Source organism: Dactylosporangium sp. NPDC051485, from assembly GCF_040682015.1.
Lineage (GTDB): Bacteria > Actinomycetota > Actinomycetes > Mycobacteriales > Micromonosporaceae > Dactylosporangium.
In genome coordinates this window covers 1-57,671 of the sequence record NZ_JBFAZW010000071.1, presented here as the reverse complement: position 1 = coordinate 57,671, position 57,671 = coordinate 1, and the positions used below count along the sequence as shown (strand labels likewise).

Genomic DNA, 57,671 nt, shown 5'->3' with positions numbered 1-57,671 from the left:
CTGAGCTCCTTCGTCCTGCTGCAGCAGCTGCTGGCCGATGAGGCGCTGGCGCTGCCGGTGTGGGTGGCCGGGGGCATCGGGCCGCGCACGGCCGCCGCGTGCGTGGTCGGCGGCGCCGCCGGTGTGGTGCTGGACAGCCAGCTCGCGCTCATGCCGGAGTCGGACCTGCCGGAGGACGTGCGGGCCGTGATCGGGCGGATGGACGGCTCGGAGACGGTGCTGTCGGACGGCGTGCGGGGCCTGCGCCGCGACGGCCGCCCGGACGGCACCGGCGAACTGCTGCCGGTGGGCCAGGACGGCTGGATGGCGGCCGTGTTCCGGCGCCGCTGGGGCACCACCGCCGCGGCGGTGCGCGGCATCCGCACGGCGATCGAGGCCGCGGCCGGTGACGACGCCGCGAGCGCGCTGCTGGCGCCGGGTGCGCCGCTGGCGCAGGCGCTGGGCGTGCGCATCCCGGTGGCGCAGGGCCCGATGACGCGGGTCAGCGACGTGGCCGGGTTCGCGGCCGCGGTCGCCGATGACGGGGCGCTGCCGTTCATCGCGCTCGCGCTGGCCACCGGCGAGCAGTCCCGGCGGATGCTGCGGGAGGCCGCGCAGCAACTGGGCCAGCGCCCGTGGGGGGTGGGCGTCCTCGGCTTCGCCCCGGAGGAGGTGCGCGCGGCGCAGCTCGCGGCGGTGATGGAGGTCCGGCCACCGGTCGTGATCATCGCGGGTGGCCGGCCGGCGCAGGCCAAGGCCCTCGAGGCCGACGGCCTCAACGCGTTCCTGCACGTGCCCTCGCCCGGGCTGTTGCGGCAGTTCCTGCGGGCCGGGGCGCGGCGGTTCGTCTTCGAGGGCGCCGAGTGCGGCGGGCACACCGGGCCGCGCACGAGCTTTGCGTTGTGGGAGGCGCAGGCGCTGGCGCTGGAGGAGTTCCTCGACGAGGCGCCGCCCGGCACCGCCGCGCAGGTGCAGGTGTTCTTCGCCGGCGGTATCCACGACGCACGTTCCGCGGCGATGGTGGCGGCGATGGCCGGCCCGCTGGCGCAACGCGGTGTGCAGGTCGGCGCATTGATGGGCACCGCCTACCTGTTCACGCGCGAGGCGGTCGAGTGCGGGGCGATCCAGCCGCTGTTCCAGCGCGAGGCGCTGGATGCGACGGTCACCGCGCTGCTGGAGACCGCGCCGGGACACGTGACGCGGTGCCTGCACACGCCGTACGTCGACGACTTCCACCGGATGCGGCGGGAGCTGGACGCGGCGGGGGTGGACGCCCGACAGGTGTGGGAGCAGCTGGAGACGCTCAACGTCGGCCGGCTGCGCATCGCCAGCAAGGGCCTGCGCCGCGACGGCGACGCGCTGGTCGCCGTGGACGAGCAGGGCCAGCGCGCCGAGGGTATGTTCATGGCCGGCCAGATCGCGGTCCTGCGCGACGCGCAGACCACCGTGGCCGCCCTGCACGCCGACGTGACGGTGGGGGCGCGGCGCTTCCACGCCGGGAGCATCGCCGCGCTGACGGCGGTGCTCGGGCCGGACGCCGCGGTGGCCGAGCCGACGCCGCCACCCCTGGACGTCGCCATCGTCGGGATGTCGTGCGTCCTTCCCGGCTCGCCGGACCTGACCGCGTTCTGGCAGACGATCCTCGGCGGCCGCGACGCGGTGACCGAGGTGCCCGCCGAGCGCTGGGACGCGGACACGTACTACGCGCCCGAGGTGGAGCCGGGACAGACGGGCCGGATCAGCGTGTCGAAGTGGGGCGGCTTCATCGCGCCGGTGCCGTTCGACGCGATCGGGTACGGCATCCCGCCGGCGGCGCTGGCCAGCATCGACCCGGCCCAGCTGCTGGCCCTGGAAGTGTCGCGGCGGGCGCTGGCCGACGCCGGGTACCACCACGGCTCGCCCGCGGTCGACCACACCCGCACCGGGGTCGTGTTCGGCGCCGAGGCGGGCAGCGACCTGAGCAACGCGAAGGTGGTCCGCACCTCGCTGCCCGCGTACCTGGGTGAGGTGCCGGCGGACCTGGCCGGGCAGCTGCCCACGGTCACCGAGGACTCGTTCCCCGGCGTCCTGGCGAACGTGATCGCCGGGCGGGTGGCCAACCGGCTGGACCTCGGCGGGCCGAACTTCGCCGTGGACGCGGCCTGCGCCTCCTCGCTGGCGGCGATGGACGCCGCCTGCAAGGAACTGGCCACCGGCGGCAGCGACCTGATGCTCTGCGGCGCGGTGGACCTGCACAACGGCATCCACGACTACCTCATGTTCAGCTCCGCGCATGCGCTGTCGCCGACCGGGCGGTGCCGCACGTTCGACTCCACCGGCGACGGGATCGCGCTCGGCGAGGGCGTCGCGTGCGTCGTGCTCAAGCGGCTGGCCGACGCGCGGCGCGACGGCGATCGCGTCTACGCGGTGATCAAGGGCCTGGGCGCGGCCAGCGACGGGCGGGCGCTGGGGCTGACCGCGCCGCGCGCCGAAGGGCAGCGCCGGGCGCTGGACCGGGCGTACGCGCAGAGCGGCGTCTCCCCGCGGCAGGTGGGCCTGCTCGAGGCACACGGCACCGGCACCGTGGTCGGCGACCGCACCGAGCTCCAGACCCTGACCCGGCTGTTCGTCGATGCCGGCGCGGCGCCGGGCAGCTGCGTGCTCGGTTCGGTCAAGTCGCAGATCGGCCACACCAAGTGCGCCGCCGGCCTGGCCGGGGTGATCAAGGCGGCGCTGGCGCTGCACACCGGCATCCGGCCGCCGACGATCAACCTGACCCGGCCGAACCCGGCCTGGGACGCACAGACGAGCCCGTTCGCCTTCTGTACCGAGGCCCGCCCGTGGGCGGCCCCGGCGCGGGAGCGCATCGCCGGGGTCAGCGCGTTCGGCTTCGGCGGCACCAACTTCCACGTCGTGCTCGCCGCGGACCCGTACACGCCCGAACCGCGCCACGCCCGCGACGAGTGGCCGGCGGAGCTGTTCTGCTTCCGCGGCCGGGATCGTGCGGCGGCGCACCAGGCGGTGGGCCGGCTCGCCGAGCTGCTGCGCAACGCCGACCGGTACGGCCGGCCGCGGCGGCTGCGGGACCTGGCCGCCACCGCCGCCGCGCAGGCCGACCCGCGCTCGGGACCCGTCCAGGTCGCGATCGTCGCCCGCGACACCGACGAGCTGGACCAGCTGCTGCGCCGCGCGCTCGCCGGCGAGCACGACCCCGGCCGGGGCCTGGTCCAGCCGGCACAGGGCACGGCCGGCGGCCGGGTGGCCTTCCTCTTCCCCGGGCAGGGCAGCCAGCGCCCGGGCGCCTTGGCCGAGCTGTTCGTGGCCTTCCCCGAGCTGCGGGAGTACCTCGATCTCGGGCCGGACCTGGCGGACCGGCTCTTTCCGCCGGCCGCGTTCGACCCGGCCGCGCAACACGAGCAGCAGCAGCGGCTCACCGACACCCGGGTGGCGCAGCCGGCGCTCGGCATCGGCGGGCTCGCCGTCGCCCACCTGCTGCGCCGCCTCGACGTCCACCCCGACCTGGCCGCCGGGCACAGCTACGGCGAGCTGGTCGCGCTGAGCGTGGCCGGCGCCCTCGACCCGCCGGCCCTGCTGCGGCTCAGCCGACAGCGCGCCGAGGCGATCCTCGGCGCCGCCGGCGACGATCCGGGCACCATGGCCGCGGTCAGTGCCACCGCCGAGCAGATCCTCGCGGTCCTGGCCGACGCGGGTCTCGCCGACCGGGTCGTGCTGGCCAACCGCAACGGCCCCACCCAGCAGGTGATCTCCGGCCCCACCGCCGCGGTGCAGTCGGCGGTCACCGCCCTGAAGGCCGCCGGCCTGACGACGCACCGGCTCAACGTCGCCTGCGCCTTCCACAGCCCGCTCGTCGCCGGCGCCGTGGACCGCTTCGCGCAGGTGCTCGCCGCCGAACCGGTGGCGGCGCCGCACATCGAGGTCTGGTCCAACCGGACCGCCGCCGCGTACCCGGCGGACGCCGACGGGGTCCGGCGCGAGCTGGCCGCCCAGGTCGGCGCGCCGGTCCGCTTCGTCGAACAGATCGAGGCCATGTACGCCGCCGGCGCCCGGACCTTCGTCGAGACCGGCCCGGGGCAGGTCCTCACCCGCCTCGTCCAGGCCATCCTCGCCGATCGGCCGCACCTTGCCATCGCCTGCGACCGCAACACCGGCGAAGGGCTGCGCGACCTGCTCACCGCGGTAGCACAGCTGGCCTGCGCCGGGGTGCCGGTGCAGACCGGCTGGCTGTTCCACGGCCGCGACACCGTCGAGGCCGGTCCGACCGTGCCGTCCGACCGTCCCTTCTGGACAGTGGACGGCCAGCTCGTCCGCGACCGGGAGGGCGCCTGCATCCCCGGTGGGTTGACGCCCCCGCGACGCATCAAGGAGCTGTCCATGACCTCAACCATCCGGCCCGCCACCGGCGGCCACGACAACGGGACCCGGCGACCGGGCCAGGACGAACTGCTCGCCGAGTACCTGCAGACGAATCGCGAGCTCATCGCCTCCCAGCGCGACGTCATGCTCGCCTACCTCGGCAGCGACGCCCTCGACGGACACGGCCCGGCGCCCGCCACCGCGAGGCCACCGCTGCCGGCGCCGCCCGCGGCAAGCCCGCCCGTGTCCGCCACGCCCGTGTCCGCCACGCCCGTGTCCGCCACGCCCGTGTCCGCCACGCCCGTGTCGATGCCGGCCGCGATGCCCGTGTTCACGCCGTCCAGCAACGGCAGCTCCAGCAACGGCAGCTCCAGCAACGGGGGCGCCAGCAACGGCAAGGTCACCAGCGTGGCCGCGGTCGCCACGCTGGTGGTGCAGGCGCCGAAGCACGACTTCCAGGGTGCGGTGCTGGCGGTGCTCAGCGAGCGGACCGGTTACCCGGTCGACCTGATCGATTTCGACCTGGACCTGGAGGCGGACCTCAGCATCGACTCGATCAAGCGGGCGGAGGTGGCCGGGGATGTCGTGGCCCGGCTCGGGCTGTCGGGCGAGGGTGACGAGTCGGAGCTGGAGGAGCTGGTCAAGGCCCGGACCGTGCGGGCCATGGTCGACTGGCTCACCACCCGGCTGAGCGACGCGCCCGCCGCGCCGCCCGCACCCCGGCCGATACCCGCCCAGAGCCGGACCGAGGCGCCGGCCGTCAACGCGGGCGCGCGGCCGGGCGTCGCGCCGGCGCGCCTGCTCCCCACGCTGGTTGCCGCCGCCGACGAGCCGATCCGGCCGGCGACGGCGCTCGCGGGCGCCACGCTGGTGCTCACCGGGTCCGGTACGGTGGCCGGCCGCGTCGCCGAACTGCTGCGCCGCCACGGAGCGACCGTGCGCGCCGGCACGCTCGCCGACCCGGGCCCGCTGGAGGGGGCCGACGGGCTCGTCCTGCTCGACGGGCTGGAGGCGTCGAGTGCGGCGGCGCCGCTGCTGCCCGGCGCGTTCGGGCTGATCAAGCAGGTCCTCGCGGGCGGGCCGCGCTACGTGCTGGCGGCCGCCGACGCGAACGCCGGTGCCCGCGCGGACGGGCTGCGGGGCCTGGTGCGCAGCGTCGCCCGGGAGTACCCGTCGACCGCCGCGCGGCTGGCCGTCGTGGACGGCACGCAACCCGCGGACCAGCTCGCCCGGCAGATCGTCGACGAGCTGCTCGCCGGGGGCGATGCGGCGGTGGTGCATCATCGCGGCGGCGCGCGGCAGACGTACGAGATCGTCCCGGCGAGCCTCGGCCCGCTCGCCGCCGGCGGTGCCGGACCGGCCGGAGATGGTGTGGCGGAGGCCCGGGCGGCCGGCCTCGACCGCGACTCGGTGGTGGTCCTGGTCGGCGGCGCACGCGGCATCACCTCCTGGTTCGCCCGGGCGCTCGCCGGGGCGGCCGGGTGCCGCATCGAGCTCATCGGGCGGACCCCGCGGCCGCAGGGCCCGGAGGATCCGGCACTGGCGGCGGCCACGGACGAGGTCTCGCTGCGGGCCGCGCTCGCGCGCCAGGGCGGCGCCACACCGGCGGAGCTCGCCCGCAGGGCCCAGGCGATCCTGGCCGGCCGGGAGGTCGACGCCACCCTGCGGGAGCTGGGCGAGCTGGGGGCCCAGGTGCGCTACCACGCCCTCGACGTCCGCGACGCGGCGGCGACCGACCGGCTCATCGCGGCGATCCATCGCCAGCACGGCCGCATCGACGGGCTGGTGTACGCGGCCGGGGTGATCGAGGACAAGCTCATCGCCGACAAGGACCCGCAGTCGTTCGCCCGGGTCTTCGACACCAAGGTGGCCGGCGCCCGGGCGGTCCTCGACACGCTGGACCGGCTCGCCTGCGCGCCGAAGTTCGTGGTGTTCTTCGGCAGCGTCGCGGCCACCTACGGCAACCGCGGCCAGGCCGACTATGCGGCCGCCAACGACGCCCTGGAGGCGATGGGCGCCCGCTGGGCGGCCCGCTCCGGCAACCGCTGCCTGACCGTCCACTGGGGACCATGGGCGCCGGCCGACGGCCGCAGCGGCATGGTCAGCGTGGAGCTGAGCCGGGAGTACGCCCGGCGCGGCGTCGCGCTCATCGACCCGGAGGAGGGCGCGCTGAGCCTGCTGGGCGAGCTGGCCTGGGGGGATCCGGCGCTCACCGCCGTCGTCTACACCGCCTCGGCCGGGTGAGCACGGTGTACGGCGACGAGACGGCCATCGTGGGCATGGCGGCGCTGCTACCCGGCGCCGCCGACCTGGACAGCTACTGGCGCAACCTGGTCGAGGGCACCGACGCGATCAGCGACGCGCCGCCGGCGAGGATCGATCCGCAGTTCTACGACCCGGCGCAGGCGCACCGCCCGGACCGCCTGTACTGCCGGCGGGGCGGGTTCGTCGACGAGCTGGCCACGTTCGACCCGCTGCGCTTCGGCATCATGCCGGCGTCGATCGCGGACATCGAACCGGATCAGCTCATCGCGCTGCGGGTGGCGGCGGCCGCCGTCGACGACGCGGGCGGGCCGGACCGGCTGCCGCCCGGCGACCGGGTCGGCGTGATCCTCGGCCGGGGCGGCTTTCTCAGCCCGGGCCAGCTTCGGTACAACCAGCGGGTCCGGGTGTCCAACCAGGTGATCGAGGTGCTCCGGGAGCTGATCCCCGACCTGCCGGAGGGGCGGCTCGAGGCGGTACGGCGCAAGTTCGAGGAGCGGCTCGGCAAGCACCAGCCGGAGGGCGCCATCGGGGTGGTGCCGAACCTGGCCGCGTCCCGGATCGCCAACCGGCTCGACCTGCGCGGCGGGGTGTACACGCTCGACGCCGCCTGCGCCTCCTCGCTGGTCGCGGTCGACCAGGCGATCGCCGAGCTGAGCCGGGGCCGGCTCGACGCGGTGCTGGCCGGCGGCGTGCACCACGTGCACGACGTCGGCCTCTGGTCGGTCTTCAGCCAGCTCGGCGCGCTGTCCCGGCGGGGCGAGATCCGGCCGTTCGACAGGGCGGCCGACGGGCTGCTGATCGGCGAGGCCACCGGCATCGTCGTGCTCAAGCGGTTGGCCGACGCGCGGCGGGACGGCGATCGGGTCTACGCGGTGATCCGGGGCAGCGGGGTGTCCAGCGACGGGCGCGCGGTCAGCATGGTCAACCCGGCCACCGCCGGGCAGGCGCTGGCGATCCGGCGGGCCTGGGAGGCCGCCGGTCTCGACCCGGCCGCGCCGGACGCGCTGGGCATGCTGGAGGCGCACGGCACCGCCACGCCGACCGGCGACGTCGCCGAGCTGGACACCCTCGCCGAGGTGTTCGGCCCGCCCGGCGAGGGCCCGGCGCCGGTCATCGGCTCGGTCAAGTCGATGATCGGCCACGCCATGCCCGCGGCCGGCATTGCCGGGCTGATCAAGGCGGCCCTGGCCGTGTACCGCGGCGTGCTGCTGCCGACCCTGCACTGCGACGATCCGCGCCCGGAGCTGGCGCGCACCCGGTTCGCCCCGATCAGCTCCGCCCGGCCGTGGGAGAGCGACGGGCCGCGCCGCGCCGGCGTCAACGCGTTCGGCTTCGGCGGCATCAACGCCCACGTGATCCTGGAGGAGACGCCCGAGGCGTTCGCGGCCCGCCGCGGCGACACGGGCGCGGCCGGCCCGCTGGCGTCGGCCGCGGCGGTGAGCGTCGCCGAGCCGGACGAGGTGCTGTGGCTGGCCGCGCCCGACCCGGCCGCGCTGGGCCGCCTGCTCGACGCGGACGACACCGCGGTCCGCGACCTCGGCGCCGCCCGGGCCCGGCAGGGCGGCGGCGCCGACGGGCGGCCCGCGGACGTGGGCTGCCGGATCGGCATCGTCAACCCCGACGCCAAGCGCCTCGCCACCGCCCGCCTCGCCGTCGCCAAGGGACAGGCCTGGCGCGGCGCCCGCGACATCTGGTTCAGCCCGGCTCCGCTGCTCGCCGGCGCGGCCCCCGGGCGGCTCGCCTTCGTGTTCCCCGGGCCGGAGGCCGAGTTCGGCCCGCGCACCGCGGACGTCGCGGCGCGCTTCGGCCTGCCCGACCGGCAGTGGTCGGCCGCCGACCTGGGCCGGCACTGCGCCGGCCTGATCGAGCTGGGCAAGCTGCTCAACGACGCCCTGCACCGCATCGGGGTCACCCCGGACGCCGTCGCCGGGTACAGCATCGGCGAGTGGACCGCCGCGCTCACCAGCGGGCAGGTCAGCGTGTCCTCCATCGACGACGTCATCGCCGCGCTCGACCCGGCGTCGGTCGACGTCGCCGGCCACGCGTTCGCCGTCGTCGGCTGCGCCGCCCAGCGGCTCGGGCCGCGGCTCGCGCAGTACCCGGGCGTCGTGCTGTCCCACGACAACGCACCCGCGCAGTGCATCGTCAACGGGCCGGAGGGCGAGATCGACCGGCTCGTGGAGGCGCTGCGCGGCGACGGCTTCGTCTGCCAGAAGCTGCCGTTCCGCTCCGCCTTCCACACCCCGCTGTTCGCCTCCGGGCTGGAGTCGATCGGCGCCGCGCTGCGCCGCTGGCAGGTCCACCCCGCCCGGGTACCCGTCTGGTCGGCCACCCTCAAGGCGCCGTCCCCGAGCGACCCGGCCGGCGTCCGCGAGCTCTCCGTGCGGCACATGCTCGAGCCGGTCTGGTTCCGCGAGACCGTCCAGGCCATGTACGGCGCCGGGTTCCGGGTGTTCCTGCAGGTCGGCGTCGGGCAGCTGGCCTCGGTCATCGACGACAACCTGCGCGGCCGCGACCACCTCGCCATGCCGGTCAACGTCGCCCAGCGCAGCGGCCTGGGCCAGCTGCGCCGGGTCGCCACCGCGCTGTGGGTCGAGGGCGCCGCGCCGGACCTGCGCATGCTGGACCCGGCGGCCACGGGCCACACGCGTACGGCGGCCGCGGCGCCCGCCGCCCGAGCCACCCGCCGCGGCCCGGCCGTGCGGCTCGACCTCGGCGTGCCGCTGGTCCGCCTCGGCGAGGGGGCCGGCGACCTGCTCGGCATGCCCGCGCCCGGCGCGGCGCCGGTGAGCGAGCGCAACGTCGCGACGGCTTCGGTGGCGACCCACACCGCCGTGCCGGCGCCCCGATCACCGGCCACGCCGGCCCTGGCCGCGCTGAGCAGGCTTGCCGGCCAATCCAGCGCCGCCGCGGAGCTGGCCTCGCTGCTGGGCGGCGCGGGCAACGGCGGGAGCGGGCCCGGTGCGCCGCCGCCACCACCGCCGCCGGAGGTCCACCGCACGGTCCTGCGGGTCGCCCTCGACACGATGCCGTACCTGCGCGACCACTGCTTCTTCGCCCAGCCCGACGACTGGCCCGATCCCCAGGACCGCTGGCCCGTGGTGCCGGCGACCACCGTCATGCAGCACATGATGGACGCCGCCCGGCAGGCGGTTCCCGGCGCGCGGGTGGTCGCCGTGCGCGACGCCCGGTTCAACCGCTGGTGCGTCGCCGCCCCGCCGCAGGACGTCGAGATCACCGTCAAGCCCGCCGGGCCCGGCCGGCTCTCGGTGATCTTCGGCGGCTACTCCCGCTCCACGGTCGAGGTGGCGCCCGGCTACCCGGCCGAGCGCCCGGAGGTGTGGCGGCACGACCCGGCCACGGAACGGCCCCCGCAGATCAGCGCCGAGCGGATGTACGCCGACCGGTTCGTGTTCCACGGACCGTCGTTCCGCGGCCTCACCGAGGTCCGCGCCATCGGCGCCGCACACGTCCGCGGCGTGCTGAGCGCACCGCCCCCGCCCGGCGCGCTGCTCGACAACGCGTCCCAGCTCATGGGCGACTGGCTGTTCACGACGCAGCCCTTCGGGGCGCTGCCGGTCGGGATCGGGCACGCACGGTTCTTCGGCCCCGAGCCCGCCGCGGGCACCGCGGTCGACTGCGTCGTGCGCATCCGCTCGGTCGACGCCGAGCAGGTCGTCTTCGATACGCAGCTTGCCGTCGACGGCCAGGTCTGGGCGCAGCTCGACGGGTGCGTCCACCGGCAGTTCGCCAGCCACCCGGCGACCCGCGCCGCCGAGCGCTTCCCGGGGCGCAACGCGATGTCGCTGCGCCAGCCGGAGGGCTGGACCGTCGCCTTCGACCGCTGGCCCGACCTGGTCACCCGCGGGCTGGCCGCGCGCGGCATCCTCGGCGCCGCCGGCGCGGCCGAGTACGAGCGGCGGCCGCCGAAGGCGCGCAAGCAGTGGCTCCTCGGCCGGATCGCGGTCCAGGACGCCGTCCGCTTCCAGCTGTGGGACGACGGCCACACCGACGTGTACCCGATCGAGCTGCCGGTGCGCAACGACCCGAACGGCCGGCCCAGGGTCCACCCGCGCGCCGGCCGCGGCTATCGGGAGTGCGTGGTCTCGCTCGCCCACGTCGCCGAGATCGCGGTCGGGATCGCCAGGCCGCGCGTTCCGGGCACGCCGCCCGACGCCCCCGGCGTCGGCATCGACGTCGCCGAGATCACCGACTGCACGGACACCACCATCGCCTTCGCGATGTCCGACGCCGAACGGCGGCTGCTGCTCGAATCGGCGGCGGCCACCGGCGAGGACCAGCACGTGTGGTTCGCCCGCTTCTGGACCGCGAAGGAGGCCGCCGCCAAGGCGGAGGGCACCGGCCTGGCCGGCGATCCCAAGCGGTTCGCCGTCGTGGCGGCCACACCGGCGGCGCTGACCGTGACGGTGGCCGGCCGGGTCTACCTGGTCGCCCATCGAGAGATCTCCAACCCCGAGGATCTGCCGACGCGGCGGTACGTCGTCGGCTGGACCTGGGGACCGGAGCCCGTCAACCCGACCGGCCGCACCGAGCCGGTCCAGCCAAGCGGCCGCACGCAGCGGCCCGAACCATCAGAAGGGACATCCCATGCCTGCTGACCAAGCCGCGATCCTCGCCGAGGTCGCCGAGATGCTGTACGCGATCCGTGACCACCACGGCGTTGACGGCGAGATCACGATGTCGACCACGTTCCAGGACGACCTGGAGATGGAGAGCATCGACGTGGTGTCGCTCGCCGGCCGCCTGCAGGTCCGGTTCGGCGACACCGTGAACTTCGCCCAGTTCATCGCCGGCCTGGACCTGGACGAGGCCCGGCACCTGCGGGTCGGCCAGCTCGTCGAGCACATCGCCGCCTCGCTGGACAGGGCGGGCGCCGGCCCCGACAGGGTGGGCACGCCGGCATGAGCAAGGTGGCGGCCAACGGCCTGTCCGTCCACGTGGAGCGGCTCGCCCCGGCCGAGCCGGCGTCCGGCGCGCACCGCACCGCACCGACCGCGGTACTGATCCACGGCCTGGCCCTGGACACCCTGGCCAGCTGGTACCTCACCATGGCCTACCCGCTCGCGGCCGCCGGCCTCGACGTGGTCATGTACGACCTGCGCGGGCACGGGCACACCGAGCGCCCGGCGGAGGGCTACGCGCTGGACGACTTCGTGGACGACCTGGCGGCGCTGCTGGCCGCGCTCGACATCACCGGCCCGGTCTGCCTGCTCGGCAACTCGTTCGGCGGCACGATCGCGTTCGCCTACGCGGCGCGCCACCCCGAGCGGGTCGCCGCCATCGTCGCGGTCGAGTCCGTGCCGCCCATCGCGGCGTGGCGCGAGCGGATGCCGCGGTGGCTCTCCAACGCCGTCGCGTACCTGCCCGACGCCACGCTCGCCGGGATCGGCGAACGCGGCGGCGTGGCCCGGCGGGCCCAGAACGTTCGCCAGGTGATCGCCGCCACGAGCCTTACGCGCGATGCGCCGGCCAGCCGGATACCGCCCGAGGAGCACATCGCCGCGATCGGATGCCCGGTCCTGTGCGTGTACGGCGGCGCGGCAACCGTGCGCGAGCTCGCACCCGACGTGCGCCGGCTGCTGCCGCAGGCGCGGATCGTCACCGTACCCGGGCAGAAGCACACGGTCCTCGTCGACCGGCCGGACGCCGTCCGCGACATCGTCGTGCCCTGGCTGCTGCAATCCGGCGGCCTGCACCAAGATCATCACCAACTGGCCAGCATCGACCAATAGACGTCAAGCAATAGGACAATCATGGACCCAGCAAGCCACGACCACGCCATCATCATCAATACCGGCCGGTGCGGTTCGACGCTGCTCTCCGACCTGATCGCCGAGCAGCCCGACACCCTGTCGGTGCAGGAGTTCCTCATGTGGGTGGCGCCCGGGATCGCCGGCGAGAAGGTGCTCACCGGCCCGGCGTACTGGTCGGCCCTGAGCGCGCCCAACACCCAGCTCGCCACCCTGTCGCGGATCGGCCTCGTGCCACCCGAGGTGCGCTACCCGGCGCACGGCCGATGGGCCGGCAACCTCGCCGAGCTGCCGCAGATCCTTGCGGCCACGCTGCCGAAGATCTCGGCCGACCCCGACCGCCTGTACGACATGCTCGCCGGGCTGGTGCCCGCGTTCCCGGAGCAGACGCTGGCGCGGCACCACCGGATGTTCCTGGACCTGCTCACCTCGCTCGCCGGCCGGCGGCGCTGGGTCGAGCGCTCCGGCGGATCCAGCAACATCGCGCCGTACCTGCTGAAGGACTTCCCCGGCGCGAGGATCGTCTACCTGACGCGCGACCTGGCGGACACCGCCCGGTCGATGAGCCGGCACTCCTGCTTCCAGCTCATGCAGCTGCGCGTGGAGTCGGTCGGCCGGTACGGGCTCGACCCGTTCGAGATCGCCCCCGGTCAGCGGGTGCCGGCGGAGGTGGAGCGCTACCTGCCCGACCGGCTGACGGCCGAGACGCTGCGCGAACGCGGCCAGGACGTCCGGCGTTACCAGGGACTGTGCGCGTTCCTGGCCAGCCAGGCCGAGCAGGCCATCGCCGACGCGCGGCCGCGCCACCTGCTGAGGATGGCGTACGAGGACATCGTCGACGACCCGCTGCCGCAGCTCGAACGGCTGGGCCGGTTCCTCGGCTTCGAGGACTGGCAGCCATGGGCGCGCCGGGTGGTCGGCTCGATCAAGGTGCGCCCCGGTGCGCAGGCGACGGGGGTGCGGGCATGAGTGACTTCGCGGACAAGGCCGCGCTCGTCACGGGGGCCGGCTCGGGCATCGGCGAGGCGTGCGCGTCGATGCTGGCCGATCGTGGCGCCAGCGTCCTGATCGCCGACGTGAACTTCGACGCGGCGACACGCGTCGCCGAGGCCATCGGCAAGCGCGCCGTGGCGCACGAGGTCGACGTGCGCGACCCCAAGGCGTGCGAGGCGATGGTGGCCGCCGCGGTGGACGCGTTCGGCCGGATCGACGTCGCCGTGAACAACGCCGGCATCAGCGGGCCGCGGGCCGTCACCGCGGAGTACCCGCTGGACGCCTGGGAGGACGTGATCGCGGTCGACCTCAACGGGGTGTTCTACTCGATGCGGGCCGAGATCCCCGCCATGCTCGGCAACGGTGGCGGGTCCATCGTCAACGTCGCATCGGTCATGGGGTCGGTCGGCCTCCCGCGATCGGTGGCCTACGTGGCGGCCAAGCACGGCGTCGTCGGCATGACCAAGAGCGCCGCCCTGGAGTACGCCAGGCAGGGCATCCGGGTCAACAGTGTCGGGCCGGGCTTCATCCAGGCGCCGATGCTGAAGCAGGAGGGCGCCGCCGGCGCGGCCTACCTGCACCCGATGTGCCGGCTGGGCCGCTGCGACGAGGTCGCCGAGCTGATCGCGTTCCTCGCCTCCGACCGCGCGTCCAACACCACCGGCTCGTACTTCGTCAGCGACGGCGGGTACAGCGCGCAGTGACGCCGACGCCGTACGCCGACCTGGTGGTGCCCGACCGTCCGTCGCCGAACGCGGCGCTGGTGCGGCAGATGCTGCAGCACGCCGCCCTGCGGCGTCCCGGCACGATCGCGCAGCGGCGCGACGCGTACGAGCGGGCCGCCGAGGCGTTCGCGGCGGCGCCGGCCGGTCCGCAGGCGGTACCGGTCGGGGCGGCGTCCGGAACCTGGGTCCGCCGTCCCGCCGGGCGCCAACCCGTGCTGCTCTACCTGCACGGCGGCTTCTACTGCCTGGGCTCGGCCCGCACCCACCTGCACCTGGCGGGCCTGCTGGCCGACCTCGCCGGGGCCGCCTGCCTGGTGCTGGACTACCGCCGGGGCCCCGAGGATCCGTTCCCGGCCGCGCTCGACGACGGCCTCGCCGCGCTGGAGGCGATCCGGGCCGCGGCGCCGGACAGCCCGCTCGTCGTGGCCGGGGACTCGGCCGGTGCGGGCCTGGCCCTGTCGGTGGCGATGCGCGTGCGCGACGACGGGGGCCGCCCGCCGGACCTGCTGGTGCTGCTGTCGCCGTGGACCGACCTGACCTGCTCCTCCCGCAGCCACCGGGAGCTGGCGGCGGCCGACCCGGTGCTGTCCACCGACGACCTGCGGGCGATGGCCGCCCGGTACGCCGGCGGCGCCGACCCGCGGCGGATCTCGCCCCTCTTCGGCGACCTCGCCCGCCTGCCGCCGGTGCTGGTCCAGGCCGGCGGCCAGGAGGTGCTGCTCGACGACGCGATACGGCTCGTCGACGGCATCCGGGCCGCCGGCGGGCGGGCCGTGCTGCACCACTGGCCGCACATGTTCCACGTCTGGCAGTGGTACCACCCGATCCTGCCGGAGGGCGTCCGTGCGCTGCGCGACGCCGGCGAGGCCATCCGGGCGGTTACGGCAGGCGCAGGTACTCCGCCGGATCGAACCGCCGGGTGCGCCGCCAGTACTCCTGCGGCGGGAACGGCCAGTTCTGCGCCGACCGGCCGGCGCGGTTGACGTACCAGCCGCCGGTCTTCGAGAAGCCCCAGGCACGCTCGGCGTTGGCCGCGTCCACCTCGGCGTTGTAGGCGTCGCAGACGTCGCGGCGCACCTCGACCGCCCGGTGCGTCGCGCCGAGCAGGTGCCGCACCGCGTCGAGCAGGTAGGTGACGGCGCACTCGGACATGTGGATGATGCTGCCGCCGTGCCCCGCGAGGTTCGTGTTCGGCCCGTAGAGGCAGAACAGGTTCGGGAAGCCGGGCACGGTCAGGCCGAGATACGCGCGGGCGTCGCCGTTCCAGGACCGGCGCAGGTCGGCGCCGCCGCGGCCGGTGACCGACATCGGCGCGAGGAACTCCGCGGCGGCGAAGCCGGTGCCGTAGACGATGACGTCGGCGGGATGCTCGGCGCCGTCCGCGGTCCGGATGCCGCCCGGCGTGATCCGCTCGATCCGCTCGCCCACCAGCCGGACGTTATCGCGCTTGAGGGTGGCGATCCACGCGCCGTTGTCGCGCAGGATCCGCTTGGCACCGACGGGGTAGTCGGGGATCACCAGCGGCTCGAGGTCGGGGCGGCCGGCGAGCTGGCCCCGCATGTAGCCGCTCAGTGTCGTGCGCAGCGCCTCGTTCATCGCCGAGACGGCCCGCTCGGTGGGCGGGTAGTCCCGGTCCACGACCCAGCCCTCCAGCACGCGATGCAGCCCCGGCGCGAGCAGCCAGAAACGGTGCCAAGCGAGGTAGTACGGCAGGTGCTCGTACAACCAGCGCAGCCCCTCGGCGACCGGGTGGTGGTAGTTCAGGGTGGGCCGCAGCCACGGCGGCGTGCGCTGGAAGATGCGCACCTCGCCGGCCGTCCTGGCGATCTCCGGGACGAACTGGATGGCGCTGGCGCCCGTGCCGACGACCGCGACCCGCCGGCCGGCCAGCTCGACGCCGTGGTCCCAGCGGGCGGAGTGCAACGCCGCGCCGGCGAACTCGTCGCGGCCCGGGATGTCGGGCAGGCTGGGCCGGTTGAGCTGCCCGACGGCCGTCACGAGCACGGTGCTGCTCACCGTGCGTTCGCCGTCGGGCGTGGCCAGGGTGAGCCGCCAGCGGCCCGCCGTCTCGTCCCAGGCGGCCGCGCGGACCTCGGTGCCGAACTGGATGTGCTCGTAGAGGCCGTGCTGCTTGGCGAACTCGATGAAGTACTGCCGCAGGCTCTCGTGGGTGCTGAAGTGGTACGGCCAGTCGGCGCGCTGCGCGAAGGAGTAGCTGTACAGCTGGCTGGCCACGTCGACCCGGCAGCCGGGGTACGTGTTCTCGAACCAGGTGCCGCCGACATCGCCGTTCTTCTCGTACACGGTGACGGGCACCCCGGCCTGGGTCAGCCGGTGCGCGGCGAGCAGCCCGCTCATCCCGGCGCCGACGACGGCGACCTCGACGTCCGGCGCGCCGGGCAGGTCGTCGCGGCTCCAGCCGGGCGCCCTGGGATCCGCGCCGGGCGGCACGATCTCCTCGGCCAGCATCGGTACCAGATCGGCCGTGTCCACGCCCAGGGCCCAGCCGGTGATCCGGCGTAGCGTCGGCGCGTCCGGCGGCGGCACCGAGGCACCGTCGCGCAACCGGGCGAGCACGCCGGCCGCGAGCTCGCGGGCCCTCTCCCGCTGCCGGGCGGTCAGCCCGCCCTGGGGCAGGAACAGCCAGCCGTCGCAGCGGTCTTCGTCGCGCAGGATCGAGGTGTCGCCGGTCAGGTGCGCCACCGTCATCAGCAGCGCGGGCACCTCGGCGTCGCGGAGGTGCCGGTGCAGTTGGGCGTCGTCGGCATGCATCGTCATCGCAGATGTCTCCGGTCGATCGGCGCAGCCGGCGGCGGATCAGCCGTCCGATGTGGACATCCGCTCGCGGCATGGGCATCGCCGAGCACCGTAGTTCCGCCGTCCGCGCGCTGCTACAGCGCCTGCGCCCGCGGTGCGCGCCGATCGTAACACCCTGGTCGCGCCGGCCGCGGGCAAAGACCGGACCCCAGTAGGCGGCGTCGGTGTACGTCCAACCGGGGGCCGGCGGCGGTTTCGGTGCGGCGCCGAGCCGTGTGTCAGTACCCGGCGAGCAGGGTCTGCAACCGGGCCAGATCCTCGGGCGGCAACGCGCTGCGCACGCGGCGCGGGTCGGTGGGCCGGCGGCCCCACAGGATCAGCAGGCGGGCGGCCGCGTCGGTCTCGATCACGAGGTCCGCGTCGGCCGGGTCGGCGAGCGCCAGCGTGCCGGCGCCGTCGCGCACGTCGACGACGAGGTCCGGCTCGTCGGCGCAGCGCAGCCGGACGGTCAGCGGGGTCTGCGGTGCCGGGTCGCGGGGCAGGCCGAGCCTGAACAGCGAGTCGCTCAGCAGGCGCACCGAGTGCTCCAGCAGCACCGGGCGCGACAGCAGCGACCGGCCGATCTCGTCGTCACCGATCATGTCCCAGCGGTGGATCGCGAACTCCTGACGCATATGGGTCACCAGCTCGGCGATCGGCAGCCCCCAGCCGATGTCGGCCACCACGGCCGCCGGGTCGGCGGCGAGCATGGTCGCGAACGCCGCGCTCATCCGCTGTTCGGACGCGACCAGGCGGCGGCGCAGGACGGCGTCGGACATCTCGCGGTACGGCGGCTCGCGCACCTCCCAGGCGCCGAACTCCGGGACCTGCCGGCCGTCGAGGTGCGCCTCGACCTGGTCGGCGAACGCGTCGGCGCCGGAGGCGATGTGCGCGATCATCTCGTGCGTGGTCCAGCCCAGGCAGGCCGTGACCGCGTCCGGCGGCGTCGAGTCGAGCGTCTCGAAGAAGGCGTCGGCCTCGCGCGGTACGGTCGGGTCCGTCGTGGGATTTTCGGTCGACACGGGCACGACACTCACTTCCCGCTTCCCGCACGGAGCTGGGTGCGGCGCCGCGACCGGATGGAGGTGAGCCGTAGCGGCCATCCGGTCGCCGGGCCGGCAACCCCGTGAGCAATATAGCCGCAGTGAACTTAGTTCGTCCATGGTGAACACCTGTCGCGAAGGCCGAGCCAGGGCGCCATGGCAGGAGCTTTCTGGGTGTTGGCGGCTCGTTGTCGGCCGACCTCGCTCGTCGGCTTGCCGTCTCAGGCTGGCCCCGCCGCGGGACCTGGAGTCCAAGGGCCTGGTGGAGCGACGCAACGCGACTGCCATATCGGCTGCAACCGGAGCATTCGTCAGCCCTGATCCCGTCTACGTGCAGTCGACCGAGTTTGTGCTCGACCCGACCGGGTACGTGACCGTCAGCGTCTACGCTGCGGAGCCATCGGACAACTCGTCGGACGGCGTCATCGGACTGGTCCGCGACCTGGGTGAACACCGGGCGTAACCATGGCTAGTCGGCACAGGCCGTGCGGCACGGTGACACGATCTACGCGTCCGGGCAGTTCTTACGCCGAGGTCTGGTGCCACGACCACTGGTGAACCGAAAATGCCGTGCACGCGAGGACTGGGCAAAGGCAGGTGCCGGATGAAGGCGATCGTGGTCACGGACCGGGCTGCGGGAACGGCCGGGATGACGCTGGTGGAGCGGCCCGAGCCGTCGGCAGCGATAAACGACGTCGTTGTTCAGGTTCATGCGTCGGGATTCGTCCCGACTGAGATGGCGTGGCCCTCGACCTGGACCGATCGCCTCGACCGTGACCGGACACCGTCGATCCCCGGGCACGAGCTGGCAGGAGTGGTCACCGCTCTCGGGTACGGCACGACCGGTCTGTCTGTCGGACAGCGGGTGTTCGGCATCACGGACTGGTATCGCGACGGCACCCTCGCGGAGTACGTGGCCGTCGAGGCACGCAACCTCGCGCCGCTGCCGGGCGACGTCGACTTCACGGTGGGCGCGAGCCTGCCGATCTCGGGCCTGACCGCGTGGCAAGGGCTGTTCGAGCACGGCCGCCTTCAGGCGGGCCAGAGTGTCCTGGCGCACGGCGCGGCTGGCGCGGTCGGGATGATGGTGACGCAACTCGCGCGCGAGGCTGGCGCGTATGTCATCGGTACAGGGCGCGCGGCCGACCGTCAGAAGGCGCTCGACTTCGGCGCGCAGGAGTTCGTCGACCTCGACAACGACGCCCTGGAAGACGTCGGCGGCGTTGATCTGGTGTTCGATGTCATCGGCGGCGACATCCAGCATCGGTCTGCAGGCCTGATTCGCGCCGGAGGAACACTGGTGACCGTCGTCGGGCCGCCCGAGGCGCGGCCCGCTGACGGCTTGGCGATCGACTTCGTCGTCGAGTCCGATCGCACCCAACTGCGTGAGATCGTCCACCGGGTGCGGGACGGACGACTGCGGGCAAACATCGGCAACATCGCAACCCTCGACGATGCCGTCGCAGCCCTCAACCCGACCGAGCGGATCAGCGGGAAGACGATCATCCGCGTTCGTCCGTGAGGACTCGGGGACGCGATCCTCGGGCGGTAGGTCGGCACAACCAGGCTGGCATTCCCTACCGGTACTTCCTCAACCTGCACGTCTACTCCCTCAACCTGCACGTCGTCTGCCGTGGTGGCACGGCGGATCGGCTGGCGGGTCAGGCTACCGAACCAGGTCTCGATCTGGTTGATCCAGCCCGACCCGACCGGGGTGAAAGAGAAGATGACCTGCGGATTCTCCTCCAGCCAGGCCATCACCCGCGCTCTCCTCCAGCCAGGCCATCACCCGCGCTCTCCTCCAGCCAGGCCATCACCCGCGCTATAGCGTGGGACGCATCGCAGTTCAACCCAACACGAACAGGAGACCGCTTAGCCAGCACGAACAGGAGAACGCGATGTCCGAGTCCTATTCCCTCCCCACTGAACCCGAAGGCGTCATCCCGTCGCTGATTGAGCGATTTAATTCTGGCAAGGTCAGCGAGATGATGACCTTGTACGAAGGAGCCGTGCTCGTCGCGGACGACGGGCGGACCGTCACTGATCGCGCCGAGGTCGCTGCCGAACTCGAGCGCGATCTCAGCCTCGGTCTGCCGCTGGCGGCCAAGGCGCGCCATGTGTTCGTTGCCGGCGATATCGCCGAGATCGTGGTGGACTGGGCAATTGATGGCACAGGTCCCGACGGCAGGCACGTGCACGTCGCAGGCACGGCAAGCGATGTCGCGCGCCGCGGCTCGGATGGACTCTGGCGGTACCTGATCGACAATCGTCTTGGGACGGCGGTACGGCAGCCCGCCTGACACGTGTGCGCCACGGCAATGCTCGGGGAACGGAGGATACGCCATGAGGACTATCGAGCTGTACCCCGATGACGTGTACAACCAGCGGACGATCCGCCAGGGCCACCCATCTGACTGGGTCAACCGCGAAGGTGGTGACTACGACTTGGTGGTGCTCGGAGGCGGACCGGGCGGCCTCACCGCCGCCACGACTGCTGCCACAGGCGGGCACCGCGTCGCTATGACGGAGCAGCGACTGACCGGGGGCACCTGTGTCAACTTCGGCTGCACGCCGAGCAAGGCGCTGATTCGCTGCGCACGCGCGGTACACGATGCGAGCCGCGGGGCCGAGTTCGGCTTTCGGCTCGACGCCCCACCCCAGACCGATTTCGGCTCGGTCATGGATCGGGTCCGCAGGATGCGTTCGCTGAGCAGCTCGGGCGATGCGGTCGAGGTGGCCGAGCGAGCGGGGGCGGAGGTCTACCTCGGGCACACGCGCTTCACCGCGCCGAATGCCGTGGAGGTCGAGGGCCGGATGCTGCGATTTCGGAAGGCTGTGATCGCCACCGGATCGGAGCCCGTGGTGCCTCCCATCGAGGGACTGCGGACCGGCGAGTACCTGACCAACGAGACCGTCTTCGCACTGACCGAGCTGCCGGCCAGGCTGGTCGTCATCGGCAGCGGTCCGCTGGGATGCGAGCTGGCCCAGGCCTTCCGCCGTCTCGGCAGCGAGGTGGACCTGGTCAGCCACCCCGGGACCCTGCTGCCCCACGATGAGCCGGAGGTCGGTGAGCTGATCCGTCGCCGGTTCGAGCAGGAGGGGATAAGGCTCCATCTGGGGTTCATGGCAGTACGGGCGGGCGCCGGCCGTTTGCTGGTGTTGGGCCCCGGCGGGACGCGCGAGCTGCCCTACGATGCGCTGCTGCTCGGCACCGGCCGCAAGGCGAACGTGGAGCATCTCGACCTGGACGCGGCAGGGGTACGCGTCGCCAGGGACGGCGTCGAGGTGGATGAATACCTGCGGACCGGCAACCCCAACATCTATGCCGCTGGCGACGCGACCTTCCCGCAGAAGTTCACGCACGCGGCCAACGCGACAGCGCGGCTGTGTATCGCGAACGCGCTGGATGGAGCGCATCGCCCGGAACGGGAACTCGTCATTCCCCACTGCACCTACACCGATCCCGAGGTGGCCGAGGTGGGCCTGACACCGCGCCGAGCCCGCGACGAAGGTGTCGCCATCGACGCCCACCGGCTCGACCTTGCCAACGTGGAGCGGGCGTTCATCGACGGCGAGGAGGAGGGATTCGGGGCAATCTATACGCACAGCGGCAGCGGCGAGATCGCAGGAGCGACGCTTGTGGCAGCGCACGCCGGTGAGATGATCAGCGAGCTAACGCTGGCAATCACGAACCAGCTGACGCTGGAAGCGCTCGCCGACACGGTTCACTGCTACCCGACACAGGCCGAGGTCTTCCAGCGGATCGCACTGCACGCCGGACCCCAGAGGGTCGCTGTGGCCCACTAACGCCAAGGCCGTGTAGTTCGTTCACGCTTGGCGTTACTGGCCAGGCCGGTTCGTGTCCGACCGGGGCTGCTTCCGGTTGGTCGGCGGCTTCACCGTCGACCGCCCCAACCTGATGGAGCCGACGCTCAGCTCACAGTAGGCGCGACAGGTGTCGGCACCCTACGGTGACCCGGGAACGGGTTCGCTGTGGGTGCGGGTACGGTGCCGGCCATGGCGTGGTTCACGGAAGTCGATCTCGAAGACCTGGCCGGCGGACGATCGTTCAGCCGGGGCCAGGGGTATGTCGAGGCGGTGAGCAACCTGCGGGACCTACCCGACGGCGTGGTCGCCACCGTACGGGGCACCGACCCGTACCAGGTCCGGCTGTACGACGCCGACGGTGGGCTGGACGGCGAGTGCAGCTGCCCGTACGGCGAGGAGGGCAACTTCTGCAAGCACTGCGTCGCCGTTGGCCTGCGGTTGTTGGACCGAAAGCGGGCCACCGGCAACGCCCGGCCCCGCGGAGCGGGTGACGTCGACGTCCGTGCATTCATCGCGACACTCGGGCACGACGAACTGGTCGACCTGGTGTGGCAGCACGCCAGCGAAGACCCGGCCATGTACCAGCGGATGCTGCTGCGCGCGCTGGCCAGCGCAGAGACCGTCGACATCGGACTCCTGGCCGAGCAGGTCGAGCGGCTGGAGATCGACTGGATCAACTACGGCGAGGAGGACGGGTACGCCGAGGGCGCCGACGCGGTCATCGAGGCCCTCGCCGCGCTGATTCCCGACCGCGCCACCGAGGTACAGCCCCTGCTGCGGCGGGCGTTCTGCCTGATCTACCAGGCCGCCCAGCGGTCGGAGGACCACTGCGGGGCAGCGATCGGGTCGGCCGGTGACGCGTGGGACGCCTACCTGCAGGCGTGTGAGACCGATCCACCGGATCCCGCGGAACTGGGCGAGTGGTTCGCGGAGTTCCGCCTGGGTGCCCCCGATGGGCTGGAGGTGAGCATCAGCGACATCGCCGACCTGCTGGGCGTCGAGGGCCTGGACGCCTACTGGGCAGTGCTGGAGACCGCCAACACCACCAAACCGTCGGACTGGACGGTACGCAGGCTGCGGGAGGAGCTCATCCGGGCCACCGGGGACCTCGACGCGTTGGTGGCCTGCTACGCCGAGGACCTGTCCAGCCCGCATCGCTATGTCGACATCGCCCGGCTGCTGCTCAACGAACGCCGGACGGCCGAGGCCATCGAGTGGTTGGAACGGGGTCGGGCCGGCGTCGACCGCTGGGATCACCGCGCAAGCGGGCTGGCGGATCTGCTGGTGGAGTTGTACACCGAGGCCGGCCGCACCGAAGAGGTCATCGCGCTGTGGCAGGCCCGGTTCCAGTCGGAGGGCAGTGTCGAGACCTACCGGGTACTGCGGGAAGCCATCCTCGCCGCGAACCCCGGGCGCTGGCCGGAGCAGCGTGAACAGGCATGGTCGCTGCTGCGGCGCAGAGCCGACGACGCCAGCCTCTGGAGCGCTGGCGACGTGTACGTGCGCGTGCTGCTGTTGGAGGACGAGGACGAGGCGGCGTGGGATGCCATCGGCCGGTACCGATGCGATCCGCAGACCCGGTTGGCGGCCACCGACCGACGGTCGGCGACCCATCCGGCCGAGGCGCTCGCGATCTATCTTCCGATTATCGAGGCGGCCGTGGCGCAGACCAGCGCGATCGGGTACGAGCGGGCCGCCGACCTGCTGCTCACGCTCAGGGGCGTGTTCGCAAGAGCCGGGCGGGACTTCGAGGCTGAGGTGGCCCGGCTGAAGGCGGTACACAGCCGTAAGCGCAACTTCCTTGGTGCGCTGCGCCAGCGAGGACTGTGACGTCCTGCCCGGCGAACCGCGCAAGCGGATCGGCGAGGTCCAACGCCTTCGGGATCCTCGCTATGCGACCGCGAGTCACGAGGAGATCAAGCTGTGGATGGAGAGAACGCGACGGCCGGGCAGCCCCGGCGAACCCACCGTCTACGTCGAGCTCGTGGCGACGGCGCCGAAGTCCAACCCACCGCTCAGGGAGCCATCCCCGTGTTCAAGATCCCCACCCGAGACACACCGGTGCCCCCGCTCGACCCGGGCGGGGGTACCAACGAAGAAGGATCACTGGTTCGCACCATGGTCGATGGCGAGTTGACACCGGGCGGCCGGGTATCCATCATTCCACTATCTGATTAGTGGAAGGTGGTAGCGGTGATCGGCTTTCACCTCGATCCCCGATCCGGCGTATCGACGTACCTACAGCTCGTACAGCAGGTCAAGCACGCTCTACGGCTGGGACTGCTCGAGCCGGGAGACCGGTTGCCGACCGCCGCGGAGGTGGTGGCCGCCCTCGCGATCAACCCGAACACCGTGCTCAAGGCATACCGCGAACTGGAGCGCGAAGGGCTGGTCAGCGCTCGCCCCGGACTCGGCACGTTCGTCGAGCGGAGTCTCGGTCAGGCGTCCCCGCACGACCGGGCGCGCCTGCGCCGGCAACTGGCCGGCTGGATGCGCTCGGCGTACGGCGCCGGCCTGGACCGGGAAGACCTCGAGGCGCTGTTCACGGCCGCCCTGCAGGACGCGGCCCGGGAGGGTGCCGCGTGACCAGCGCGATGGAGATGAGCGGCCTGGGCCGGCGTTACGGCCGCACGTGGGCGTTGCGGGACTGCTCGCTGGCGCTGCCCGAGGGCCGGGTGATCGCCCTGGTGGGGCCGAACGGGGCGGGTAAGAGCACGCTGCTGAGCCTGGCCGCCGGGCTGTTGCGGCCGTCCGAGGGCACGCTGCGGCTCTTCGGCGAGCCGCTGCGCGACCGGCCGTCGACGCTGGCGCGGGTCGGCTACATGGCGCAGGACACCGCCCTGTACCCGACATTCACCGTCACCGACCTGCTCACCTTCGGCGGCCGGCTCAACCCCGGCTGGGACGACGGGTGGGCGCGCGACCGGCTGGCCCGGCTCGGGCTGCCGGCCCACGTGCCGGCCGGACGCCTCTCCGGAGGCCAGCGAGCACAGGTGGCGCTCGTGCTCGCGCTGGCCAAGCGCCCCCGGCTGCTCCTGCTCGACGAGCCGCTGGCCAGCCTCGACCCGGTCGCCCGGCACGACGTGATGGCCCTGCTGATGGAGGCGGTTGCCGAGGCCGGGCTGACCGTGCTGCTGTCGTCGCACATCATCTCGGACCTGGTCGACACCTGCGACTGGCTGGTCGCCGTCAACCAGGGGCGGGTGCAGGTCAGCGGCGACATCGACGACCTGCTGTCCGCCCACAAGCTCATCACCGGTCCACGCGAAGCGCTCCACACCCTGCCGGCCCGGCTGCCCGTGGTCGGGCAGCGCGTCAACGGGCGGCAGGCGTTGCTGCTGGTCCGCCTCGACGGCCGGCCGCTCGGCCCGGACTGGACCGTCCGTGACGCGAGCCTGGACGAACTGGTGGTGAACTACCTGCGCCAACCCGGGTCGTGCGCCCTGCCCGGACCGACCGCCGTAGCCCGCTGACCCCGTGTCGCCGTCGCCTTTCGTAAAGGAACACGCATGCTCTGGCTGACCTGGCGCCAGCACCGCTGGCAACTGATCGGCGTCGCCGCGATACTCGCCGTCTTCTGGGGCTATCTGGTCCACCTGGGCCTGAGCGCGCACCAAGCCGTCTCCGGCTGCCCGTCGATCAGCAGCGACACCCCGGCCCCCGATTGCGCCGCCGCCATCAACACCCTGAACGGCCTCTTCAACACCATGGGCGCCGTGGTGGCGTACAGCAACCTGCTCCCGCTGGCCGTCGGCATGTTCTGGGGCGCCCCGCTGCTCGCCCGTGAACTGGAGCAGGGCACCCACCGGCTGGCCTTCACCCAGTCGGTGAGCCGGCGGCGGTGGCTGGCGGTCAAACTCGGTGTCCTCACCGGCGCCGCCGCGCTGTTCGGCGCGGTCACCGGCGCCGTGCTGCCCTGGGCGTACGGCGAATTCGCGCCGATGTTCCCCACGCAACCGCTCGGGGACACGCTCACGTTCAGCCAGTCCGGAGCGGTGCCCGCGGCGACCTGGGTGTTCGCGCTGCTCGCCGGCGCCACGGCCGGGCTGCTGCTGCGCCGGACCATGGCGGCCGCCGCCGTGACCCTCGTCGCCCTGCCCCTCGTCTTCGCCGGCCTGGTGTTCGCCCGCCCGCACTACCTGCCCCCGGCGGACCGCCTCGCCGACGGCGCGCACATGATCTGGTACCCCGCGCCGCAGAACCATCCATCGGGCTGGATCCTGCGCGTTTCGTACGTGGACACGTCAGGCCGAGGGCTGGACCCCGAAGCTGCCGGCGTCATCTGCGCCGACCCGGCGAACACCTATCCCACCCCGGAGTGCCTCGACCGCACTGGCCTGCGGCAGCGGATCGTCTACCACCCGGCCGGCGACTATCCGTGGTTCCAGCTCATCGAGGTGGGGCTGCTGCTGACCGCATCCGCGGCCATGGCGCTCTTCATCTGGCTACGGATCACCCGTCGGTACGGCTGAGCCCCCGGCAGTGAACCCGCAGACGCAAATTGTGGGTTCTTCAGTGGCGGAGTTTGGCTCGGATGTGCCGTGGCCGGGAGGCGACCGCTCCGGCGAGCAGTTGCGCGATGAGGAGTACTCCGAGCGCGGTGATCGGGATGGTCCAGCCATGTGTTGCGGTGTGGAGGGCCCCGAGCCCGAGGGGGCCGAAGGCGGCGAACAGGTAGCCGAATCCTTGAGCCATTGTGGAGAGGTGGCCGGCGTGGTGGGCGTCTGGTGAGCGCCAGACGATGTAGCTGAGCGAGAGGGCGATGGAGGCGCTCTGTCCGAGTCCGATGAGGATCATCCAGAGCAAGGTGGCTTGCGTGGGGGCGATGGCGACGCCGAGAAGGCCTGCTCCGGTGAGCGCCGCGGCTATGGCGATGGGCAGCCAGGTCGGTCGCCACTGCCTGGTCAGGGCGGGCGCGAACAGTGCCGCGACGACGCCCGCGATGGCCAAGAAGGACAGCATCCATCCTGCGGTGCCGGGGTCGATGCCGGCGTCCTGCAGGAGGGTGGGAAGCCACGCGATCGTTGCATAGAAGATCATCGACTGGATGGCCATCAGTGCGGTCACGCCGATCGCGATGGGATCGGTGAGGATGGCGCGGAACGGGGGTTCCCCGGATTCGGAGGTGGCGTCGGCGACCGAGTGTGGGCGTCGTGCGCGACCGGGCGAGCGCAGCATCTGTGGGATCCAGACCGCGAGTGCGATCGCCGCGGGGATGGCCCAGAGCGCGAGGGCGGGCCGCCACTGCCCGCCGGTGACGGCGAGCAGCGGCACGGTGAACCCCGATGCCAGGGCCGCGCCGAGGGACATGACAGTGGCGTACAGGCCCATCATCAGGCCGGTCCGGTGGGCGAGGTCGCGTTTGATGGCCGCTGGTAGCAGGACGTTGGCGATCGCGATGGCCGCGCCGATGACCAAGGTGCCGCCGAACAGGGCGCTCAGGCCGGGGATGACCCGCAGCGCGATGCCCACGATGAGCGTGGCCATCGCCACGCCGAGCAGTCGGTGGATGCCGATGCGTCGACTCAGCCCGGGCGTGAGGAACGCGAAGGCGCCGAATGCGAAGACCGGGATCGTCGTCAGCAGGCTGGCGACCGCCTCGGAAAGGCCAAGGCTGGATCGGATGTCGGCGAGCACGGGGCTCACGGCGGTGACGCCGATACGGAGATTGAGCCCGATCAGCAAGAGTCCGGCGCCGAGGACCAGGTAGCCGAGGCGACTGCGCGGCTGGCCGGCCGGCGCCTCGATCTCTTCCGGGCGCAACGGCTCTTCGCTGGGGGCTGGGTAGTCGATTCGTGGGGTGGGGCCGGTAGCGGTTGCCATGGAACTCCTCGTGAGCTGGTGCCCGGACGCGGGGTCTGGGTGTTGCTACGAGTCCATCCCGACTCGACGATGACGACAACTGTTATAGTGACTACTTATGCCTGAATTCCGCCATCTTTCACAGGACCTGGAGTTGATATTCCCGCTCGGGCACGACCAGCGCACCCCGGTGCACACCCACCCGTTGGGGCACCTGGTCTACCCGGCGACCGGTCTGCTCTCGCTGGTGACCGAGACCGGTGCGTGGATCGCCCCGCCGAACCGCGTTGTGTGGATTCCTGCCGGATTCGAGCATCAGCACCGCGCCCACGGCTCGACGGACATGCACATCGTGTTTCTGTCTGCGGCGATGGCGGCTCAGCTACCGGACGCTCCTGCCGTTCTGGTCATGACTCCTCTGGCGCGGGAGGCGACGCTTGCGTTGACACGAGACGAGGCCAGATCCGCCAGCTCGCTGACAAGGCTCCGCTGGGTCATCATCGATGACGTCGTGTCGGCCCCCGAGCAACCCCTGCACCTGCCCGAACCTCGTGACGACCGCCTGCTGGCGATTGCGGCGCTCGTCGAACGCGATCTGTCCAGTCCGGTTACCCTCGATCAACTCGGTCGCGAAGTGGGCGCGAGTGAACGCACCCTGAGCCGGCTGTTCTATCGGGAGACCGGGATGGGCTTCCGGCAGTGGCGCACGCAACTGCGCATCCATCGGGCCTTGATCATGCTCACGGAGGGCACTCCCGTGACCGGCGTCGCCGCCGCCTGCGGCTGGGCGAACCCCAGCGCATTCATCGACGCCTTCACCGCCCTCGTCGGACAAAGCCCAGGCCGGTATCAACGCTCACTACTCTGACGCGGATGTCAGCGACGTGGCCGTTGTTGGCGTCTTTTCTCTACCAGCCGTCGTTTGGCTGGTGGATACCTCCGTCGGCGCTTTCGTAGCCTCGAGCCGACACACCGGACTTCGACCTCCGCCGTTTCCTGCCGCGCTGGCTGGCCGAGGTGCAAGGAAGCGCCCCATGCCCGCGAAGGCGGAGATCCGCTGTTCGGATGCGACCATGCGGCGGCGCAGGACTGCCGCGCTTCAACTTCAGGCTCGCTGGTTTCCGATGAGGGACGACAAGGCGGTGTGTGTTTCCTTGTCCGCGGCCACGATGAGACCGCCTGCGCCGGCGTGCAGCGGCTGGCCGTCAATTCCGGTCACCACACAGCCGGCCGCCTGACACAGGGCGATGCCCGCGGTGAAGTGCACGCTGTCTTGCAGGTGGCCGTCCGTCACGTATGCGGCGCGCCGGCCGGCGGCGACCCACGCTACCGCCAAGGTGGTGGAGACCACCCGGGGGCGGAACCGCTCGAGGAATCCCTCGTCGGCGAGCAACCGGACGGCCCCGAAGATGTGCTTGTTGGGAAACGGCGGGTCGAGGTTGACGTCCACCAGCCGCGACTCGGCCGATGGGACAAGCGGTTCGTCCACGCCGCTGCGACGAACGCTCGCGCGAACGCCGTCGGTCCAGAACGTCTCGTCGGCAAACGGGTCGGCCGAGGCCGCCGCGGTGACCTGCGTGCCGGTTCGCAGCGCCACGTTGACTGAGACGAGCATGGTGTGCGCGGCAAAGTTCAGCGTTCCGCACAACGGGTCGACCAGCCACGTGCGTCCGTTGCCACCGGTTCCTGTGCGTCCGCTCTCCTCGCCCACCAGAGCGTCATCCGGCCGTGCGGCGCGCAGCACGTCGAGGATGGCCCTCTCCGCTTCGATGTCGGCCGTAGTGGCGAAGTCCGCTGCGGACTTCTCGAAGCGTGTCAGCGACGCCCCGTAGTAGGAGCGCACGACGGCCGCTCCCGCTTGCGCTGCCGCGATGGCCAAGTCTCGATCGTTGATCGACATGCACCCCACGATAGGTCGGGACGCAATCGTCTCGTGGGCCGGACGATCCCGGGGTTCGCGCAGTGCTTCACCTGGTGGGTCGCCGGGGACTCGAACCCCGAACCCTTCGGTCCAAAAGGAGAAGGAAGCGCCTCCATGCCCGCGCAAGGCGGAGAGCGGACGCGCTACGCAGCCGAATGCTCTGCCAGTTGAGCTAGCGACCCAGGCGCCATGGTCGCACGGGCCGGGGCGGATGGGCCATCGAGTTGTGCGTCGCCGGTCAGACGGTGACCAGGCCCGACTCGTAGGCGAAGACGACCAGCTGGGCGCGGTCTCTGGCGTGGAGTTTGGTCATGGCGCGGCTGATGTGGGTCTTGGCGGTGGCCAGGCTGATGACCATCTGCTCGGCGATCTCGTCGTTGGACAGGCCCCTCGCGGCCAGGGCGACCACCTCGCGCTCCCGGTTGGTCAACGCGGCCAGGGCGCCGGTCAGCGGGCCTCGCGGGGGGCGGGAGACGAACTCGCCGATCAGGCGGCGGGTGATGGCGGGGGAGAGCAGGGCGTCGCCGCGGGCCGCGACCCGCACGCCGTGCAGCAGGTCGTCGGGCTCCGTGTCCTTGACCATGAAGCCGGCGGCGCCGGCGCGCAGGGCGGCGTAGACGTACTCGTCCAGGCCGTAGTTGGTCAGGATCACCACGTGGACCGCGGCCAAGGCGGGGTCGCCGGCGATGCGGCGGGTGGCCTCGATGCCGTCCACGCGGGGCATCTGGATGTCGACGAGGGCCACGTCCGGGAGGTGGGCGGCGGCTTGGGACACGGCCTGGTCGCCGTCGGCGGCCTCGGCGACGATCTCGATGTCGTCCTCGGCGCTGAGCAGCGCGCGGAAGCCGGCGCGGATCAGGGCCTGGTCGTCGGCGAGCAGCACGCGGATCATGCGGAGACCGCCAATGAGAAGTCGGGGCGGACGCGGATCATGCGGGGACCGCCGATGGGAAGTCGGGGCGGACGCGGATCATGCGGCGGCTGCCAATGGGAGCTCGGCTTGGACGCGGAAGCCGCCGCCGGAGCGGGGGCCGGCCTGCAGGTGGCCGCCGAGGGCGGTGACGCGCTCGCGCATGCCGGTGAGGCCCACGCCCGGGGTGTGCGAGGCGGCGCCCCGGCCGTCGTCGTCGATGCTCACCGTCAGGGCCGACTCGCCGTAGTGGATGGCGACGGCAGCGGTGGCCGGGCCGGCGTGGCGGGCCACGTTGGTCAGGGCCTCCTGGACGATGCGGTAGGCGGCGCCGTCCACGTCGGTGGGCAGGTCGCGGCGCGGGCCCTCGAAGCGGACCGTCACCGCGACGCCGGCCCGGCGGGCGCCGTCGAGCAGCAGGTCGAGGCGGTCCAGGCCGTTGCAGGTCTCGTCGGTGCGCAGGACCTCCAGCGTGCTGCGCAGCTCGCGCATCGCGTCGGTGCTGGCCTGCTGGATGGCGACCAGTGCGTCGGGCACCTCGTCGCCTCGTTTCCTGGCCAGGTGTACGGCCACGCCGGCCTGGACCTTGATGATGGAGATGCTGTGGGTCAGGGAGTCGTGCAGCTCGCGGGCGATGCGCAGGCGCTCCTCGTCGGCCCGGCGGCGGGCCGTCTCCTCGCGGGTGCGCTCGGCCTCGGCGGCGCGCTGTTCGACCTCGGCGAGGTAGGCGCGGTGGTGGCGGGTCATCTCGGCCATGACGCCGGCGGCGACCATCCAGCCGATGAGCAGGAACCAGCGCTGCACGACGTCGGGCGGGTGGGCGCCGGTGCTCAGCAGCTCGCCGGCCACGCCGGCGAACAGGACGGTCAGGACCGTGGCGGCGGCGACGCGGCGGGCGCCCCGGCTGACGACGTTGTGGAGGGCGACCAGCACCGGCAGGGCCGGGCCTATGCCCGGGAAGCCCAGGAGGAGGTACGCCAGCAGGCACCCGGCGGCCGCGACCACCACCGCGCGCGGGTAGCGGCGGCGCACCGCCAGCAGCAGCCCGGCGGCGACCAGCAGGGCCACGGCCCGGCCGTCCAGGGCGGTGCGGGCCGGCGGGGCGGTCATCGCGCCGGCGACCGCCACCAGGGCGACCACCGCCGCCAGCCCAACGTCTCGCCATGCCCGCGCGTTCATGGTTCGACGGTAGGCGATCGGGCCGGGCCGCGCGTCGGGCCGGGGGCGTAGGCGTGACGTACGACCAGGGTGGTACATGAACGCGCCCGCGGTGGGACGACCGGGCCGCCGTGGCGGGGGAGCATGGCCTGGCATGAGCGAACGAACGGTCCACATGGCGTTGCGGGGCACGACGGCGGCGCTCGCCGTGCTCGCCGTCGCGCAGGTGCTGCTGGCCGGCAGCTTTCTCAGCGGGCACTACGTGGCGCTGACCTGGCACATGACGGCCGGCTTCTCGATGGTGGTGCTCGCGCTGGTGCATCTCGGGGTCGCGCTGCTGCCGGGGCGGCGCAACCGGCCGGCCAGCCTGCTGCGCGAGGCGATCGCGCTGCCGCTGCTGCTGGCGCTGCAGGGGGTGCTCGGCGTGTTGCGGATCCTGGAGCTGCACGTGCCCTTCGGGGTGGCGATGGTGGTCGGGCTGACGCACGCGGCCGCCTGGGCCTGGCGCACCCCGCTTCCCGGGAAGACCGACCAGGTCGAGGTGCTGGCGTGAACAGCAGCAACGTGAACCGCCGGGCGGTGCTCGGGATCGGCGGGGCGGCCCTCGTGGCGGCCGGGCTCGGCTGGTCGGTGTTCGAGCCGAAGCGGCCCGGGAAGCTGCTGCGCAGCCGGGCGCCGCTGCCCAGGCCGTTCGAGGCGCGACTGGTCGTCCCGCCGGTGCTGCAGGGCGACCAGATCGTGCAGCGCGAGGCCGACCTGCGGATCCTGCCGGGGCTGACGACCCGCGCCTGGACGTACAACGGCAGCTTCCCCGGCCCGACGGTGGTCTCCCGGTCGGGGCGGCCGACGGCCGTGACCCACCGCAACCAGCTGCCCGAGGCCACCGTGGTGCACCTGCACGGCGGGCACACGCCGGCGGCCGCCGACGGGTACCCGATCGACTACGTGCTGCCGGAAGCGGCGAGCACCATGGCCCACCACGGCGACATGCCGATGGGGGACGTGGCCAAGGGGAGCCGGACGTACACCTACCCGATGGCCCAGCGCGCGGCCACCCTCTGGTACCACGACCATCGAATGGGGTTCACCGGGCCGGCCGTGTACCGCGGCCTGGCCGGCTTCCACCTGGTCCGCGACGACGAGGAGGACGCGCTGCCGCTGCCTCGGGGGGAGCGGGAGCTGCCACTGATGATCACGGACCGGGCCTTCGAGGAGGACGGGTCGTTTCGCTATCCGGCCGGCGACGACGAGTACATGAACGGGGTCCTCGGCGACGTGGTGCTCGTCAACGGGCTGCCGTGGCCGGTGCACGAGGTCGACCCGGCCCGCTATCGCCTGCGGCTGCTCAACGCGTCCAACGCCCGGCGGTACCGGCTGGCGCTCGACCCGCAGCCGCCGGGCGGGGGCGCGTTCGTGCAGATCGGCAGCGACGGCGGGCTGCTGGAGAAGCCGGTGCGGCACGACACGCTCGAGGTGGCGCCGGCCGAGCGGTTCGACGTGGTCGTGGACTTCGGGCGGTACCGGCCGGGGACCAGGGTGCGGCTGGTGGACCGCGACGGCGGGGACGTCATGCGCTTCGACGTCACCGGCGGCGGGCGCGGGGACGACTCGGGGGTGCCGGACCGGCTCAGCGCCGGCGCCGGGCCGCTGCCGCCGGCCGTGCGCACCCGCACGTTCCGGTTCAACCGGGCCGGGAACGGCATGTGGCACATCAACGACCTGGAGTACCGGCCCGGGCGGGCGCTGGCCCGGCCGCGGCTGGGGGAGGTGGAGCGGTGGCGGTTCGTCACCGACTTCCACCATCCGATCCACCTGCACCTCAACCACTTCCAGGTGGTCTCGCGCAACGCGGTCGAGCCCGGGCCGTACGACTCGGGCTGGAAGGACACCGTGGACCTACGCGCGTCGGAGGCGGTCGAGATCGCGGTCCGCTTCACGGACTACACCGGCACCTTCATGCTGCACTGCCACAACCTGGAGCACGAGGACATGGCGATGATGGCGGACTTCGTCGTGCAGTGATCCCAGGAATTGGGCCGCGGCCCGGGCCTTCGGCTCAGCCGCGGCCGGTCCAGCGCAGCAGGGCCTCGGACCGGTTGGCCACGCGCAGCTTGGCGTACGCGCGGTGCAGGTGGTTCTTCACCGTCTTCTCGGTCAGCACCAGCCGGTGCGCGATGGCCGCGTTGGACAGCCCCTCGGCCAGCAGGTCCAGCACGTCCTGCTCGCGGCGGGTCAGCCCGTACCGCGGCCGGGGCCGGGCGGCCGGCCGCGCCCGCATCGACGCCGTCGCCACCGCCGCCGGGGAGAGCCAGCCGTAGCCCGACGCCACCGCGATGACCGCGCGATGCAGCTCCCCGGGCGTGAACGCGCCGTGGATGAGGTACCCGCGGGCGCCGCCGTGCAGCATCCGGGCGATGAGGTCCGGGTCGGGGTCGCTGGTGAGGACCAGCACCGAGGTCAGCCGGGACAGCTCGGCCAGCACGGAGAGCCCGTCGGCGACCGGCATGCGGTGGTCCAGCAGCGTGACGGCGGGGGCGGCCCGCCGCGCCTCGGCGAGCGCCTCCAGGCCGTCGGCCGCCTCGCCGACCACGGCCACGTCGGCGGCCGTGTCGAGGTAGCCGCGCAGCGCGGCCCGCGCGATCGGGTTGTCGTGGACGATCAGCACGTCGATGCGCCGGTCGATCATGCCCGGGCCGGGGTGCGCGGCGGGATCGTCGCCCGGCAACCGCCGGCGGACCGGGCACGCTCGCCGGCCGCGGGGGCAACCCCGGCGCCCCGCCCTGAGGCGGCGGGGGCCCCCGCCCGGTCGACGCTCATGCCAGGGACTGTACCGACTTTTGGACTTTTTACATGTCCCGAACCAGGGCGAGCGCCTGCTCGCCCCACAGCAGGGCCGCGCCCTCGGCGCGCGGGCCGCCGTCGAGCACCCGGACCAGGGTGAGCTCGAGCCCGTCGGTGGTGATGACGGTCGGGTCGGCCTCCACGACGGCGGTGACGGCGGTGACCGGCGGGACCGCCGCGCCGGCCGTGCCGGTGCCGCGGACCGACATCGCGGGGGTGCGCGGCTGCAGGACGCCGTCGACCGAGACCTCCTCGCGGGCCTCGGTGCCGCCGGTGAGGATGGCGGCGGCGAGCGCGGCGGCGTAGACGGGGTCGCCGGCCGCGTCGTAGACCCAGCGCGTGCCCAGGATGGAGTGCTCCATGGTGCCCAGCAGCCAGGCCTCGGCGCCGGCCAGGGGCGCGTCGCGGTACGTCACCGGCGCCTGGAACACCGGGCCACCCTCCTCGGCCCGCACGAGCAGGGTCTCGACGCCGACCGCTCCCGCGGGGTCGTCGAACCGGAACGCGGACACCTTGACCAGCCGCGGCTCGGCCGGCCCGCGGTACCAGGGGCGGGCGGGCAGCCAGGGGGCGAGCAGGTCGAGCTTGCCGGGGGTGAGCTCGGCACGGTGCAGCAGGGCCATGCCGGGATGGTACCGATCACCCCGGGGCGGGCGGTGCCCCCGCAGCCGCGGACCGGGCCCGGCGACGGATCACCAGGGAACCTCGCCGTCGTCGTCGAAGAACCTGCCGCTCGGGCCGTCGTCGGGCAGGGTGGCCAGCCGGATCGCGATCTGGGCGCCCTGCCCGGCGGTCCGGTGGCCGCGGAAGCCGTTCAGGTCGGTCGCGCAGTAGCCCGGGCACCCGGCGTTGATGAGGATGTTCGAGCCGTGCAGCTCCTTGGCGTACTGCATGGTCACCGCGTTCAGGAAGGTCTTCGAGGGTCCGTACGCCGCCGAGATCGGCCCCTGCCCCTCGCCGGGGCCGGCCGCCGCCTGCCGGGTCATCGACCCGACGCTGCTGGACATGTTCACGATCCGCGGCGAGGCGGAGCGGCGCAGCAGCGGCAGCATGGCGTTGGTGACCCGGATGACGCCGATCACGTTGGTCTCCACGACGTCGCGCACCAGGCCGGGGTCGGCCACGGTCGGCTCCTGCGGCCGCCCGCCCGTGATGGCGGCGTTGTTGACCAGCACGTCGAGCCGGCCGCCCCGCTCCCGCAGCAGCTGCGCCGCGGCGGCCACGCTCGCGTCGTCGGTGACGTCCAGCGGCACGCCGAACGCCTCGACGCCCGCCGCCCGCAGCTTGCCCACCGCCTCCTCGAGCCGCTCGGGGTCGCGGGCGCCGACGCCGACGCTCCAGCCCAGCGCCCCCAGCCCGGCCGCGATCTCGTATCCGATGCCCTTGTTCGCGCCGGTCACCAGCGCTGTCGTCCGTTCGCTCATGCGTTGATCCTGGTCCCGTGCGGATGAGCCGGCCAACACCTTCTGGGTGCCCGGCGATACCCGGCGGGTATTGATCCGGGGTACGGTGGCGGCATGGAGACGCGCGAGCTGCGGTACTTCGTCGCCGTCGCCGAGGATCTGCACTTCGGCCGGGCCGCCCAGCGCCTCGGCATCGCCCAGCCCCCGTTGTCGCGCGCGATCCGCCAGCTGGAGCGGCGCCTCGGCGTGACGCTGCTGGAGCGCACCAGCCGCGCGGTGGCGCTGACCGAGGCCGGAGCGGTCCTGCTGCGCGAGGGCCGGGCCGCCCTCGACTCGGTCGATGCCGCCGACCGCCGCACCCGCCGGGCCGCGTCCGGCGGGCCCGGCCTCGTGCTGGTTACCAAGGCCGGCGCGGCCGCCGACCTGCTGCCCGGGACGCTCGCGGGCTACGCCGCCCAGCCGGGCGCGGTCGCCGTCGACGTGCTGCTGTGCGGCGTCGGCGAGCAGGAGCGGCTGCTGCGCACCGGCCGGGCCGACGTGGCCCTGCTGCACCTGCCCTTCGACTCGGTCGCCGGCTTCGACTACGAGGAGCTCGGCACCCAGGGGCAGGTGGCCATCGTGCCGGCCGGGCACCCGAGCGCGACCCTGGAGAAGCTCACGATGGCCGAGGCGGCGGCGTTGCCGGGCCTGCCGCTGCCGCGCTGGCCGAACCGCGACGGCAGCTACCCGGACGGCCCGGGCCCGCAGGTGCGCGACACCACGCAGCTGCTGCAGCTCATCGCGCTGGGCCGGGCGGCGGCGGTGCTGCCCGAGTCGTGCCGGCTGCACCTGCGCGCCGACCTCGCCACCGTGCCGGTGCCCGACGCGCCGCCGGTGACGACCGTGATCGCCTGGCCCGCGCACAGCCGCTCCCTGGCCGTCGCGCGGCTGGTGCGGGCCGCCCAGGCCGCGATGCCGCGCTCGTAGTGCCCGCACGGACGTCACGGCTCCAGGCTGCGGACGCCGAAAGAGGGGCCTTTCACGGACCGGGGCATCCGAACGGCGGGTGAACGGACCGTACCGGCACGACGGCTTGGGACCGAAAGGTTGTACCCCTCGATCACCCTGAGTCACCACAATCGGCCTCGTGGCTGCTGAAACGGTACTGCGAACCCCCGTGCTGGTGATCGGGGCGGGCACGGCCGGCGCCGTCCTGGCCCTGGAACTCGCCCACCACGGCGTGCCGTGCACGGTGCTGGAGCGCGCCCCGGGCCTGCCCCGCGACGACGACCTGGACCGCCTGGGCGGGCGCGGCATGGAGCTGCTGCGCCGCCTGTCGCTGGCCGCGCCGATCCGCCGCGCCGGCGTGGACCCGGACGCCGCCACGGACGTCGTCTGGAGCCCCCGCCTGGACCGCCCGCCGGCCCTGGTCGCCCAGCGCCCCTCGGTCAACCAGCTCCGCCGGCGCTACGCCACCGTCAACGACGGCACCGCCCCGGCCGAGCAGCACCAGGAGATCTTCGGCACGGCGCTCGCGCAGCTGCTGCGCTCGGCCCTGCGCGCGTCCCCGCTCGTCGACCTGCGCGAGGGCTGGACCTGCACCGGCGTCGTCGCGCAGGCAGACGGCGCGACCGCCACGGCCGTGGACGCCCGCGACGGCGCCGAGCACCGGCTGCGGGCCCGCTTCCTGGCCGGCTGCGACGGCGCCCAGAGCACGGTCCGCGAGGCCGTGGGCATCGGGCTGGAGGGGTTGGCGCCGGCGGTGACGTACCGCGCCATCTCCTTGCGCAGCAAGGACCTCGCCCTGCGCTCCCGCGGCCCGGGCCTGTCCACGCTGGTCGTGGGCGCCCTGACCCTGCTCTCCCGCGAGGAGCGCGACGTGTGGGTGGCCCACGTGCCGTCCCCCTCCGGCGACCCGGCCCAGGTGCTCGCGGCCGCGCTGGGCGCCGGCATCGAGCCCCCGCAGATCCTGGGCGTGCGCGAGTGGACCGACGCCCTGGAGGTCGCCGCGTCGTACCGCAGCGGCGCCGTGTGGCTTGCCGGCGAGGCGGCCCACCGCTTCCACCCGGCCGCCGACTCCCCGGACACGTCCATCGCCGACGCGGTCAACCTGGGCTGGAAACTCGCCGCCGTCCACCACGGCTGGGGCGGCCCGGCGCTGCTGGACAGCTACGAGGCGGAGCGCCGCCCGTGCGCCCTGATGGACCGCGAGCTGCTGTCCCGCGTCCTGGAGTCCCGCCGCCGCTTCGGCCGCCTGTCCTCGGCCGGCGCGCCGCAGGAGTACCTGGCCGGGTTGCTGCGCCAGGAGCCGCCGCCCGCCGGGGACCTCGGCGGCCGGTACGCCTCCTCGCCCGTCGTCTGGCCCGAGCGCGGCGCCCCGCACGGCACCCCGAGCACGTTCCCGGGCGGCCGGCCGCCGTCGCTGCGGCTGGCCGACGGTTCACAGCTCTTCGACCACCTGTCCCCGGGCCTCACGCTGGTCGACCTGACCGCGGACGCCGCCGGCGCCGCGCTGTGCGAGGCCGCCCGGGCGATGGGCATCCCGATGACCCACCTGCCCCTGACCGGCGACTTCGCCCGCGCCGGCTGGGGCCGCCGCCTGGTCCTGATCCGCCCCGACCACCACGTGGCCTGGCGCGACGACACGGCACCGGACAACTGGCTGCCGATCCTGAACCACATCCGAGGCCTCTGACGCACGGCGATGCGGTGCAGCGCGGCGTGGATACCCTTGCACCGTTCGGCCGGCTCGTCGCGTTCAGCGCCGGCGGCGGCAGCGCGGAAGCGCCCTCGCCCGCACTACGTGGGGCATCCCGGAGCCGGTCCTGCACGACACCTCGCCGATCACCCGTTGCGACTGCGGCGCCGGAGGGCCTGTGGTCGCCTCGGCCGGACGGTACGGTGCGACACGGGATGGATGGCGCCGATGCGCATCCCGGCAGGGCGAACGGGGGAGGGGACGTATGCGCGTTGATCGGCCTGCGCGAGCGAGACGGCGGCTCGGCGCTCCGGCGTGGTGGTTCGTCGCCGGGTACGGGGTGTCCGCGGTCGGCACCGGGTTGTGTTATCCCTTCCTGGCCATCTATCTCGGCCAGTTCCGCGGCTTGCCCGCCGCAGCGACCGCGCTGCTGCTGCTCCTGCTCGCCGGGGCCGCCGTGCCGATGTCGGTCGTCGGGGGCTGGCTCGTGGACCGGTACTCGCCGCGGGTCGTGGCGATCGCGGCGCTGCTGGTGCAGGCCGCGGGCTGGCTGCTGGTCTCCGTCGGGTCCGGTTACGCCGCCGAGGTGGCGGCGGTCCTCGTCATCGGGGTCGGCACCGGCGCGTTCCTGCCCGCCGTGGTGCCGATCATCACCGCGCTCAGCACCACCGACGAGGTCAAGGTCCGCACGATGTCGCTGCGGTACCTGCTGCTCAACCTCGGCCTCGGGGTCGGGGCCGGGCTCGGCGGCGTGCTGCTCGGCTCGGCCGCCGCCACCACGTACCAGTGGCTGTGCGCGGCGAACGGGGTCAGCTGCGCGGTGTACGCGCTGATCATCGCCGTCCGCGTGCCGCTGCCGCGGGCCGAGGGCGACTCCGCGCAGCACCAGGCGGGGCTCGTGCGGTTCCGGCCGGGGCTCAACTACGCCCTCCTGCTGGTCGCGCAGCTGCTGCTGGTCACCTTCGGCCTGGCCCAGGTGGAGAGCGGCGTGCCACTGGTGGTCCGCACCGAGCTGTCCGGCTCCACCGCGCTGATCGGTGGCCTCTACGCCGTCGCCACGGCCGTGGTCCTGATCGGGCAGCTGCCGGTGTCCCGCTGGGTGGAGCGGGTGCACAAGACGCGGGCCCTGATCACCATGGGGCTGGTGTGGGCGGTGGCCTGGCTGCTGGGCTACACCGCGGGGGCGCTCACCGGCGGCCCCCGGGTCGCGCTCCTGGTCGTCATGATGGTCACGTTCGCGCTGGGCGAGTGCGCGTACAGCCCGGCGTTCTACACGCTCGTCGAGCGGATCGCGCCGAAAGGCACGCTCGGCCGCTCGTCCGGCGCGGCGTGGGCGGTGTTCCAGGTCGGCAACACCATCGGCCCGCCGATCGCGGTGTTCCTCGTCGGCGGGCACCTGCCGTTCTGGCTCGTACTGGCGATCGCCGCCGTGGCCGCCGCGGTCCTCATGCTGATCGTCGACCGGCGGATGCACACCGCACCCGGACCGGCGCTCGCCGCGCCATGACGCCGGCACCTCGCGGTCAGGGCTGGGACAGGGTGACGGTGACGAGGGTGCCGCCGCCCGGGTTCTCGGCGATGTCGATGGTGCCGCCGTGGCGGTCGATCACGCGCTGGCAGATGGCCAGGCCCAGGCCCGTGCCGGCATAGCCCTGGCCGGTGTGGGCCCGGTGGAACTGGGACAGGACCTTCTGGCGCTGGTCGGCCGGGATGCCGATGCCCCGGTCGGCCACCCGGATGCACACCTGCGAGGGGCCGCGCTCGGCGGACACGGTGACCTCGGCGCGGCTGCCCGGCCGGGTGTACTTCACCGCGTTGCCGATGAGGTTGTCGAGCACCTGCCGCAGCATGCCCGGGTCGGCCCACACCGTCGGCAGGTCCGCGGCCAGGATGTCGGGGCGGTCCGGCGGCGGGAGATGGCCGGAGCGGACCATGACGATGTGGCCCACCATGGCCGACAGGTCGGCCCAGCCCGGGCGCAGCGGGGCGTCGCGGGTGGTGGCGAAGGCCAGCAGGTCGTCGATCAGCTGGTCCATGTGCTGGGCGTTCTCCTTGACCCGGGTCACGTAGCGGGCGGCGGTGCCCAGCCCGCGGCCGGTGCCGGCCTCGTCCAGCAGTTCGGCGGCCATCTCGGCGAAGCCGATGATGCCGGTGAGCGGGTTCTTCAGGTCGTGGGCCACGACGCCGGCGAACCCGGCCAGCTCGGCCTCGCGGTCGCGCAGGGCGGTGACGTCGAAGGCGGTGCAGATCGCGCCGGAGGGGCGGCCGCCGGGGTCCGGCAGGGGGCGGGCGTCGACGATGAGGGCGCGGTCGCGGCCGCTGCCGCCGTGCAGGACCATCGGGGCGGCCTCGATGACCTCGCCGCGCAGGGCCCGGGCCAGGGGGTGGTGGTCCGGGGCCGGGTCCTGTCCGGCGGGGGCGACCCGGTGCAGGTGCTCGATGCGGGTCGGGGGCGGGCCCGCCGGCACCGATCGGCCGGCCCGGTTGAGGTGCACGAGGTTGCCCTCGCGGTCGCACGTCATCACGGAGACGTTGATGATGTCGAGCATCTCGTTGAGGTACGCCCGCTCGGCCGCCAGCTCGACGTTGCGCTGGGCCAGCTGGGCGAGGGCATCGGTGCGCTCCTGCAGCAGCCGCGCGTTGTGCGCGTAGTCCTCGGCGTGGCGCAGCGCCCCGCTGAGGCTGGCCGCGAGCAGCTCCAGCTGCTGCTCGTCGGCCTCGTCGAACGCCCCCGGCGCCCGGCTGGACACCTTGAGCACGCCGATCGCGCGCTGGGCCGCGTGCAGCGGCGCGATGCACATCGACCCGATCCCGGTGCGCCGGCAGGCCTCGGCGTTGACCCGCGCGTCGCGCTCGGTGTCGCCGCAGCGCACCGTGGCGCCGGCGGCCATGGCCAGCCCGGACAGCGACCCGGCCAGCGGCAGCACGGTGCCCACGTGCGGCAGCAGGGTGCCCGCGGCCGCCGCGTACTCCAGCGTGTCGCCGGGCACCAGCAGCTCCACCACCGCCCCGTCGGCGGCCGGGAACGCGGCCACCGCCCGGTCGGCGACGACGCGCAGCACCTCGGCCCGGTCGTGCACGGCCGCGGTCACCGCCCGCTGGGCCTCGATGGTGGCGACCAGCGCGCGGTTGCGCCGCTCGGCCCGCTGCTGGGCGGCGGCCTGGTCCGGCGCGTCCGCCCGCACGTCGCGCAGCCGGTCCAGCTCCCCGGCGGTCTCGTCCGGGTGACCGGGGTACGCGTCCCGACGGGGCTGGGACTGTTGCACCACGACGGCTCCAAGACTTCTACGAATCTGGCACCCGGACAATCGTCCCCGGCCGGGCGAAGCTGAGGCGAAACGCCGATGGTCGACGTCGCGGCCGAACGAGTCACGCTGCGATTACTTTGGGTGTAACTTCGGCTCGTGGGCATCGCCGACGACGCGCTGAACCGTTGGGTGCTCGGCCCGATGACCGCGCTCAACCGAGACATCCTCCGGGGCACGCGCCCCGCCGAGGAGTTCCCGCGCGAGGCCGCCGCGGCCGTCGCGCCCGCCCTGCCCGGGGATCCGTCGCCGGGGCCGGCCCGGACGAGGCCCGGCGGCTCGTGGTGCTGCTCGGGCTGGTCGGCGCCGGCCTGGCCCGCCACCACCAGGAGCGCGGCCCGGCCCACAAGCGTGCGCCGGAGGCGGCGTTCGCCGAGCTCCCCGGCTTCCTCGACGGCTTCGCCGCGCTGGCCGGGCGCACCGGCACCGGCCATCCGCCGCGGGACACCTACGCGTCGCTGACCCGCTGGAACCTGCCCCCGACCGAGGTGCGCTGGCACGGCGCCCGGCTGGCCGGCCTGCCCAGCGCCTTCGAGGACGGCGCGCTGCGCACGTACACCGGCGCCGTCGACGAGACCAGGTTCTTCGAGCTGATCAAGCTCTCCGAGACGTACGAGCGGGCGGTCAACGAGACCCTGGACCCGATCGCCGCCGGCGGCGTCGACCCCGCCGGCGCCGAGGCCGTCGACCGCCTCGCCTCGGCCGCCGTCCTGCTCGAGGGGATGCGCCGGCTCAACGCCGGCTTCGCCGCCCTCCCGCCCGCCGAGGGCCTGGGCGTCGGGCACTTCCTCGACGTGTTCCGCCAGTTCGCGGTGCACTGGCGCCCCGGCGACGTGCCGCCGAGCGGCGCGCTGGACGCCGAGGCGATCGAGCGTGACCTGCGGCTGGGCGTGGACCCGCCGGGGTACCGCGAGCACATCCGCCGCCTGCTGCCCGGCATGCTCGACGACGAGCGGGCCCGGCTCGCCGGGGTGCAGGGCCAGCCCACCGTCCCGGACCTGGTGCTGGCCCGCTGCGGGCGGCCGGCGGGGCTGACCGGCCTGACCCTGCCTGAGCTGCGCGGTCTGGTGGACGATCATCCGGTACTGGCCGCGCTGTTCGTCGCGCAGCAGGCCCACGCCCGCGTGGCCGGGGTACACCTCCTGCTGGCCCGCCGGTTTCTCTTCGGTCCGCAGGCCCAGCGCGACCGATCCGGTCACGGGGATCCCGGCGTGGTGTCCAACCGCCGCGGCACGACGGGCATGGACGAGGCCGCGCTGCGCCATCTCACCCGGGTCCGCCAGCAGCACCGCCTGTCCGCGCTGCGCGCCCTGCCGCTGCCGGAGATGGAGACACGGGCCGGCGTGACCGCGCTGCTCGGCGGCGACGGCCTGTCCGCCGCCGAGACGCTGCCGTGCACCGCGGGCTTCGTGCGGGCCGGCCGCTGGCACGACACCGAATGGCCGGTGCCCCGCCCCCGCGCCACGGCGGAGCGGGCGGCCTCGGCGCCGCGGATGCCCACATGAGCGCGGAGGCCGGCTTCTCAAGCACGGACGCCCCGGCCGAGGCGCGGCACGACCCGCGGGTCGGCACGGACCAGTTGCTGGCGCTCATCGACCACACCTCCGCGGTGGTCTACATGCGCGACCCGGACGGCCGGTACATGCTGGTCAACCGCGAGTACGAGCGCCTGTTCGACGTGCGCCGCGAGAACATCGTCGGCCTCACCGACCACGACCTCTTCCCCGCCGGGATCGCCGACGCCTTCCGCGCCAACGACCTGCAGGCCGTCCGCCGCGGCGCCCCCATCCAGCTCGAGGAGATCGCCCCCGGCGACGACGGCCCGCACACGTACCTCACGGTGAAGTTCCCCCTCATGGACGCCTCCGGCGCCCCCTACGCGGTCTGCGGCATCTCCACCGACATCACCGCCCGCAAGCGAGCCGAGGAGCGGGTCAGCGACCTCAACGCCGAGCTCGAGCACCGCATGCTGCAGCGCGACGCCGAGCTGGAGTCGGTGACCCGCCAGCTGGACACGATCGCCAACGCCATGTCCAACGACCTGCGCCGCCCGCTGCTCGACCTGCGCGACGCCGCCGCCGAGCTCGCCCGGCTCGGCCTGGACCCGGCCGCCCGCCCGGCCCTGGAGCGAATCCGCGCCGGCGTGGCCCGCATGCACGCCCTGAGCGAGGACCTGCACACGCTGCTCGCCGTCACCCAGGCCCCCATGCGCCGCACCTCGGTCGACCTGAGCGCCATGGCCGCCTCGATCGCCGCCGAGCTGCCCGGCCGCGGCGTGGCCCTGGACATCACCCCGGACCTGCGGGCCAACTGCGACGCCCCGCTGACCCACCTCCTGCTGCGGCAGCTGCTGCGCAACGCCTGGCGGTTCGCCGCCGGCCGGGTCCAGTTCACGCGGGAGCGCCCGGGCGGCCCGACCGTGTTCGTGCTGCGCGACGACGGGCCCGGCTTCGACCCGCGCCTGGCCGGCCAGCTCTTCGAGCCGTTCCAGAAGCTGCACCCGCCGGCCCCGGGCACCCCGGAGGGCAGCGGCATCGGCCTGGCCATCGCCCAGCGCGCCGTGCAGCGCCACGGCGGGCGCATCTGGGCCGACACCGGCCCCGGCGCCGCCTTCCGCTTCACCCTGGCCCCGCAACGCCGCGCCGCGCCGTAGCGTCGGCGGGTGCTGGGCGATCGCGAGGCGGCGGGCTCCGGGATCCGCGGCGGCGATCGGGGTGGGCATGTGGGTGGCCGGCCGGGTCAGCCGGTGCGCAGCACGACGCGTCCGAGGTTGGCGCGGGCCGCAACACGGGGCGGCGGGCGCCGGGATCCGCGGCGGCGATCGGGGTGGGCGCGTGGGTGGCGGGCCGGGTCAGCCGGTGCGCAGCACGACGCGTCCGAGGTTGGCGCGGGCCGCAACCAGCTCGATGGCCTCGGTGACCTGTTCCAGCGGGAAGTCGGTGTGCCGGGGGTGGAGCCGGCCGGCGGCGAGCAGGTCCCACAGCTCGGCGCGGTGCCGCTCGACCAGCTCCGGTCGTGTCCGGTTGAGCCGGCCGATGGTGAAGCCGATGACCGACTTGGCGTCGCCGAGCAGGCTGGCGACGTCGACGCTGCCGCCGCCGGCGCTGAACGCGACGAGCCGGCCGAACGGTGCGAGGGTGTCCACGCCGTGCTGCATCGCATCGCCGCCGACACCGTCGAGCACCACGTCCACCGGGTCACCCCACGAGGGCTGGGCGTAGGTCACCACCTCGTCGGCGCCGCACTCGCGGACGAAGCCGGCCTTGTCCGCCGAGCCGACCGCCGCGACGACCCGGGCCGCGCCAAGCGCGCGGGCCAGCTGCACCGCGAGGTGGCCGGTGCCGCTGGCCGCTGCGGTGACCAGCACGGACTCGCCCGGTGTGAAGCGGCCTGCCCGCAGCATGCTCAACGCGATCAGACCGCCGCGCACCAGCGCGAGCGCCGCTCCCGCGTCCACCTCCGCGGGTACCGGGCTGACCAGCCGGGGATCGGCGACGACCACGTCGGCGAACGCGTCCTCGAACACCACACCGCCGACCCGGTCACCCACCGCAAACCCGGCCACGTCCGGACCGAGCGCCACGACGGTGCCGACGACCTCGCCGCCCGGCCTGACCCGCTCCCCGCGCTCACCGGCCGCCGCCAACAGCCTGACCAGTCCCACACCGGCCCCGACCGCCTCGGCGCGCACCAGCAGCTGCCCCGGCCCGGGCACCGGGTCCGGCGCTTGCCCGACCTCGGCCGAGCGGCCGGCGGCAAAACAGATCCTGCGCAACACAGGCTCCCTTCCCAGAACTCGCCCACATGCCCGCCCCGCACCCCGAACAGCACTTCGACTACGGCCTCCACCTCGTCATCGCAGGCATCCGTAGCGACAGAACAACGCAACATCTGCCGGAACAGGCGAAGGGGAACGCGGCATTTGCACGAACCGCAACGCATCCAGACTCAGCGCGCTGCCAAACACACTGGCCCGCACGCACCCGCGGCGGGCGCATCTGGGCCGACCCCGGCACCGTCCTCCGCTTCACCCTAGCCCCGCAACGCCGTGCCGTGACGGTCGCCGCCTCGGCTGGGCAATGGACGACCCGCGATCGGGGCGGTCACGGTTTCTCGGTGGCATGTACGCCAGCCGATTGCCATCATGCGACCGTGACCAGTGATCCTTTGCTCGAACGCGCCCAGCGACTCTGGGCCGACCTGGCCGGGGCACCGGTCGCCTTCACGGAGTCGGCCATCGAAGTGGTGGCCTCCCCGCGGTCGTTGCTGTGTCCGCCGGGCTGGGTGGGCATCGTCGCGCTGGGCCGCGCCGCGATCGCCACGGCGCCCGACGACGGCACCGCCGAGATCGTGCAGCACGCCCTCAACGACCTCCCCGCGACCACCGTGATCGACCCGGCCGCGGTGCGTGACAGGTTGCCGGTTCAGGACACGCTGGGACCAGCGACCTTGGCCTACTGTGACGCGGCGGGCTTCCGCCCAGCCGAGTCGGGTGCCGTCGAGACAATCTCCGCGAACCATACCGGCATGGCAGCGCTGCTCGCGCGGGTGCCGGCCGAGGACGCCGGCGAATCCGGTTTGGCCGAGATCACCTCCCCGGCGTTCGTGGTGCGCGCCGGGACGGACGTGATCGCGGCGGCAGGTTACCGCGGCTGGCCCGGGCACACCGCCCACATCAGCGTGCTCACCGCCCCGGCGGCACGCGGACGAGGACTCGGCCGCGTCGTCGCTACCGCGGCCGTCACCCACGCGCTCAACGCCGGGCTGCTCCCGCAGTGGCGAGCCCGCCCGGAAGCGTCCCGCCGAGTGGCCCGAGCGCTCGGCTTTTACGAACTGGGCTCCCAACTGAGCATCAACCTCACGCCCGCCGACAGCACCGCTCAGTGATCCTGACCAGCCGTCAACCCGGCGGCGAGACGTCGCGGTCGGTTCGCAGACGCCGGCCGCGCAGGGCCGCGACGGACTACCCGGGCGGCATCATCGGCCTCGGCAGCCTCCACCATTCCATCAGCTGATGGTGTCGACGGACGTCGACTACCGCGCCCAGGGCCGCAAGCGCCGTCCGATCGCGTTTACGTTCCGGTCGTCGTCCGCGCCGGTCGTCGGACGCGGCCGAGGACCCCGCCGGCGACGAGTAGGCCGATCACCTCCATGCCGAAGCCCCAGGCGAGTACCTCGGCCGTGCTGATGCTGCGGTAGCGGTCGGCGCGCACGAAATTCTCGCACGGGTGCCGCCTTGAATAGTGCACGGTGGTGGCGTCGCCGACGACGACCTTGCGACCCGGGGGGAAGATGCTGTCGGTGGTCTTGCACTCGGTGCCGTCGGGCAGCTCGAAGGTCGAGGCGTAGCGCCACGGCGGGGCATCGGTTGGGAGCGCATCGTCGGTGATCACGACCGGGCCGCTCGTCGGGCCGGGCGGGAGCCTGTCCACGTGCCAGACGGTCGCGATGGCCTCCCCGCCGTGGGTGTCCTCCCACGCAAGCCACCCGGCCAGGCCGGCGATCGTGCCCACCAGGCCGGTCCAGATGACCGTGAACCACCGTTTGTGGTAGTGGGAGGCTTTGGCTTGTGCCTGTCGGCGCCGTCGCCAGTCCGACCAATGCAGTACGTGACCGACGCTGGTCTGTCGTATCAGGACCAATCTGCTGTAGAGGCGTCGGATCTCGTTACTGCTGAGACGGATGAGCGTGTCTGCCTCGGTGGTGTCGCCCCCTTTGCTGCTTCCTGGGTGCGGATGGCGGCGAGGAACGCGGCGGCGGCCATGGACAGGGTGATGTGGGCGTACCAGGCGTCGTAGCGGCCAGCCCCGTACCAACCCAGCAATCCGCAGCTACATCGCAGACGCCCTCGCCGAGCCACTCGGACGCAACTCGCTCGTAGGGCGCCGCATCCACAACTACCACGTTCGTCTTCGCCGCGCTGCGGCGGGGGCGACACGGCCCGTCGCACGCTCCTTGCACCGGACTCGTGCGGCTTCCTGCTGACCACGTTGACATACCACTTTCAGTGCCCATACAGTGGCGTTTGTCGAGAGTATGACAACGTGGACAGAGCTTGGAGGCCGGCGACCTGACGGGTGCGCTGGGCACACGATCGAAGGAGATCGCATGACCGGTGGGACGCAACTTTGGGATCCGTTCGACAAGGTCTTCATCGACGATCCGTTCCCGACGTACGCCATGCTCCGCCAGGAACACCCCGTCTATTTCAACGCGGAGCGAGGCTTCTACGCGCTGACCCGTTGGGACGACGTCGTCGACGCCAACCGCGATTGGCAGACATACAGCAGCGCCGAAGGCATCGACCTGGACAAGACCGGCAGCGTCTTCTTCGGCGAGGGCAACGTGGCGGAGACCGACCCACCCGGCCATGACCTGTTCCGGCTGGTACTGAAAGACCACATCTCTCCCGGGTTCGTGCGCATGCAGGAAGAGGACGTGACCCGGCGCGTGCATGAGCTCAGCGAGCGGCTGGCCGGCCGTTCCCGGGTTGACTTCGCCGGCGAGTTCTGCACCCGACTCCCGCTGGGCGTCGTCTGTGATCTGCTCGGCATCGACCCTTCGGATCACGACTGGGTCTATGGACGCTTCATCAGCATGTTCGGCCGGGAATCCGGCAATGAGGCAATCCCGCCCTCGGCGCTCACGGCCGCCGCCGAGGTGCGTGACTTCCTGGCAGGAGAGCTCGCCACGCGTCGCGGCAATGGAAGGGACGACCTGCTCTCCGCCATCGCCAACGGTGTCGTCGGTGACCGGCCGCTCACGCACATCGAGCAGGTGGGGATGAGCACGCTCGTCATCGCTGCCGGCATCTCCACCACCAAGAACCTGCTCACGAACATCTTCTGGTATTTGGCACGCGACGAGGAACTGCGAGCGAAGGTGCAGGACGCGGCAGCGAAATCCGCGCCCGCGATGATCGAGGAGTTCCTCCGCTTCGACAGCCCGATCCAGAACTCCTCGCGCACTGCCACCAGGGACGTCGAACTGCACGGTGTGACCATTCCCGAAGGCGCCACGGTGACGCTGGTCTACGGCTCGGCCAATCGCGACCCCGACCGGTTCGACGATCCGGATCAACTCGACATCAACCGGCGCGTCGGCAAGCACATGGCATTCGGCGGCGGCGTACACCTCTGCATCGGTGCTCCCCTCGCACGGCTGGAGGCGAAGATCGTTCTCCAGCACGGCTTGCCGCTTCTCGCGCCATTCGCGCTCGACGGCGAGCCCGAGCGCGTGCTGAAGATGAACGAACGCGGCTTCGAGACGTTGCCCCTGGTGTTCGCGGCGTGACCGCGTCACCCGCCGACATCTCGTCGGCCACCCTGTGGCAAGACCTGACCCATGTGCTCGCTCCCGCTTCCCCCGGTTGGGCCCATCCGGGGATGGCATATGACGACGGCACCTTCCTGACGACCGACGCCCTCGAACCCCGAGTCATCGCCTTCGACCCGACGGGAACGGCATTGTGGTCCGTTGCCGTCCCGGCGCGCGAAGTCCACGGGATCGCCGTGGACGGCGACACACTGTGGCTCGCCGATCCGGGAAACAAGCAGTGCCGCGGCGACGACGGCACTTACACCACCCACGCAGCCGGGGACGGCGGGCAGGTGCTCGCGATCGGTCGCGACGGTCACGTGCGAACACGCATCAGACGCCCGGATCTGCCGATCTACGGGGAGAAGGTCTTTCGTCCGACGTCCGTGGTCGCCGCCGACGACATCTGGGTGGCCGACGGCTACGGCGCTGACCTCGTGCACCGGTACTCGCGCTCAGGAACGCTGCTCGGCACGATCGGACTCGGCGATGTCGACCTCGACAACCCGCACTCGATCGCCTGGGACGAGCGGCGCGCAGGCAGGCTGCTGATCGCCGACCGCGGGCACAGCCGCATCCTCGCCCTCGATCCTCGGTCCGCCGACGTGGTCGCGGTGATCGGCCAAGGCGAGGTCGACCGCCCATCCGGCATGACGGTGTGGCGGGACCACCTCGTGGTCGCGGATCTGCACGGCCGAGTGCTGGTGTTCGACGCGCAGGACCGCCTCGTCGCGATCCTGGGCGGCAGCGATTCGGCCGCACTCGACCGAGAGGGCTGGCCGAACGCGGTCCGTGGGGGAGTGACCGTGCGTCCCGATCTTTCCCCAGGCGCGTTCAATGCACCCCACGACGTCGCCGTCTCGCCGGACGGAACGCTCGTCGTGTGCGAGTGGATGGTCGGCGGCCGGCTGACCGCGCTCGACCTCCGAGCTCTGCTCGCAACCCCCGCCAACCCCGCCACGATCACCCCAGAAAGGGAACCAGGACAATGACGTCAGCACGCACAAGGATCGCCGCGTTGTTCGGCTCCGGCGTTCTTGCACTCACGGCGCTCACGGCTTGTTCGATGGAGGGTACCGACTCGCCCACATCGGCCGCGTCCGGCAGCTGCGACCCCAAGAAGCTGGTCATCGGGTATGTGAACCCCTCGGTCACCAACCAGGGATGGATCATCATCGGCCAGGGCGCGACCGACGCCGCCAAGGACCGCGGCGTGAAGCTGCGGTCCTTCGGCCCGCCGAAGGACGGAGACGCGGCTGGACAGGTGACCGTCGTCCAGGACGTCATCGCCGGGGGCGCGAACGCGATCGCGCTCGCTCCGGTCGACTCCTCGGCCCTGGTCCCCGCCGTCAAGGAGGCCAACACCGCCGGTGTCCCGGTGGTCAACCTGGACTCGCAGATCAACGGCGGCAATCTGGCCTCGTTCGTCGCCACAGACAACTACGCCGCGGCGCAGCAGCAGGCCGAGGCGGTGGCCGAGCACATCGGCGGCAACGGCAAGGTGATCCTCATCAACGGCTCCCAGGCCTACTCCACCGGTCGCGATCGACGGAATGGATTCGTCGACACCATGAAGAAGAAGTACCCGGGTGTCACCGTGCTCGAGGTACAGACGGAGTGGGATGCGCAGGCCGCCCAGAAGGGCCTCGAAGATCTGCTCGCGGCCAACCCCGACGTGGTAGCGGTGGCAAACGCCTGGGACGGCTCGACGGTGGCTGCCGTGCCGGTACTCAAGAGCCACGGCAAGCGCATCTTCCTCATCGGATTCGACGGTGCTCCCGACGCCATCGCGCTGATGGAGCAGGGCAAGGTCGACGCCATCGTGGCCCAGCAGCTCTACAAGATGGGCTACACCGCCATCGACACCGCGGTCAAGGCCGCGTGCGGCGAGACGGTCGAGAAGCGGATCGACACCGGCTCCGTTCTGCTCACCCCGGACAACGTCGCCAAGTTCATCGACGACAACCCGCCCATCCTGCGCGAGTTCATCAAAAAGGCCTCCTGACCACGCGGGCCGGCGCAGCGCCGCCCCAGCCGACCCCCTGAAGGACCAACGATGACCACCCAACTCTCCGCAGAAGCAACGCCGGCGATCCACACACCCCTGCTTCGCCGACTCCCCGCGTTCCCCCCGTGGGGGGCCGCGCTGATCGGCGCGCTCCTGGTAGCTGTCGTGATCGCCGTCAGCAACGACGCCTTCCTCACTCCCAGAAACCTCTCGAACATCTTCGCGCAGACCGCAGTGCTGGTGATCCTCGCCACCGGTCAGACGTTCGTCATGATCACGGCCGGGATCGACCTCTCCGTCGCGGCGGTCGGGGCGCTCTCGGCCACGCTGCTCGGCGTGCTGACCGTCGCCAACGACCTTCCGTGGTCCCTGAGCCTGCTGATCTGCCTCCTCGCCGGCGCCGCGATCGGTGTCCTCCACGGCGTGCTGGTGGGCAGAGTCCTCCTTCCCGCGTTCATCGTGACGCTCGGCGGACTGCTGGTCTGGCGCGGGGTCGCCCTGCAGCTCACCGGCGGCATCAACACCACCGGCCTGCCGGATCCCATCCGCTGGCTCGGCCGAGGACTGATAGCCGGCGTGCCGGTGCCCGCGGTGATCGCCGTGCTGGTGGCCGCGATCAGCGCCATCGTCATCGTCAAGACCAAGTTCGGTGTCGGGCTGCGGGCCATCGGCGGGTCGGAGGGAGCGGCCGCGCGCGCCGGTGTTCCGGTGCTGCGCTACCGCATCACGGCGTACATCATCTGCTCGATGCTTGCCTGCCTCGGCGGCATCATGCTCGCCGGCCGCCTCGACTCGGCGGGCGGCAACCTCGCCCAAGGCTTCGAGCTGCAGGTGATCGCCGCGGCCGCGATCGGCGGCGTGTCGCTGTTCGGCGGCACCGGCAGCCCGGTAGGCGCGTTCTTCGGCGCGATCCTCATCGGCCTGATCCAGAACGGCATGAACCTCGGCGGGGTCTCGCCGTTCATTCAGCAGATCGTCTCCGGCGCGATCCTTGTGCTCGCCGTCGGCGTCGACCAGTTCCGCAAGTACCTCGCCAGGAGGATCTCGTGACCACCGAGGCAGCGACACCGGTCTCGACCGAACAGCATCCGCTGCTGGAGATGCGTGACGTAGGCAAGCACTTCGGTGGCGTCACGGCGCTCGACCACATCCAGCTCACCATCGGCCATGGCGAAGTGGTCGCCCTCGTCGGCGACAACGGCGCGGGCAAGTCGACGCTCAGCAAGGTGATCGCCGGGGTCCTGCAGCCCGACGACGGCGAATTGCTGGTCAACGGCACGGCGTATCGCATCACCGGGCCCAGCCATGCACGCAACCTCGGCATCGAGGTGGTCTACCAGGATCTCGCCCTGGCGCCGAACCTCGACATCACCACCAACCTGTTCCTCGGGCGCGAAATCGTCCGCCGCGGCCTGCTGGGATGGCTCAACGGCCGCCGCATGCGCTCGGAGGCCAAGGCACACCTCGCCGCACTCGACGTGAACGTGCCGTCGCTCAGCACACCCGTCGAGCGTCTCTCGGGGGGTCAACGGCAGGCGATCGCCATCTCGCGAGCCACGTACGGCGGCCACCGGCTCATCGTGATGGACGAGCCGACCGCGGCTCTCGGCGTCCGCGAGACCGCGAAAGTGGAGGAGCTGATCATGAGGCTCGCGCAGCGCGGCATCTCCGTGCTGCTGGTCAGCCACAACATGGCGCAGGTAAAGCGGATCACCAACCGGGTGCTCGTGTTGCGCCGCGGCCGTCTGGTCGCCGAACGTCGCACCGCGGACGTGACCGCGGAGGACCTCGTGTCGCTGATCACCGGAGCGAGGGAAGGCGACTGAGGTGGTGACCGTCGCGATCATCGGCAGCGGACCGGCGGGCTGCTACACCGCCCAGTTCCTGCGCAAGCGCCTGCCGGACGCAGCGATCACGGTGTTCGACCGGCTCCCGGTTCCCTTCGGCCTCGTACGGTACGGCGTGGCGCCGGACCACCAAGGCACGAAGGCGGTGACACGCCAGTTCGACCGGCTCTTCGAACGAGAAGGTGTCCGCTTCGCCGGCAACGTCGCGGTCGGAACCGACGTCAGCACCGATCAGATCGAGGCGAACTTCGATGTGATCGTCGTCGCGACCGGACTCGACGATGATCGTCTGCTCGACATCCCCGGCGAGGACCACCCCAGGGTGATCGGGGCCGGCCGCATCGTGCGGATGATCAACGGACATCCGGACTCCGCCGGCGAGGAGATTCGCCTGGGCGCGAACCTCGTGCTGATCGGTAACGGCAACGTGGCGGGCGATCTGATGCGCCTGCTGCTCAAGCCACTCGACGCGTTCGTGGACTCCGACGTCGACGACGCGGTCCTGCGTCAACTGCGCGGCGCCGGAGTCCGGCGTCTCGAGGTGATCGGACGCTCGCCGATGGCAGCAGCCAAGTTCGACCCCGTCGTCCTGCGGGAGCTTCGCGGTCTGCCTGGCGTCCGCTTCGACGTCGACGGCGAGTCCGCCGACAATCCGTCCCGCATCGCGGAGGTCATTCGCGAGCTGCGCGACTCGAGCGATCCGGAGGCTGAGACCACCGTCGTACTGCGGTTCGGGTGGACCCCGCAACGAATCCTGACCGACGGCGGTTCATGCCTGGCCGAGTTTGTGGCGTCAGACGGCAGCCGGCTGCGAGTCGGCGCGGATGCGGTGATCACCGCCATCGGATTCCAGCACTCGTCGAAGCGGCTCTACCCGGGCGACGACACGGGACCGGAGGTGATCTCGGCGCTCCCCAGCATCTACCGGACCGGCTGGTATCGCCGTGGTCCCCATGGCACCATCCCCGAGAACCGGGTCGACGCGCGAGAGGTGGCCGACGCGATCGCCGCAGACGTCAAGGCTGGAAAGGTGCGCACCGGACGGCCCGGATGGCCAGGCCTGCCCGAGCACGTGCGGGAGCGCGCCGTCGACTTCTCGGGCTGGCGAGCGATCGACGCCCACGAGCTCGCCCACGCGAATGCGGGAAGATTCCGCAGCAAGGTCACTGATAGGGAACAATTGCTGCGCTTGGCATCGCGCAACGTGGTCGCCGGCGGCGATCGGATGGAGGTAGACAGGTGAGGGTCGTAATCCTCTTCGGGACGGAGTCGGGCACCGCGGAATTCGTCGCGAACGACCTCTCGGACGCGATCGCCGGCTTCGACGACACCATCGAGGCCGATGTCGTCGACATGACGGATCAGCCCGTCGACGACATCGACGTCGCCGCGCTCCATCTGGTGGTCTGCTCGACGTACGGCGACGGCGAGCTGCCTGCCAGCGCCCGACCCTTCCACGCGGGCCTGGAGCGCGAATGCCCCAACCTCACCGGACTCCGGTACGCGATGTTCGGCATGGGTGACTCCAGCTACGTCGACACGTACAGCCACGGCAGCGAGATCATCGACGCGACGCTCACCGGACTCGGCGCCACCAGAGTCGGTGAGTACGGCAGGCACGACGCATCCGGGAGGGACGCGGCGAGCGACGTCGCGTTGACGTGGCTGGAAGGGCTCCGCGCCACCGTGCTCCTGACCGCCTCCGAGCGATGAGCCGGTCGAGCTGATGACGAACCAGAAGGAAGACACCACCTCACCCGTGAAGCGCTACCAGCGTTCCACCATGCGCGATGTCGCCGCGTTGGCCGACGTCAGCCCGAAGACCGTGTCGCGAGTGATCAACGGCGAGAAGTACGTATCGGCGGAGATCGTGGAACGGGTGCACGCGGCCATGGAGCGGCTCGACTACCGCCACAATCTGGCCGCGAGCCAGCTGCGGGCCGGAACGACGTCCGCGGCGATCGGCCTCATCCTGGTCGACATCTCGAATCCGTTCTCGTCGATGCTGCATCGCGCCGTCGAGGATGTGTTCCGAACCCGCGGCATCGCAGTGCTGTCAGCGTCGACCGATGAGGACGCCGCGCGCGAACGCGCCGCAGTCGCGACCTTTGCCGCACGGCGAGTTGATGGACTCATCATGATGCCTGCGAGCCACGACCACAGCTACCTGAGCGCCGACGTCCGCGCCGGAACCCACATCGTCCTGATCGACCGGCCGCCCGCGTTCCTCAACGTCGACTCCGTTGTCTCGGACAACCTCGGCGGTGCGGAGACCGGTGTGCGTCACCTCATCAGCCATGGGCATCGACAGATCGGATTCATCGGGGATTGGCCCGGGGTCGTGTCGTCGCAACTGCGCTACGACGGCTACCGACGTGCCCTCGAGACCGCCGGCATCCCCATCGACGACTCACTCGTCGCGCGTGGTTTCTCATCCTCCGCCGATGTCGAGGAGACCAGTCGCGCGCTGCTCCTGCGTTCCGGCGCCCCCACGGCGCTGTTCGTCGCGCAGAACGCCCTGTGCGCAGCGGTCATCCGTGCGATCCGCACGCACGGCGCGCACGACCGCGTCGCCATCGTGGGCTTCGACGGGTTCGAGGGCGCCGACCTGATCGAGCCCGGACTCACCGTCATCACCCAGGATCCGCTCCGCATGGGAACGCTCGCCGCCGAGACGCTGGTCCAGCGGATGAGCGGCGCGAGCACGACTCCCGCGATGAACCACGTCCTCCCCACAGTCCTGATCGAGCGCGGCTCCGGTGAGCTGCCCGGACCCTTCGCCGCATGAGCCGCCCGGCACTGGCGATCGGGGAGGCGCTCGTCGATGTGATCGACTCCCGCAACGGGAGCATGATCAGACCCGGCGGCTCACCTGCGAACGTCGCGATCGGGCTGGCCCGGCTCGGCGTCCCCACCGAACTGCTCACCGCGCTCGCCGACGATACATACGGCGAACTGGTCAAGGCATGGGTCGAGGACTCTGGCGTCGGCGTCGAGCGAAACTCCGCGTGCCTCGATCGAACGTCAATAGCCCGCGCCGTGCTCGACGCGGGCGGGGCGGCACGCTACGAACTTGACATCGTGTGGACCCTTCCGGCGGTTCCACGGACCGCGATCGCCGATCGGCCGCTCGTCCATGTCGGTTCGCTCGCGCTGTTCCTCGAGCCAGGCGCGAACGAGGTCGAGCGCATCGTAGAGCATGCGGTGAGCACGGATGTCCCCGTCGCCGTCGATGCCAATATCCGCCCAAGCGCGCTTACGGACCCTGCATCGGCTCGCGCACGGTTCGAGTCGATCGCCGAGCGCGCGACCGTTGTGAAGCTGAGCGACGAGGACGCGGCCTACCTCTATCCGGACGTCGCCGATCACGATGTGGTGCGTCACCTCCACGAACTCGGCGGAGCAACTCCGGCAGCCCGCCGCGTGGTGGCCCTGACCCTCGGCGCCAGCGGTGCGCTCCTGCGTTGCGCGGACGGCGACGTCCGCACAACGGCACCGCGAGTCAGCGTCGTCGACACGATCGGCGCCGGGGACTCGTTCATGTCAGGGATGCTGGCACGCCTGCTCAAGTACAAACGGAGTGCATGGCAGGAACTGTCGACGGTGGTAGACGTCGGCAGGTACGCCGCGCAATGCGCGGCGATCACCGTCGGCCGCGAAGGCGCCGACCCGCCGCGATGGAATGAGGTGGTAGCGCCATGAGCGCGGTCGACCTGATCGCTCGCATAGCGACGACTCCGGAGACTTTCGACCGACTGCGACGTCTGCTTGAGGACTACGCGCAGACTGTGCGCGACGAGCCCGGCAACCTCCGGTTCGAGCTGTATGCCTCGCGGGAGGACCACAGCCTCGTGGTCGTGGAACGATACGAAGACGACCGAGCCTTCGAACAGCACTGCCGCTCCCCAGAGAACGCCCGATTCAACAGGGCCCTGCAGTCCCTGCTGGGAGGTCGGGGATCGGCCTTGGAGATGCTCACCCGGTTGGACGCACAGCACGGGACCGGGAACGCAACCGGCAATCTCCCCTAGTAACTGTTCGAGAAGGATCGGTAGCGTCAACCGTCCTTTGAGGTTCGCGGTTGCTGCTGACGGATCGGCTGCGCGGCAGGGAGTGTTACGAGATTCGCGCTGGTTGTTGGGCAGACTGTCGGGTGTGATCGTCGCGGTAACCGGCCCGAGCGCGGCCGGCAAGACTACGTGGTGCCGACGCCACCACGCCGAAAATCTGGTCGCCGAGTACGCGCCGACCGGCGCGGAGCCAAACGACGGGGACTTGCCGGCGCAGGCTGCCTTCTGGTGCGCGGTGAACTGCCGCCGGTGGCAGGCGGTTATAGAGCGGGAGAGGGCCTCTGGCCTGGCCGTCTGCGACGACGATCCGTTGAAACTGCACTATTCCTGGTCGCTGGTCCGTATCGGTGCGGCCAGTCCAGAACTGTGGGCGTCCGAGGTGGCCGCGAACCGGGCCGCCATCGCGGCCGGCCGGCTCGGCTTCGCCGACGTGGTGCTGGTTTCCCTTCCGTCCGTTGAGGAGCTGCGCCGGCGTCGGGATGCCGACCCGACCCGTCAACGCCGCAACTTCGCGTTGCATGTCCGGCTGGCAGAGCCGTTGCGGGAGTGGTACCAGACGCTGGAGCTAGGGCTTATCTGACGGATCTTGAAGGAGTGCGGTCAGGTTTGGCGCGGAGCCAGATCACGATCGAGGCGACGGTGACCGTTGCCTCGTAACG

Annotated in this window: 47 protein-coding genes and 1 tRNA gene (1 of these 48 running past the window's edge); 35 read left to right on the top strand and 13 right to left on the bottom strand. The window is 72.4% G+C overall.

Annotation, left to right across the window (positions count from 1 at the left end; all coding sequences use genetic code 11):
* The 7 genes in view from AB0M46_RS33385 to AB0M46_RS33355 are tightly spaced (at most 21 nt apart) and all read left to right on the top strand, a layout consistent with a single transcriptional unit that may run on beyond the window.
* Nucleotides 1-6,576, top strand: the 3' portion of a protein-coding gene (locus tag AB0M46_RS33385; protein ID WP_363342627.1) for an SDR family NAD(P)-dependent oxidoreductase. Its footprint begins 429 nt before the window's first position; the window shows 6,576 of its 7,005 coding nt (coding positions 430-7,005); its start codon lies beyond the left edge, outside the window; the stop codon is at nucleotides 6,574-6,576.
* A complete protein-coding gene (locus AB0M46_RS33380) occupies nucleotides 6,573-11,216 on the top strand; it encodes a beta-ketoacyl synthase N-terminal-like domain-containing protein (RefSeq protein WP_363342625.1) in 4,644 nt (1,547 codons plus the stop codon). The genes AB0M46_RS33385 and AB0M46_RS33380 overlap by 4 nt, the downstream gene beginning before the upstream one ends.
* Nucleotides 11,206-11,523 carry a phosphopantetheine-binding protein gene (locus AB0M46_RS33375; protein ID WP_363342623.1) on the top strand — a complete coding sequence of 106 codons (318 nt, stop codon included), beginning with the start codon at nucleotides 11,206-11,208 and terminating at the stop codon, nucleotides 11,521-11,523. The genes AB0M46_RS33380 and AB0M46_RS33375 overlap by 11 nt, the downstream gene beginning before the upstream one ends.
* On the top strand, nucleotides 11,520-12,350 hold the full coding sequence (locus AB0M46_RS33370; RefSeq protein ID WP_363342621.1) for an alpha/beta fold hydrolase: 831 nt from the start codon (nucleotides 11,520-11,522) through the stop codon (nucleotides 12,348-12,350). Before AB0M46_RS33375 ends, AB0M46_RS33370 begins: the two co-directional genes overlap by 4 nt.
* 21 nt (nucleotides 12,351-12,371) lie before the next feature.
* Complete coding sequence (locus tag AB0M46_RS33365; RefSeq protein WP_363342619.1) at nucleotides 12,372-13,337, top strand: sulfotransferase; 966 nt, start codon at nucleotides 12,372-12,374, stop codon at nucleotides 13,335-13,337.
* Nucleotides 13,334-14,065, top strand: coding sequence for an SDR family NAD(P)-dependent oxidoreductase (locus AB0M46_RS33360; protein WP_363342617.1), 732 nt, complete (start codon nucleotides 13,334-13,336; stop codon nucleotides 14,063-14,065). Before AB0M46_RS33365 ends, AB0M46_RS33360 begins: the two co-directional genes overlap by 4 nt.
* Nucleotides 14,062-15,069, top strand: coding sequence for an alpha/beta hydrolase (locus tag AB0M46_RS33355; protein ID WP_363342615.1), 1,008 nt, complete (start codon nucleotides 14,062-14,064; stop codon nucleotides 15,067-15,069). The genes AB0M46_RS33360 and AB0M46_RS33355 overlap by 4 nt, the downstream gene beginning before the upstream one ends.
* Here the strand turns inward: AB0M46_RS33355 and AB0M46_RS33350 are convergent.
* A complete protein-coding gene (locus tag AB0M46_RS33350; RefSeq protein ID WP_363342613.1) occupies nucleotides 14,966-16,864 on the bottom strand; it encodes an FAD-dependent oxidoreductase in 1,899 nt (632 codons plus the stop codon). The genes AB0M46_RS33355 and AB0M46_RS33350 overlap by 104 nt on opposite strands.
* Nucleotides 16,865-17,121: 257 nt before the next feature.
* Nucleotides 17,122-17,919 carry a maleylpyruvate isomerase N-terminal domain-containing protein gene (locus AB0M46_RS33345; RefSeq protein ID WP_363342611.1) on the bottom strand — a complete coding sequence of 266 codons (798 nt, stop codon included), beginning with the start codon at nucleotides 17,917-17,919 and terminating at the stop codon, nucleotides 17,122-17,124.
* Nucleotides 17,920-18,256: 337 nt separating this feature from the next.
* Here AB0M46_RS33345 and AB0M46_RS33340 point away from each other — a divergent pair, with 337 nt between their 5' ends.
* The 8 genes from AB0M46_RS33340 to AB0M46_RS33305 all read left to right on the top strand — a co-directional run bounded on the left by AB0M46_RS33340 (nucleotide 18,257) and on the right by AB0M46_RS33305 (nucleotide 26,225).
* Nucleotides 18,257-18,388, top strand: coding sequence for a hypothetical protein (locus AB0M46_RS33340; RefSeq protein ID WP_363342609.1), 132 nt, complete (start codon nucleotides 18,257-18,259; stop codon nucleotides 18,386-18,388).
* Nucleotides 18,389-18,529: 141 nt separating this feature from the next.
* Nucleotides 18,530-19,447, top strand: coding sequence for an NADP-dependent oxidoreductase (locus tag AB0M46_RS33335; RefSeq protein WP_363342607.1), 918 nt, complete (start codon nucleotides 18,530-18,532; stop codon nucleotides 19,445-19,447).
* Nucleotides 19,448-19,823: 376 nt separating this feature from the next.
* A complete protein-coding gene (locus tag AB0M46_RS33330; RefSeq protein ID WP_363342605.1) occupies nucleotides 19,824-20,225 on the top strand; it encodes a DUF4440 domain-containing protein in 402 nt (133 codons plus the stop codon).
* Between the two features lie 43 nt (nucleotides 20,226-20,268).
* Nucleotides 20,269-21,732: an FAD-dependent oxidoreductase gene (locus AB0M46_RS33325; RefSeq protein ID WP_363342603.1), complete on the top strand. Its 1,464-nt coding sequence runs from the start codon at nucleotides 20,269-20,271 to the stop codon at nucleotides 21,730-21,732.
* 210 nt (nucleotides 21,733-21,942) lie between these two features.
* A complete protein-coding gene (locus AB0M46_RS33320; RefSeq protein ID WP_363342601.1) occupies nucleotides 21,943-23,583 on the top strand; it encodes an SWIM zinc finger family protein in 1,641 nt (546 codons plus the stop codon).
* 363 nt (nucleotides 23,584-23,946) lie between these two features.
* Nucleotides 23,947-24,339, top strand: a complete 393-nt coding sequence (locus AB0M46_RS33315; protein ID WP_363342599.1) for a GntR family transcriptional regulator — start codon at nucleotides 23,947-23,949, stop codon at nucleotides 24,337-24,339.
* Complete coding sequence (locus tag AB0M46_RS33310; protein ID WP_363342597.1) at nucleotides 24,336-25,226, top strand: ABC transporter ATP-binding protein; 891 nt, start codon at nucleotides 24,336-24,338, stop codon at nucleotides 25,224-25,226. The genes AB0M46_RS33315 and AB0M46_RS33310 overlap by 4 nt, the downstream gene beginning before the upstream one ends.
* Before the next feature lie 36 nt (nucleotides 25,227-25,262).
* Nucleotides 25,263-26,225: a hypothetical protein gene (locus tag AB0M46_RS33305; RefSeq protein ID WP_363342595.1), complete on the top strand. Its 963-nt coding sequence runs from the start codon at nucleotides 25,263-25,265 to the stop codon at nucleotides 26,223-26,225.
* 40 nt (nucleotides 26,226-26,265) lie between these two features.
* Here AB0M46_RS33305 and AB0M46_RS33300 read toward each other — a convergent pair whose 3' ends face one another.
* The gene (locus tag AB0M46_RS33300; protein ID WP_363342593.1) at nucleotides 26,266-27,576 is read right to left on the bottom strand and encodes an MFS transporter; all 1,311 of its coding nucleotides are present in this window, start codon (nucleotides 27,574-27,576) and stop codon (nucleotides 26,266-26,268) included.
* A gap of 97 nt (nucleotides 27,577-27,673) precedes the next feature.
* Here AB0M46_RS33300 and AB0M46_RS33295 point away from each other — a divergent pair, with 97 nt between their 5' ends.
* Entirely contained in the window at nucleotides 27,674-28,423 is a 750-nt protein-coding gene (locus AB0M46_RS33295; RefSeq protein ID WP_363342591.1) for a helix-turn-helix transcriptional regulator, read from the top strand.
* A 237-nt stretch (nucleotides 28,424-28,660) separates the two neighbouring features.
* Here the strand turns inward: AB0M46_RS33295 and AB0M46_RS33290 are convergent, their stop codons facing one another.
* The 4 genes from AB0M46_RS33290 to AB0M46_RS33275 form a co-directional block, all read right to left on the bottom strand.
* On the bottom strand, nucleotides 28,661-29,455 hold the full coding sequence (locus AB0M46_RS33290; RefSeq protein WP_363342589.1) for an inositol monophosphatase family protein: 795 nt from the start codon (nucleotides 29,453-29,455) through the stop codon (nucleotides 28,661-28,663).
* A 72-nt stretch (nucleotides 29,456-29,527) separates the two neighbouring features.
* A tRNA-OTHER gene (locus tag AB0M46_RS33285) sits at nucleotides 29,528-29,658 on the bottom strand.
* Between the two features lie 56 nt (nucleotides 29,659-29,714).
* Entirely contained in the window at nucleotides 29,715-30,368 is a 654-nt protein-coding gene (locus AB0M46_RS33280) for a response regulator transcription factor (RefSeq protein ID WP_363342587.1), read from the bottom strand.
* 78 nt (nucleotides 30,369-30,446) lie between these two features.
* Complete coding sequence (locus AB0M46_RS33275; protein ID WP_363342585.1) at nucleotides 30,447-31,565, bottom strand: sensor histidine kinase; 1,119 nt, start codon at nucleotides 31,563-31,565, stop codon at nucleotides 30,447-30,449.
* Between the two features lie 133 nt (nucleotides 31,566-31,698).
* Between AB0M46_RS33275 and AB0M46_RS33270 the strand changes: the two genes are divergently transcribed.
* Both AB0M46_RS33270 and AB0M46_RS33265 read left to right on the top strand, forming a co-directional pair.
* Nucleotides 31,699-32,097, top strand: a complete 399-nt coding sequence (locus AB0M46_RS33270) for a hypothetical protein (RefSeq protein ID WP_363342583.1) — start codon at nucleotides 31,699-31,701, stop codon at nucleotides 32,095-32,097.
* Nucleotides 32,094-33,566 carry a multicopper oxidase domain-containing protein gene (locus AB0M46_RS33265; RefSeq protein ID WP_363342582.1) on the top strand — a complete coding sequence of 491 codons (1,473 nt, stop codon included), beginning with the start codon at nucleotides 32,094-32,096 and terminating at the stop codon, nucleotides 33,564-33,566. The genes AB0M46_RS33270 and AB0M46_RS33265 overlap by 4 nt, the downstream gene beginning before the upstream one ends.
* A gap of 34 nt (nucleotides 33,567-33,600) precedes the next feature.
* Here the strand turns inward: AB0M46_RS33265 and AB0M46_RS33260 are convergent, their stop codons facing one another.
* The 3 genes from AB0M46_RS33260 to AB0M46_RS33250 all read right to left on the bottom strand — a co-directional run bounded on the left by AB0M46_RS33260 (nucleotide 33,601) and on the right by AB0M46_RS33250 (nucleotide 35,809).
* Complete coding sequence (locus AB0M46_RS33260; RefSeq protein ID WP_363342580.1) at nucleotides 33,601-34,230, bottom strand: response regulator transcription factor; 630 nt, start codon at nucleotides 34,228-34,230, stop codon at nucleotides 33,601-33,603.
* 160 nt (nucleotides 34,231-34,390) lie between these two features.
* The gene (locus AB0M46_RS33255; protein WP_363342578.1) at nucleotides 34,391-35,008 is read right to left on the bottom strand and encodes a hypothetical protein; all 618 of its coding nucleotides are present in this window, start codon (nucleotides 35,006-35,008) and stop codon (nucleotides 34,391-34,393) included.
* A gap of 69 nt (nucleotides 35,009-35,077) precedes the next feature.
* On the bottom strand, nucleotides 35,078-35,809 hold the full coding sequence (locus AB0M46_RS33250; protein WP_363342576.1) for an SDR family oxidoreductase: 732 nt from the start codon (nucleotides 35,807-35,809) through the stop codon (nucleotides 35,078-35,080).
* A gap of 93 nt (nucleotides 35,810-35,902) precedes the next feature.
* On the opposite strand from AB0M46_RS33250, the gene AB0M46_RS33245 reads away from it, so the two are divergent.
* The 3 genes from AB0M46_RS33245 to AB0M46_RS33235 all read left to right on the top strand — a co-directional run bounded on the left by AB0M46_RS33245 (nucleotide 35,903) and on the right by AB0M46_RS33235 (nucleotide 39,972).
* Nucleotides 35,903-36,754 (top strand): LysR family transcriptional regulator, encoded by an 852-nt coding sequence (locus AB0M46_RS33245; protein WP_363342574.1) that lies wholly within the window; start codon nucleotides 35,903-35,905, stop codon nucleotides 36,752-36,754.
* Between the two features lie 160 nt (nucleotides 36,755-36,914).
* A complete protein-coding gene (locus AB0M46_RS33240) occupies nucleotides 36,915-38,462 on the top strand; it encodes an FAD-dependent monooxygenase (protein ID WP_363342572.1) in 1,548 nt (515 codons plus the stop codon).
* A gap of 268 nt (nucleotides 38,463-38,730) precedes the next feature.
* Nucleotides 38,731-39,972 (top strand): MFS transporter, encoded by a 1,242-nt coding sequence (locus tag AB0M46_RS33235; protein ID WP_363342570.1) that lies wholly within the window; start codon nucleotides 38,731-38,733, stop codon nucleotides 39,970-39,972.
* Nucleotides 39,973-39,988: 16 nt separating this feature from the next.
* Here the strand turns inward: AB0M46_RS33235 and AB0M46_RS33230 are convergent, their stop codons facing one another.
* The gene (locus AB0M46_RS33230) at nucleotides 39,989-41,734 is read right to left on the bottom strand and encodes an ATP-binding protein (RefSeq protein WP_363342568.1); all 1,746 of its coding nucleotides are present in this window, start codon (nucleotides 41,732-41,734) and stop codon (nucleotides 39,989-39,991) included.
* A gap of 317 nt (nucleotides 41,735-42,051) precedes the next feature.
* Here AB0M46_RS33230 and AB0M46_RS33225 point away from each other — a divergent pair, with 317 nt between their 5' ends.
* Together AB0M46_RS33225 and AB0M46_RS33220 are read left to right on the top strand one after the other, a co-directional pair.
* A complete protein-coding gene (locus AB0M46_RS33225) occupies nucleotides 42,052-43,275 on the top strand; it encodes a hypothetical protein (RefSeq protein WP_363342566.1) in 1,224 nt (407 codons plus the stop codon).
* Nucleotides 43,272-44,423, top strand: a complete 1,152-nt coding sequence (locus AB0M46_RS33220; RefSeq protein ID WP_363342564.1) for a PAS domain-containing protein — start codon at nucleotides 43,272-43,274, stop codon at nucleotides 44,421-44,423. Before AB0M46_RS33225 ends, AB0M46_RS33220 begins: the two co-directional genes overlap by 4 nt.
* 198 nt (nucleotides 44,424-44,621) lie before the next feature.
* Here the strand turns inward: AB0M46_RS33220 and AB0M46_RS33215 are convergent, their stop codons facing one another.
* The gene (locus tag AB0M46_RS33215) at nucleotides 44,622-45,548 is read right to left on the bottom strand and encodes a zinc-binding dehydrogenase (RefSeq protein WP_363342562.1); all 927 of its coding nucleotides are present in this window, start codon (nucleotides 45,546-45,548) and stop codon (nucleotides 44,622-44,624) included.
* A gap of 275 nt (nucleotides 45,549-45,823) precedes the next feature.
* Here AB0M46_RS33215 and AB0M46_RS33210 point away from each other — a divergent pair, with 275 nt between their 5' ends.
* Entirely contained in the window at nucleotides 45,824-46,657 is an 834-nt protein-coding gene (locus AB0M46_RS33210) for a GNAT family N-acetyltransferase (protein WP_363342560.1), read from the top strand.
* Nucleotides 46,658-46,842: 185 nt separating this feature from the next.
* Here the strand turns inward: AB0M46_RS33210 and AB0M46_RS33205 are convergent, their stop codons facing one another.
* Nucleotides 46,843-47,283 carry a hypothetical protein gene (locus AB0M46_RS33205; RefSeq protein WP_363342558.1) on the bottom strand — a complete coding sequence of 147 codons (441 nt, stop codon included), beginning with the start codon at nucleotides 47,281-47,283 and terminating at the stop codon, nucleotides 46,843-46,845.
* Between the two features lie 595 nt (nucleotides 47,284-47,878).
* On the opposite strand from AB0M46_RS33205, the gene AB0M46_RS33200 reads away from it, so the two are divergent.
* The 11 genes from AB0M46_RS33200 to AB0M46_RS33150 all read left to right on the top strand — a co-directional run bounded on the left by AB0M46_RS33200 (nucleotide 47,879) and on the right by AB0M46_RS33150 (nucleotide 57,592).
* Nucleotides 47,879-49,063 carry a cytochrome P450 gene (locus tag AB0M46_RS33200; protein ID WP_363342556.1) on the top strand — a complete coding sequence of 395 codons (1,185 nt, stop codon included), beginning with the start codon at nucleotides 47,879-47,881 and terminating at the stop codon, nucleotides 49,061-49,063.
* On the top strand, nucleotides 49,060-50,079 hold the full coding sequence (locus AB0M46_RS33195; protein ID WP_363342555.1) for a PQQ-binding-like beta-propeller repeat protein: 1,020 nt from the start codon (nucleotides 49,060-49,062) through the stop codon (nucleotides 50,077-50,079). The genes AB0M46_RS33200 and AB0M46_RS33195 overlap by 4 nt, the downstream gene beginning before the upstream one ends.
* A 74-nt stretch (nucleotides 50,080-50,153) precedes the next feature.
* Complete coding sequence (locus AB0M46_RS33190) at nucleotides 50,154-51,092, top strand: sugar ABC transporter substrate-binding protein (protein ID WP_363342554.1); 939 nt, start codon at nucleotides 50,154-50,156, stop codon at nucleotides 51,090-51,092.
* Between the two features lie 51 nt (nucleotides 51,093-51,143).
* Nucleotides 51,144-52,145, top strand: coding sequence for an ABC transporter permease (locus AB0M46_RS33185; RefSeq protein ID WP_363342552.1), 1,002 nt, complete (start codon nucleotides 51,144-51,146; stop codon nucleotides 52,143-52,145).
* A complete protein-coding gene (locus AB0M46_RS33180) occupies nucleotides 52,142-52,921 on the top strand; it encodes an ATP-binding cassette domain-containing protein (protein ID WP_363342550.1) in 780 nt (259 codons plus the stop codon). Before AB0M46_RS33185 ends, AB0M46_RS33180 begins: the two co-directional genes overlap by 4 nt.
* A 4-nt stretch (nucleotides 52,922-52,925) precedes the next feature.
* Entirely contained in the window at nucleotides 52,926-54,185 is a 1,260-nt protein-coding gene (locus AB0M46_RS33175; RefSeq protein ID WP_363342548.1) for an FAD-dependent oxidoreductase, read from the top strand.
* Nucleotides 54,182-54,655, top strand: a complete 474-nt coding sequence (locus tag AB0M46_RS33170) for a flavodoxin domain-containing protein (protein ID WP_363342546.1) — start codon at nucleotides 54,182-54,184, stop codon at nucleotides 54,653-54,655. The genes AB0M46_RS33175 and AB0M46_RS33170 overlap by 4 nt, the downstream gene beginning before the upstream one ends.
* 13 nt (nucleotides 54,656-54,668) lie before the next feature.
* Entirely contained in the window at nucleotides 54,669-55,730 is a 1,062-nt protein-coding gene (locus AB0M46_RS33165; RefSeq protein ID WP_363342544.1) for a LacI family DNA-binding transcriptional regulator, read from the top strand.
* Nucleotides 55,727-56,644: a carbohydrate kinase gene (locus tag AB0M46_RS33160; RefSeq protein WP_363342542.1), complete on the top strand. Its 918-nt coding sequence runs from the start codon at nucleotides 55,727-55,729 to the stop codon at nucleotides 56,642-56,644. The genes AB0M46_RS33165 and AB0M46_RS33160 overlap by 4 nt, the downstream gene beginning before the upstream one ends.
* Nucleotides 56,641-56,973, top strand: a complete 333-nt coding sequence (locus AB0M46_RS33155) for a putative quinol monooxygenase (protein ID WP_363342540.1) — start codon at nucleotides 56,641-56,643, stop codon at nucleotides 56,971-56,973. Before AB0M46_RS33160 ends, AB0M46_RS33155 begins: the two co-directional genes overlap by 4 nt.
* A 124-nt stretch (nucleotides 56,974-57,097) precedes the next feature.
* The gene (locus AB0M46_RS33150; RefSeq protein WP_363342538.1) at nucleotides 57,098-57,592 is read left to right on the top strand and encodes a hypothetical protein; all 495 of its coding nucleotides are present in this window, start codon (nucleotides 57,098-57,100) and stop codon (nucleotides 57,590-57,592) included.
* Nucleotides 57,593-57,671: the final 79 nt, after the last annotated feature.

What these genes read in the sequence shown, in the direction of transcription:
- AB0M46_RS33375 (WP_363342623.1), top strand. Translation starts at nt 11,206, where the DNA reads ATGCCTGCTGACCAAGCCGCGATCCTCGCCGAGGTCGCCGAGATGCTG.
- AB0M46_RS33370 (WP_363342621.1), top strand. Translation starts at nt 11,520, where the DNA reads ATGAGCAAGGTGGCGGCCAACGGCCTGTCCGTCCACGTGGAGCGGCTC.
- AB0M46_RS33365 (WP_363342619.1), top strand. Translation starts at nt 12,372, where the DNA reads ATGGACCCAGCAAGCCACGACCACGCCATCATCATCAATACCGGCCGG.
- AB0M46_RS33360 (WP_363342617.1), top strand. Translation starts at nt 13,334, where the DNA reads ATGAGTGACTTCGCGGACAAGGCCGCGCTCGTCACGGGGGCCGGCTCG.
- AB0M46_RS33350 (WP_363342613.1), bottom strand. Translation starts at nt 16,864, where the DNA reads ATGACGATGCATGCCGACGACGCCCAACTGCACCGGCACCTCCGCGAC.
- AB0M46_RS33335 (WP_363342607.1), top strand. Translation starts at nt 18,530, where the DNA reads ATGAAGGCGATCGTGGTCACGGACCGGGCTGCGGGAACGGCCGGGATG.
- AB0M46_RS33330 (WP_363342605.1), top strand. Translation starts at nt 19,824, where the DNA reads ATGTCCGAGTCCTATTCCCTCCCCACTGAACCCGAAGGCGTCATCCCG.
- AB0M46_RS33325 (WP_363342603.1), top strand. Translation starts at nt 20,269, where the DNA reads ATGAGGACTATCGAGCTGTACCCCGATGACGTGTACAACCAGCGGACG.
- AB0M46_RS33320 (WP_363342601.1), top strand. Translation starts at nt 21,943, where the DNA reads ATGGCGTGGTTCACGGAAGTCGATCTCGAAGACCTGGCCGGCGGACGA.
- AB0M46_RS33305 (WP_363342595.1), top strand. Translation starts at nt 25,263, where the DNA reads ATGCTCTGGCTGACCTGGCGCCAGCACCGCTGGCAACTGATCGGCGTC.
- AB0M46_RS33300 (WP_363342593.1), bottom strand. Translation starts at nt 27,576, where the DNA reads ATGGCAACCGCTACCGGCCCCACCCCACGAATCGACTACCCAGCCCCC.
- AB0M46_RS33295 (WP_363342591.1), top strand. Translation starts at nt 27,674, where the DNA reads ATGCCTGAATTCCGCCATCTTTCACAGGACCTGGAGTTGATATTCCCG.
- AB0M46_RS33290 (WP_363342589.1), bottom strand. Translation starts at nt 29,455, where the DNA reads ATGTCGATCAACGATCGAGACTTGGCCATCGCGGCAGCGCAAGCGGGA.
- AB0M46_RS33280 (WP_363342587.1), bottom strand. Translation starts at nt 30,368, where the DNA reads ATGATCCGCGTGCTGCTCGCCGACGACCAGGCCCTGATCCGCGCCGGC.
- AB0M46_RS33275 (WP_363342585.1), bottom strand. Translation starts at nt 31,565, where the DNA reads ATGAACGCGCGGGCATGGCGAGACGTTGGGCTGGCGGCGGTGGTCGCC.
- AB0M46_RS33270 (WP_363342583.1), top strand. Translation starts at nt 31,699, where the DNA reads ATGAGCGAACGAACGGTCCACATGGCGTTGCGGGGCACGACGGCGGCG.
- AB0M46_RS33260 (WP_363342580.1), bottom strand. Translation starts at nt 34,230, where the DNA reads ATGATCGACCGGCGCATCGACGTGCTGATCGTCCACGACAACCCGATC.
- AB0M46_RS33255 (WP_363342578.1), bottom strand. Translation starts at nt 35,008, where the DNA reads ATGGCCCTGCTGCACCGTGCCGAGCTCACCCCCGGCAAGCTCGACCTG.
- AB0M46_RS33250 (WP_363342576.1), bottom strand. Translation starts at nt 35,809, where the DNA reads ATGAGCGAACGGACGACAGCGCTGGTGACCGGCGCGAACAAGGGCATC.
- AB0M46_RS33245 (WP_363342574.1), top strand. Translation starts at nt 35,903, where the DNA reads ATGGAGACGCGCGAGCTGCGGTACTTCGTCGCCGTCGCCGAGGATCTG.
- AB0M46_RS33235 (WP_363342570.1), top strand. Translation starts at nt 38,731, where the DNA reads ATGCGCGTTGATCGGCCTGCGCGAGCGAGACGGCGGCTCGGCGCTCCG.
- AB0M46_RS33220 (WP_363342564.1), top strand. Translation starts at nt 43,272, where the DNA reads ATGAGCGCGGAGGCCGGCTTCTCAAGCACGGACGCCCCGGCCGAGGCG.
- AB0M46_RS33200 (WP_363342556.1), top strand. Translation starts at nt 47,879, where the DNA reads ATGACCGGTGGGACGCAACTTTGGGATCCGTTCGACAAGGTCTTCATC.
- AB0M46_RS33190 (WP_363342554.1), top strand. Translation starts at nt 50,154, where the DNA reads ATGGAGGGTACCGACTCGCCCACATCGGCCGCGTCCGGCAGCTGCGAC.
- AB0M46_RS33185 (WP_363342552.1), top strand. Translation starts at nt 51,144, where the DNA reads ATGACCACCCAACTCTCCGCAGAAGCAACGCCGGCGATCCACACACCC.
- AB0M46_RS33165 (WP_363342544.1), top strand. Translation starts at nt 54,669, where the DNA reads ATGACGAACCAGAAGGAAGACACCACCTCACCCGTGAAGCGCTACCAG.
- AB0M46_RS33160 (WP_363342542.1), top strand. Translation starts at nt 55,727, where the DNA reads ATGAGCCGCCCGGCACTGGCGATCGGGGAGGCGCTCGTCGATGTGATC.
- AB0M46_RS33155 (WP_363342540.1), top strand. Translation starts at nt 56,641, where the DNA reads ATGAGCGCGGTCGACCTGATCGCTCGCATAGCGACGACTCCGGAGACT.